General features: G+C 43.8%; 45 protein-coding genes, 6 tRNA genes and 2 pseudogenes (1 of these 53 running past the window's edge). 28 read left to right on the top strand and 25 right to left on the bottom strand.

Translation table 11 applies throughout. The annotated features are described in order from the left end of the window. The 6 genes from AC6R05_RS01565 to napF all read right to left on the bottom strand — a co-directional run. Positions 1–45 carry the 5' end (the start) of a TIGR02808 family protein gene (locus AC6R05_RS01565; RefSeq protein WP_084181907.1) on the bottom strand. The gene continues 93 nt to the left of window position 1, outside the view, so 45 of the gene's 138 nt are visible here — the first part of the coding sequence; its start codon is at positions 43–45; its stop codon lies off the left edge, out of view. Between the two features lie 11 nt (positions 46–56). Next, positions 57–635, bottom strand: coding sequence for a NapC/NirT family cytochrome c (locus AC6R05_RS01560; RefSeq protein ID WP_150869674.1), 579 nt, complete (start codon positions 633–635; stop codon positions 57–59). Between the two features lie 25 nt (positions 636–660). Continuing rightward, positions 661–1,116, bottom strand: coding sequence for a nitrate reductase cytochrome c-type subunit (locus AC6R05_RS01555; RefSeq protein WP_032552661.1), 456 nt, complete (start codon positions 1,114–1,116; stop codon positions 661–663). A 75-nt stretch (positions 1,117–1,191) separates the two neighbouring features. Next, complete coding sequence (napA, locus tag AC6R05_RS01550) at positions 1,192–3,681, bottom strand: periplasmic nitrate reductase subunit alpha (RefSeq protein ID WP_032552660.1); 2,490 nt, start codon at positions 3,679–3,681, stop codon at positions 1,192–1,194. After that, entirely contained in the window at positions 3,678–3,983 is a 306-nt protein-coding gene (locus AC6R05_RS01545; RefSeq protein ID WP_032552659.1) for a chaperone NapD, read from the bottom strand. Before AC6R05_RS01545 ends, napA begins: the two co-directional genes overlap by 4 nt. A gap of 22 nt (positions 3,984–4,005) precedes the next feature. Next, positions 4,006–4,485, bottom strand: a complete 480-nt coding sequence (napF, locus tag AC6R05_RS01540) for a ferredoxin-type protein NapF (RefSeq protein ID WP_152469609.1) — start codon at positions 4,483–4,485, stop codon at positions 4,006–4,008. A 251-nt stretch (positions 4,486–4,736) separates the two neighbouring features. On the opposite strand from napF, the gene narQ reads away from it, so the two are divergent. Together narQ and AC6R05_RS01530 are read left to right on the top strand one after the other, a co-directional pair. Continuing rightward, entirely contained in the window at positions 4,737–6,467 is a 1,731-nt protein-coding gene (gene narQ, locus AC6R05_RS01535; protein ID WP_500646365.1) for a nitrate/nitrite two-component system sensor histidine kinase NarQ, read from the top strand. Continuing rightward, positions 6,454–7,086 (top strand): response regulator, encoded by a 633-nt coding sequence (locus AC6R05_RS01530; RefSeq protein WP_032552656.1) that lies wholly within the window; start codon positions 6,454–6,456, stop codon positions 7,084–7,086. The genes narQ and AC6R05_RS01530 overlap by 14 nt, the downstream gene beginning before the upstream one ends. Before the next feature lie 103 nt (positions 7,087–7,189). Here AC6R05_RS01530 and dcuC read toward each other — a convergent pair whose 3' ends face one another. The 3 genes from dcuC to AC6R05_RS01515 form a co-directional block, all read right to left on the bottom strand. Next, a complete protein-coding gene (dcuC, locus tag AC6R05_RS01525) occupies positions 7,190–8,557 on the bottom strand; it encodes an anaerobic C4-dicarboxylate transporter DcuC (protein ID WP_032552655.1) in 1,368 nt (455 codons plus the stop codon). Between the two features lie 379 nt (positions 8,558–8,936). Then, on the bottom strand, positions 8,937–9,449 hold the full coding sequence (locus tag AC6R05_RS01520; RefSeq protein WP_150896527.1) for a hypothetical protein: 513 nt from the start codon (positions 9,447–9,449) through the stop codon (positions 8,937–8,939). Then, on the bottom strand, positions 9,442–10,107 hold the full coding sequence (locus AC6R05_RS01515; RefSeq protein ID WP_150869669.1) for a winged helix-turn-helix domain-containing protein: 666 nt from the start codon (positions 10,105–10,107) through the stop codon (positions 9,442–9,444). Before AC6R05_RS01515 ends, AC6R05_RS01520 begins: the two co-directional genes overlap by 8 nt. 455 nt (positions 10,108–10,562) lie before the next feature. On the opposite strand from AC6R05_RS01515, the gene AC6R05_RS01510 reads away from it, so the two are divergent. From AC6R05_RS01510 to AC6R05_RS01490, 5 genes are all read left to right on the top strand, one after another. After that, entirely contained in the window at positions 10,563–12,737 is a 2,175-nt protein-coding gene (locus AC6R05_RS01510) for an alpha/beta fold hydrolase (RefSeq protein WP_500646364.1), read from the top strand. Beyond that, on the top strand, positions 12,730–13,923 hold the full coding sequence (locus tag AC6R05_RS01505) for an outer membrane protein transport protein (protein ID WP_500646363.1): 1,194 nt from the start codon (positions 12,730–12,732) through the stop codon (positions 13,921–13,923). The genes AC6R05_RS01510 and AC6R05_RS01505 overlap by 8 nt, the downstream gene beginning before the upstream one ends. A 344-nt stretch (positions 13,924–14,267) precedes the next feature. Next, complete coding sequence (locus AC6R05_RS01500) at positions 14,268–15,500, top strand: efflux RND transporter periplasmic adaptor subunit (protein ID WP_500646362.1); 1,233 nt, start codon at positions 14,268–14,270, stop codon at positions 15,498–15,500. Further along, positions 15,487–18,564, top strand: a complete 3,078-nt coding sequence (locus tag AC6R05_RS01495) for an efflux RND transporter permease subunit (protein ID WP_500646361.1) — start codon at positions 15,487–15,489, stop codon at positions 18,562–18,564. The genes AC6R05_RS01500 and AC6R05_RS01495 overlap by 14 nt, the downstream gene beginning before the upstream one ends. Positions 18,565–18,949: 385 nt before the next feature. Next, complete coding sequence (locus tag AC6R05_RS01490) at positions 18,950–20,659, top strand: methyl-accepting chemotaxis protein (RefSeq protein WP_500646425.1); 1,710 nt, start codon at positions 18,950–18,952, stop codon at positions 20,657–20,659. 109 nt (positions 20,660–20,768) lie between these two features. Here AC6R05_RS01490 and AC6R05_RS01485 read toward each other — a convergent pair whose 3' ends face one another. Next, positions 20,769–21,527 (bottom strand): DUF481 domain-containing protein, encoded by a 759-nt coding sequence (locus AC6R05_RS01485; protein ID WP_500646360.1) that lies wholly within the window; start codon positions 21,525–21,527, stop codon positions 20,769–20,771. Positions 21,528–21,871: 344 nt separating this feature from the next. Here AC6R05_RS01485 and AC6R05_RS01480 point away from each other — a divergent pair. Next, positions 21,872–22,246: pseudogene (locus AC6R05_RS01480) on the top strand (mannose-6-phosphate isomerase); the annotation flags it as partial. A 228-nt stretch (positions 22,247–22,474) separates the two neighbouring features. Here AC6R05_RS01480 and AC6R05_RS01475 read toward each other — a convergent pair. The 3 genes from AC6R05_RS01475 to AC6R05_RS01465 all read right to left on the bottom strand — a co-directional run bounded on the left by AC6R05_RS01475 (position 22,475) and on the right by AC6R05_RS01465 (position 25,811). Then, positions 22,475–22,765 carry a putative quinol monooxygenase gene (locus AC6R05_RS01475; protein WP_500646359.1) on the bottom strand — a complete coding sequence of 97 codons (291 nt, stop codon included), beginning with the start codon at positions 22,763–22,765 and terminating at the stop codon, positions 22,475–22,477. 202 nt (positions 22,766–22,967) lie between these two features. Beyond that, positions 22,968–24,407, bottom strand: a complete 1,440-nt coding sequence (locus tag AC6R05_RS01470; protein ID WP_500646358.1) for an endonuclease/exonuclease/phosphatase family protein — start codon at positions 24,405–24,407, stop codon at positions 22,968–22,970. Between the two features lie 261 nt (positions 24,408–24,668). Next, on the bottom strand, positions 24,669–25,811 hold the full coding sequence (locus AC6R05_RS01465; RefSeq protein WP_150869658.1) for an acyl-CoA desaturase: 1,143 nt from the start codon (positions 25,809–25,811) through the stop codon (positions 24,669–24,671). Positions 25,812–25,993: 182 nt separating this feature from the next. On the opposite strand from AC6R05_RS01465, the gene AC6R05_RS01460 reads away from it, so the two are divergent. Continuing rightward, positions 25,994–26,533: a GNAT family N-acetyltransferase gene (locus AC6R05_RS01460; protein ID WP_032552641.1), complete on the top strand. Its 540-nt coding sequence runs from the start codon at positions 25,994–25,996 to the stop codon at positions 26,531–26,533. Positions 26,534–26,600: 67 nt separating this feature from the next. Here AC6R05_RS01460 and AC6R05_RS01455 read toward each other — a convergent pair whose 3' ends face one another. The 4 genes from AC6R05_RS01455 to AC6R05_RS01440 all read right to left on the bottom strand — a co-directional run bounded on the left by AC6R05_RS01455 (position 26,601) and on the right by AC6R05_RS01440 (position 30,647). Then, positions 26,601–27,659 (bottom strand): GGDEF domain-containing protein, encoded by a 1,059-nt coding sequence (locus AC6R05_RS01455; protein WP_500646424.1) that lies wholly within the window; start codon positions 27,657–27,659, stop codon positions 26,601–26,603. A gap of 266 nt (positions 27,660–27,925) precedes the next feature. Further along, entirely contained in the window at positions 27,926–28,861 is a 936-nt protein-coding gene (ylqF, locus tag AC6R05_RS01450; RefSeq protein ID WP_032552640.1) for a ribosome biogenesis GTPase YlqF, read from the bottom strand. Positions 28,862–29,117: 256 nt separating this feature from the next. Next, entirely contained in the window at positions 29,118–30,122 is a 1,005-nt protein-coding gene (gene ltaE / locus AC6R05_RS01445; protein ID WP_500646357.1) for a low-specificity L-threonine aldolase, read from the bottom strand. A 9-nt stretch (positions 30,123–30,131) separates the two neighbouring features. Beyond that, a complete protein-coding gene (locus tag AC6R05_RS01440) occupies positions 30,132–30,647 on the bottom strand; it encodes an NUDIX hydrolase (protein WP_500646356.1) in 516 nt (171 codons plus the stop codon). Between the two features lie 291 nt (positions 30,648–30,938). Between AC6R05_RS01440 and AC6R05_RS01435 the strand changes: the two genes are divergently transcribed. From AC6R05_RS01435 to AC6R05_RS01360, 16 genes are all read left to right on the top strand, one after another. Then, the gene (locus AC6R05_RS01435; protein WP_500646423.1) at positions 30,939–32,597 is read left to right on the top strand and encodes an ATPase RavA domain-containing protein; all 1,659 of its coding nucleotides are present in this window, start codon (positions 30,939–30,941) and stop codon (positions 32,595–32,597) included. An 11-nt stretch (positions 32,598–32,608) separates the two neighbouring features. Next, positions 32,609–34,054, top strand: coding sequence for an ATPase RavA stimulator ViaA (gene viaA, locus AC6R05_RS01430; protein ID WP_032552636.1), 1,446 nt, complete (start codon positions 32,609–32,611; stop codon positions 34,052–34,054). A gap of 169 nt (positions 34,055–34,223) precedes the next feature. Further along, a tRNA-Cys gene (locus tag AC6R05_RS01425) sits at positions 34,224–34,297 on the top strand. 120 nt (positions 34,298–34,417) lie between these two features. Beyond that, a tRNA-Leu gene (locus tag AC6R05_RS01420) sits at positions 34,418–34,504 on the top strand. Positions 34,505–34,560: 56 nt separating this feature from the next. Then, positions 34,561–34,634, top strand: a tRNA-Cys gene (locus AC6R05_RS01415). 552 nt (positions 34,635–35,186) lie between these two features. Further along, the gene (locus tag AC6R05_RS01410; RefSeq protein ID WP_500646355.1) at positions 35,187–36,149 is read left to right on the top strand and encodes a hypothetical protein; all 963 of its coding nucleotides are present in this window, start codon (positions 35,187–35,189) and stop codon (positions 36,147–36,149) included. Further along, complete coding sequence (locus AC6R05_RS01405; protein WP_500646354.1) at positions 36,149–37,777, top strand: hypothetical protein; 1,629 nt, start codon at positions 36,149–36,151, stop codon at positions 37,775–37,777. Before AC6R05_RS01410 ends, AC6R05_RS01405 begins: the two co-directional genes overlap by 1 nt. Next, the gene (locus AC6R05_RS01400) at positions 37,701–38,381 is read left to right on the top strand and encodes a hypothetical protein (protein WP_500646353.1); all 681 of its coding nucleotides are present in this window, start codon (positions 37,701–37,703) and stop codon (positions 38,379–38,381) included. The genes AC6R05_RS01405 and AC6R05_RS01400 overlap by 77 nt, the downstream gene beginning before the upstream one ends. Before the next feature lie 450 nt (positions 38,382–38,831). Further along, entirely contained in the window at positions 38,832–40,721 is a 1,890-nt protein-coding gene (locus AC6R05_RS01395) for a methyl-accepting chemotaxis protein (RefSeq protein WP_500646352.1), read from the top strand. Positions 40,722–40,936: 215 nt separating this feature from the next. Further along, positions 40,937–42,367 (top strand): aminotransferase-like domain-containing protein, encoded by a 1,431-nt coding sequence (locus AC6R05_RS01390; RefSeq protein ID WP_500646351.1) that lies wholly within the window; start codon positions 40,937–40,939, stop codon positions 42,365–42,367. Positions 42,368–42,509: 142 nt separating this feature from the next. Further along, positions 42,510–44,096, top strand: a complete 1,587-nt coding sequence (locus AC6R05_RS01385; protein ID WP_500646350.1) for a cytochrome ubiquinol oxidase subunit I — start codon at positions 42,510–42,512, stop codon at positions 44,094–44,096. A gap of 11 nt (positions 44,097–44,107) precedes the next feature. Then, a complete protein-coding gene (cydB, locus tag AC6R05_RS01380) occupies positions 44,108–45,244 on the top strand; it encodes a cytochrome d ubiquinol oxidase subunit II (RefSeq protein WP_500646349.1) in 1,137 nt (378 codons plus the stop codon). Between the two features lie 8 nt (positions 45,245–45,252). Then, positions 45,253–45,354, top strand: a complete 102-nt coding sequence (gene cydX / locus AC6R05_RS01375) for a cytochrome bd-I oxidase subunit CydX (RefSeq protein ID WP_032552630.1) — start codon at positions 45,253–45,255, stop codon at positions 45,352–45,354. Between the two features lie 235 nt (positions 45,355–45,589). Beyond that, positions 45,590–45,676: transfer RNA gene (locus AC6R05_RS01370), tRNA-Leu, on the top strand. A 53-nt stretch (positions 45,677–45,729) separates the two neighbouring features. Continuing rightward, a tRNA-Cys gene (locus AC6R05_RS01365) sits at positions 45,730–45,803 on the top strand. A gap of 209 nt (positions 45,804–46,012) precedes the next feature. Continuing rightward, a complete protein-coding gene (locus AC6R05_RS01360) occupies positions 46,013–46,522 on the top strand; it encodes a hypothetical protein (protein WP_500646348.1) in 510 nt (169 codons plus the stop codon). A gap of 40 nt (positions 46,523–46,562) precedes the next feature. Here AC6R05_RS01360 and AC6R05_RS01355 read toward each other — a convergent pair whose 3' ends face one another. Next, positions 46,563–47,351, bottom strand: a complete 789-nt coding sequence (locus AC6R05_RS01355; protein WP_500646347.1) for a lipase family protein — start codon at positions 47,349–47,351, stop codon at positions 46,563–46,565. A 284-nt stretch (positions 47,352–47,635) separates the two neighbouring features. On the opposite strand from AC6R05_RS01355, the gene AC6R05_RS01350 reads away from it, so the two are divergent. The 3 genes from AC6R05_RS01350 to dld all read left to right on the top strand — a co-directional run bounded on the left by AC6R05_RS01350 (position 47,636) and on the right by dld (position 50,800). Continuing rightward, positions 47,636–47,709, top strand: a tRNA-Cys gene (locus AC6R05_RS01350). A gap of 149 nt (positions 47,710–47,858) precedes the next feature. Continuing rightward, positions 47,859–48,761 (top strand): LysR family transcriptional regulator, encoded by a 903-nt coding sequence (locus AC6R05_RS01345; RefSeq protein WP_032552624.1) that lies wholly within the window; start codon positions 47,859–47,861, stop codon positions 48,759–48,761. Positions 48,762–49,093: 332 nt separating this feature from the next. Next, positions 49,094–50,800: a D-lactate dehydrogenase gene (dld, locus tag AC6R05_RS01340; RefSeq protein ID WP_150869649.1), complete on the top strand. Its 1,707-nt coding sequence runs from the start codon at positions 49,094–49,096 to the stop codon at positions 50,798–50,800. A gap of 138 nt (positions 50,801–50,938) precedes the next feature. On the opposite strand, the gene AC6R05_RS01335 is transcribed toward dld, so the two are convergent. From AC6R05_RS01335 to AC6R05_RS01305, 7 genes and pseudogenes are all read right to left on the bottom strand, one after another. Beyond that, complete coding sequence (locus AC6R05_RS01335; protein ID WP_500646346.1) at positions 50,939–51,910, bottom strand: energy transducer TonB family protein; 972 nt, start codon at positions 51,908–51,910, stop codon at positions 50,939–50,941. Between the two features lie 5 nt (positions 51,911–51,915). Next, entirely contained in the window at positions 51,916–52,338 is a 423-nt protein-coding gene (locus AC6R05_RS01330) for a biopolymer transporter ExbD (protein ID WP_150869647.1), read from the bottom strand. A gap of 1 nt (position 52,339) precedes the next feature. After that, the gene (exbB, locus tag AC6R05_RS01325) at positions 52,340–53,185 is read right to left on the bottom strand and encodes a tonB-system energizer ExbB (protein ID WP_500646345.1); all 846 of its coding nucleotides are present in this window, start codon (positions 53,183–53,185) and stop codon (positions 52,340–52,342) included. Between the two features lie 107 nt (positions 53,186–53,292). After that, the gene (locus AC6R05_RS01320) at positions 53,293–54,774 is read right to left on the bottom strand and encodes a surface lipoprotein assembly modifier (protein WP_152469583.1); all 1,482 of its coding nucleotides are present in this window, start codon (positions 54,772–54,774) and stop codon (positions 53,293–53,295) included. Positions 54,775–54,828: 54 nt separating this feature from the next. Next, on the bottom strand, positions 54,829–55,557 hold the full coding sequence (locus tag AC6R05_RS01315; protein ID WP_500646344.1) for a Slam-dependent surface lipoprotein: 729 nt from the start codon (positions 55,555–55,557) through the stop codon (positions 54,829–54,831). Positions 55,558–55,702: 145 nt separating this feature from the next. Next, positions 55,703–57,082 (bottom strand): PKD domain-containing protein, encoded by a 1,380-nt coding sequence (locus tag AC6R05_RS01310; RefSeq protein WP_500646343.1) that lies wholly within the window; start codon positions 57,080–57,082, stop codon positions 55,703–55,705. 111 nt (positions 57,083–57,193) lie between these two features. Continuing rightward, positions 57,194–57,671, bottom strand: a pseudogene (locus AC6R05_RS01305) (PKD domain-containing protein); the annotation flags it as partial.

Here is a 57,671-nt window from a genome sequence, read left to right as displayed (position 1 = left end):
GCTGTAACCAAGGATATGCCAAATTACTGATTCTAAAGTACTCATTGCTTATCCTCTTATTGCCAGCCTTCAACACCGTGCATGTCAGGCAGTTTGTGTGCAATACCTTTGTGGCAGTCTACACACGTTTTTTCGCCTGAAGCCAGTGCTGTTGAGTGCTGCTTAGCACTACGTGAACTCTGCTCTGAGAAGTCCATGAACTCAAATTGGTGACAGTTACGACACTCTAGAGAGTCGTTCTTCTTCAAACGAGCCCACTCACGCTCTGCTAAGTGATGACGACGCTCTTTGAATTTCTCAGGCGTGTCGATTGTCTTAGCAATGAAGTGTGCGTATAGCTCTTTTGATGCTTGAACTTTACGAACGATCTTATCAGTCCATTCATGTGGTACGTGACAGTCTGAACAGATTGCACGAACACCTGAGCGGTTTGAGTAGTGAATCGTCTCTTGGATCTCTTCAACGATAGGAGCGTGACAGCCAGAACAGAATTCTTCTGTGTTGGTTGCTTCCATCCCCGTGTTAAATGCACCCCAGAAAAGTAGACCACCTGCAAAGCCCATGAACAGTAGTACACCTGCTGCAGCTTTACTTGGCGTCGATAGCCTTTTCCAAAACGTTTTTAATAGTTTCATAAATTCGCCTCTTCTCAGGTACGGATTAGCGAAGAGATTCTACGCGCTGGTATTCATTCTCAATCAATGGTTTTGCATTTGCTTGAGGTACGTGGCACTGAAGACAGAAGTAACGACGAGGTGATACGTCTGCAAGTACAGCATCTTCACGGTTCATGTAGTGAGTAACACTAATCTTAGTTGCACCCATCTCTTTCGCGTTTTTCCAGCTGTGGCATGACAGACATTTGTTCGCGTTAAGAGATACTTCGTAGCTACGAGTTGAGTGTGGGATCAACGGTGGCTGGTAAACGAAGTCGCTTTCTAGTACTTGTTCACGAGGGAACTTTTTAAAATCATCTGCAGGACGAGTTGATTCTAGTTCGCTAGCACCACGTAGTGATTCTACACCACCGATACCACCTGGGTTTTCAAGCTCAGCTTGAGCAACACCAGCGATCATTGCACCAACAGATAACAGTGTGATGAGTAATTTTTTCATTATTTATTCTCCGCCGAATGGCTAAATTCTTATAGCGGGCTGCACAAAGGCTGCAGCCCTGACATTCTTAACTAATTAAGCGACTTTTGTGATTTTAACTGGACACTTCTTGAAGTCTGTTTGCTTCGATAGTGGGTCAGTTGCATCTAGAATCAGCTTGTTGATTAGAATGCGCGCATCAAAGAATGGTACGAATACCAAGCCTTGTGGTGGACGGTTACGGCCGCGAGTTTCAACACGAACTCGTACTTCACCGCGCTTGTTAGAAATAAGAACTTCTTCACCACGACGAACGCCACGAGCTTTCGCATCAGCAGGGTGCATGTAACACACTGCATCTGGAACGGCTTTGTAAAGCTCTGGAACACGACGAGTCATAGTACCTGTGTGCCAGTGCTCAAGAACACGGCCAGTACATAGCCACATGTCGAACTCAGAATCTGGTGCTTCTGGTGGCGCTTCGTACGGTGCAGAGATGATCAATGCTTTACCATCTGGCTTACCGTAGAAGTCCCAACCTGAGCCTTCTTTCGCATATGGATCTGAACCTTCTTTGTAACGCCAAAGTGTCTCTTTGCCGTCAACAACAGGCCAACGTAGACCACGTACAGTGTGGTAAACATCGTATGGTGCTAAATCGTGTCCGTGGTCACGACCAAACGCAGCGTACTCTTCGAAAAGACCTTTCTGGATGTAGAAACCAGCTGCTTTTGCGTCATCGTTCAGCTCTTGAGCTTCAGATAGAGGGTACTTGTTCACTTTGCCGTTCTGGAAAAGCATGTCGTACATTGACTTGCCACGCCATTGTGGAGCTAGAGCTAGTTGCTCTTCAGTCCAGATCTCTTCCATCTTGAAGCGTTTAGTGAACTCCATGATTTGCCATAGATCCGACTTCGCGCCTTCAACTGCAGGAACTTGTTGGTACCAAGCTTGTGTACGACGCTCTGCGTTACCGTAAGCACCTTCTTTTTCGATCCACATTGCTGTAGGAAGAATCAGGTCGGCTGCTTGAGCTGTTGCTGTTGGGTATGGGTCAGAACATACAATGAAGTTCTCTGGGTTACGGTAGCCCGGTAGACGTTCGTTGTTGATGTTTGGACCAGCTTGCATGTTGTTATTACACATTACCCAGTAAGCGTTTAGCTTGCCGTCGTTAAGCATACGGTCTTGAAGAACCGCGTGGTAACCTGGTTTTGGTGGGATAACGCCAGTAGGGATGTCCCAAATTTTCTCTGCGTACTCACGGTGCTTAGGATTCATTACCACCATGTCTGCTGGTAGACGGTGTGCAAATGTACCTACTTCACGAGCAGTACCACATGCAGATGGTTGACCTGTTAGTGAGAATGGGCTGTTACCAGGAGTTGCGATCTTACCAACCAATAGGTGGATGTTGTACACAAGGCTGTTCATCCATACACCACGAGTATGTTGGTTCATACCCATAGTCCATAGAGACATTACTTTCGTGTTTGGATCTGCGTATTGTTTCGCTAGTTCGATTAGCTTCTCTGGTTCAACACCTGAAATTTCAGAAGCTTTTTCTACTGTGTATGGCGCAACAGACTTCTTGTACTCTTCGAAAGAGATAGATGTCATTTTGCCTGAGTTTGGATTCGCTGCAGCTTGCTGTAGTGGATCTTCATCACGTAGACCATAACCGATATCAGTATCCGCTTGCTTGAAGTTCGTGTGCTTGTTCACGAAGTCCCAGTTAACTGCATCGTTTTCGATGATGTAGTTAGCGATGAAGTTTGCAATCGCAAGGTCAGATTGTGGGTTAAAGATATAACCTTGGTCTGCTAGCTCAAAAGAACGGTGGTAGTAAGTAGACAGTACGTTTACTTTAACATGTGGGTGGCTTAAGCGACGGTCAGTAATACGAGTCCATAGGATAGGGTGCATCTCTGCCATGTTCGAACCCCACAGAACGAAAGAGTCCGCGTGTTCGAAGTCATCGTAACAACCCATTGGTTCATCGATACCGAAAGTACGCATGAAGCCAACTACAGCAGAAGCCATACAGTGACGAGCGTTTGGATCGATGTTGTTAGAACGGAAACCTGCTTTCATCATTTTTGCAGCAGCGTAACCTTCCATTACTGTCCATTGGCCAGAGCCGAACATACCAACAGATGTTGGACCTTTCTTAGCCAGCGCTTCTTTCCACTTTTCAGCCATTACGTCGAAAGCTTGATCCCAAGATACTGGTGCGAAATCACCATCTTTATGGAATTTGCCATCTTTCATACGAAGTAGCGGCGTATCTAGACGATCCTTACCGTACATGATTTTTGAAAGGAAGTAGCCTTTGATACAGTTAAGGCCTTTGTTTACTGGTGCTTCTGGGTCGCCTTGAGTCGCAACCACTTTACCATTTTGAGTACCTACCAGTACTGAACAACCCGTACCACAAAAACGACAAGGCGCTTTATCCCACGTGATTTTTGTTTCATCTGAGCTGGCGATCAGGTTAGCTGCTGTTGCTGGTAGAGTTACACCTGCAACGGCTGCTGCTGATGCAGCCGCGTTTGCTTTCACAAACGCACGTCTTGTCATTTTCATACTTCACCCTCGATTTGAGAATTATTGCTTCCAGTGTCTAATTCTGATTCGTCTAGATCTGTTTCAACTTGGTGGTAAACCAAAGCGGTTCCTAGAACGTTCTGTATATTATTAATTGCTTCTATCGTGTCGGTTACAAAACCTTGGTTTTCTGTTTCCAGCACGACGATGATCTTGCCTTCAGGGCTATCACCATAAATCTCAGCATTGTCGAATTTTTCGATTTCAGCTTTGATTTCGGAGAGGTGCTCTGGGCTCACATGCACGACTAAACTTGAAATATGTACTTCGTTTAGCGACATAAACTGCTCTCGTTATTTTTATTTATGCATTACTCACAAGGATAGCTGAAGTCGGGCAAACTGCTACGCAAGCACCACATCCGCTACACTCATCTAAATCGATTTTCGGTAGGGCCACACCACCGGCTCTGAGTTGAAACTGTATCGCCATTGGCTCACACATATCACCGCAGCTGCGGCACTCAACATTGTTTTGGGCTAAGCATTTGTCTGAGATAGACGCTTTAGCTTGCCAAGGTGTTTCTTGTTCACTTTTAAAAATAGGTTCAGGACAAACATCGGCACATTGGTAACAAAAGGTGCATTCATCAATTGAGAAATCGACAGTAGGGAATCCTCCGTCGCCCAACACAATGATGCTCGTTTCACATTTATCGATGCACTTTCCACAGCGAGTACAGTCATCAGTAAAATTGTTTAGCTCTTTAATCCAAGGTAACCGGATTAGGCTTAAATCCACTTTTTTACGAGAAAACAGACGCCGTTTTGATAAATCTAGCACATGCTCACCTTAAATGTTGCTAAGATGTTGTAATTGTAGACTGTTTGTTCATTAACATCTTGTAATTTATCCTCACATACAGTGTAGTTTTAGAAACATTTGCATAAATACCCCCTAAGGGCTAATTGGGGTTGTATATTGTCTTAGATCAATAAATTACGCGGCGATCGGTCACATATTGGTTGGAGCTATGAATTTCGATATGTGACAATAATCGCCGTTAAGCTACTTCGAACGATTGGGAATTTCTTTTGCTTATTAAACCTGTTTCATCTCTTACGAGCACCATCGCTAAGTCGCTGCTTTTTATCTTGCTTTTATCGGTAGCGACAACGGGGTTTGCAATCTTTACTTTAGCGTCAAGCCTTAATGACGCGGAGGCGGTCAACGTTGCTGGCTCAATGCGAATGCAGAGCTACCGTCTGGCTCATGATATTCAAGTACAATCAGTCGATTACGACGAGCATATACGAGAGTTCGAAGCATCTCTGTACTCAGAGTCGATGGCTGACCTAGTAGGTTGGGAAGTTCCGACGCATATCACAGAAGACTATTATTTGATCATTGGTCGATGGCATGAATTGAAACAGGTACTCAATAGTTCAGACAGACAACACTACTTAGTACTCGTTGAGAATTTCGTTTCTGAAATCGATGGCTTCGTATTTAAGCTCCAAGAATTTTCTGAAAATAAACTCATCAAACTGGCGTGGGCTGGTGGTATTGGACTGGGTGGAATTCTAGTCATATCTCTTTTTGTTGTTCATTTTGTCCGTAAACAAGTTGTTAAACCACTGCATGCGCTAGTCGCGGCGAGCCATAGAATCAAAAACAGCGACTTTGAAGTCCACTTGGAAGTCACAAACAACAATGAGCTTGGGATCTTAACTAAGACCTTCAACTCGATGACGCGAGATTTAGGCGCACTTTATCGAAACCTAGAAGACGTTGTTGATGCAAAAACCAAAGAACTCCAGAGTGCGAACCAATCTCTGCAGGCGCTTTATAACTCGTCTCAAGAACTGCGTGTAACGCGAGTCTCGCCAGAAAACTTCAGAGCTATTCTTCAACATTTAGTGAGTTTGGAAGACATTGAGTCACTAAGACTAGAGATCTTAGATCCCTCAGGTCGTTCTTTTGTACTTGATGAAGGATATGACGAGAATTCGCACTACGAAAAATTTGAAATGAAGCTGGATGATAGTGAAATCACGCTTGGCTATTTGTATTGCTGCTACCACCATGGGCATTCAACAAAAGCGTTAATTGATAACTTTATTCGACTACTTTCACGTGCGGTATACTATAACATCGCACAGAAACAAGCAGAGCAGCTGATCATCATGGAAGAGCGTGCGACGATTGCACGTGAGCTTCATGACTCGCTAGCTCAGTCACTGTCTTATTTGAAAATTCAAGTTACTCTCTTAAAGCGAGTGATAGGAAAACTCCCAGAGCATAAACACAGAGAACAATCAGAACAAATTGCTCTAGAGCTGGGGAATGGGCTTGCAGAGGCTTATACTCAACTAAGAGAGCTGTTGACGACCTTTAGGTTATCAATCAAAGAGGGTAATTTCGGAGGTGCTTTAAGCACCATGCTTGAGCAACTCAGTGAAAGAACAGATGGCACGATTAATCTAACCAATAATCTGTCGTCGATTGAACTTGATGCACATAGCCAAGTTCATCTGCTTCAATTGATCCGTGAAGCAACCGTAAATGCAATAAAACACGCCAATGCCGATTTAATCGATGTATGTTGTAACGATGAAAATGGCGAAGTATTAGTCGTGATAAAGGATAACGGAGATGGTTTTGACCATAGTGCCACTAAGGTAAATCACTATGGCATGAGTATAATGCAGGAGCGCGCGGCAAGGCTGAACGGCGAACTAACGATTGAAACAGCGAAAGGTAAGGGCTGTACAGTCATTCTAAAGTATAAAAGTTTGAAGGAAGTTAATCTTGACGATTTGTAAAGTAATGTTGGTCGATGACCACCCGTTGATGCGCCGTGGTATCAGTCAGCTACTCAGTTTTGAAGATGAGTTTGAAGTAGTCGGAGAAGCAAGCAACGGCACAGATGCAGTCGCAATGGCTCATGAAGAAGATCCGGATCTGATCCTATTGGATCTGAACATGAAGGGCATGTCTGGGTTAGATACCTTGAAGGCACTACGTACTGACGGCTCTAGCGCAAATATTGTGATTCTTACCGTCTCTGATAGCCCAGCAGACATTGAAGCAATCGTAAAAGCTGGCGCTGATGGCTACCTTCTAAAAGATACTGAGCCTGATGAGCTGATTGAGCTTTTGAAAAAGGCGCACAGTGGAGATAAAGCGTACAGCAGCGTGGTCGCCCGTTACTTGAGCGATGCTGAAAGTCGCGAAGACATTTTTGACCAACTGACTGAACGCGAAATGCAGATCCTCCAAGAGGTTGCGAAAGGTTACCGTAACAAACAAATCGCTGATCATCTTTTCATCTCTGAATCGACTGTTAAGGTACATATGAAGAGCTTGCTTAAGAAGCTACAGGTTGCGTCAAGAACAGCTGCAACGGTTCTGTACCTAGAGCGCTACGGTGAGATGAAGTAATTTCGTTTCTCGTTAAGCGCTTCTTATCTCCAAGAGAATAAACAAAAACGCCAAACTCAGTGAGTTTGGCGTTTTTATTGGTGTTAACTAAGTTAGCGATTCATTATGCAGCCATTGGTACCAATACCAATGTACCGAAGATTACCGTAATCAGACCACAAATCACTGGAACAGAAGTACGTTTTACCACTTCAAATGGGCTGATTTTACCCATACCTGAAGTCGCTACAACTACACCAGATACTGGAGAAATTGTACGGCCTAGGTTAGATGCTTGAAGCATTGGAATGATAAGGAACGCAGGGTTCAGACCCATCTTCGCAGCCAGTGAAGGTGCAAGTTCAACGAATGCGTAGAAAGGTGCATTACCAGAACCTGTCGCGATTGCAGCTGCTACTGTCAGACCTGTTAGGATAAGCATTAGAGCGATACCGCCAGCACCAGCAGCTTCTGCGAGTCCAATTAGGTTGTCGATTGCACCAATAGACATCAGGCCTTGTGCAAATACACCAGCCGCAACCAAGAGCATTACTACGCCTTTAAACGCTTCTGCCATACCTTGGTAACAAGAGTCCAAGTCTTCCAGTGTTTTCTCGCCATCGAATTTCTTAACTACGTAATCGACCAGCGCGCCTACAAAAATAGACCCTACAACAATGGTGTAGATATCAAGCTGTAAGCCAGGAATAGTACGACCGTTGAATAGGAAAACACCGATAATTGGTAAGAACGGTAGAGCAGCATAGAAAGCTGGAGCGTTCGCTTCGATCTCTGACACATCAATCTTTTCCATTGGCGTGTTTTCTTTCTGGTCTAGGTACTTATTCCAGAAGAAAGCCGCTGCAGCCATCACGATGATTGCACAGATAGAAACAGGCAGAACCGTTTGAACCGCAAACACGTCTAGCGCTAAGCCTGATTTCTCTGCAGCAATAACAACGTCACCTGATGTAGGAGAAAGAATGATTGCAGCAGGAGACGCACACACTGCTACAGCAGCAGGACGAGAGATACCCATAGCAGTCATCATTGGGAATAGGGTAGCCATCAATAGTACGCCAAGGCCTGTTGCTGAGCTAACTGCTAGAGACATCAGACACGCTACGATGTAAGCCGCAACTAAAAGCGCATAAGGAGATTTGATAACCGATAGTGGCTTAGAGAACTGCTTAACAACGACATTGTTCGCGCCAATGTGAGTCATGTAAGACGCGAAACCACAAAGAAGCATGATTTGCATACCTAGACCGCCACCACGGTACTGAAGCATGTATTTAACAAATTCAAGTGCATCGGTAACCATGTTGCCTGTAGATGCTACTTTTGCTGGTAGAACAGTGTGACCGATCAACCCCGTGATAAGAAGTAACGCGATACCCGCTGTAAGTAGTACGCCTGCTGCCTTATAACCTTTAACAATAAAGTAGCCAACGGCAATGGTTACCACTAATCCAATTAAGAGTTCTAACATAGAAATCTCCACTAAGTTTTAAAAAATATAAGAAACTGTTTCAGAATATGTCATTGAATGTACAGAAAACTGTTCTGTGGCACGAGGTCAAGTTGAAGTTCGCATGATCTAAAACAAAAAAATTTTTTGATGTTAATTTCAGCAATTAATAGTGATTAAATAGTGTTGTTTAGATGTTAATAAAAGAAATCTATGAAGAGCTAGAACATCGGTCGGATCACCTTGTATTGGAGATGTTGCTTTTAGGTTGGATTTGTAACGTGCGGGAGTGAGAGTATGCTGTTTGTAGGGGTTGTAGATTATTCTGATGGTTAAATGAACAAAAAAGGGGCAATAGCCCCTAGATAAGTGTTGGTTGTTTGAACTTGAACTAGCTACGCTACTCTTCTGGCTCTACGAGTTTTGGCACTTCATTTTCATAGTGTGGAAGATCCTTACATGCGACCGATTTACACAAGTGCAGCATAGAATTCGGTGTCACCAATAAAACTTCATCTTTTCCAATTGGAATATAAGGCATGAAGTCTGACGATAAAACAGAGCCTTCACTAATCATCACCTTTTCGTAAAAATCGAGTTCACGGTTAGGAATAATTTGCTGATGTTGCTCTTCGTCTAGCGAAATATGCTTACCAGTAATGCTGTAACTTCCTGATGATGTAAATCCAACTTCTCTATCGGTGACATAAAGAAGGTCATAGCTGTTATTCTGTTTAAATTCAATATTGATTGAAGAGGCGTTATAAATAATGTCATTAGGCGGCATAATAACATTAACGGGGTTAGCCAAATAATGACCTTCCAGTTTAGAACTTGTAAATATTGTCGCAAGCCAGCCTAGAGCAATACCTAAAATTGCTACGAATACAATTAGCGCGTTATTTTTACTCACACTCTACTCCTGTAAATTCGTTTGGAAAGCTAAGCGATTTACCCGTATGGTCAATAATGATGTTTCTATCTTCATACTCATACATGGTGACGTTATAAAGTTCTTTATATTTTATATGGTCACTCGTAATTCTACAGGTCAGATAATGCGATGTAGTCACGAGTTTAGAAACAGAGACTTTTTCGAAGTAGGTGAAACCTAAATAGGATAGGACAGTACTCATGATTAAAACCAACGTGATTGGAATTAACTTTATTGGCGTCGCTTTTGGTTGTTCTTCCTGCTCTTCAACTTGAACGACTTCTGGAGTTTCATCCAGTTTGACTTCAACTTTTCCCTCAACAACTCTGCCAGAAAATCGATAGCCTTTACCGCGTTCAGTAACAATCAACAGCCCCGCTTTATCTTCTAATGCTTTTCGGCAAAGAGAGATGGTTTGCATCAAACTGCCATCTTCTACGTAGATACCTTTTGATTCCCAAACTTGCTCAATGAGGGCCTGGCGAGTGATTACTTGGTTAGGGTTCTTGAAGAAAAACTTGAGTAGCTCAACCTCATTTGAGCCTAAGGTAAAGGTTCGCCCAGTCTTGGGGTGGTGAATTTCGTACTCTTTTAGATCAACTTGTATTTCATCGTTGATGGTGAATTCAGCGGACATACTCTATCTCATTTAATAAACGCCTTTACTGAAATATAACAAAAGACAGCACATTTATAAACAAACCTCATTTGACACTTCTAAACCTCCAAGTTACCGATATCACGTAATATTTTGTGTGATTGATGTTCTCTGATAAACATTTTTGAACTTGTTTGAGGTTGTTTAAGGTGCCTAAAAAGGAGGCGTGTTGGATCATTTGGATGTGAAGCTGATTTAGTGGGTGTGATTGAGTGTTCAAGGCTCTTACGTAGTTTCTTCGGCGTCGCAAGTTAAATGGTGAAGAAGTTCTGGTTGTTATCAGTTGGCAGTGCAAATACGCAACCTTCTTTAGTTATCGACTCGATTCACCATTCATTGCTGACCACAAATAGGAGAGCTGAGCTCAGCTCCAAGTTCAACCATGAACCGACATATCGGCACCGAGCACGAAGATGCTCAAATGAGGAGATGCTTTGTCTAAATTCAAAAAATCACATCTATGCGGACTAATCGCATTGGCGCTAGTTGGGTGTCAATCTGACGAGAGCACCACACAAGAAGCAGTGTCTGTTTTTGTTCCATATAATGTTCAAGAGTTGCCGAAACCAAACGATGGTTACGGCTATGATAACGATGGCACTATTACAGGTAGCGGAGAAAGACAAGCTCTTTTGGCTTTGAATGGCGAAGAGTATTACCAAGACTATAACAACTCATATTCTGCTATAGATGGTTGGGGCTTGTGTGCCGAACCGATTTTAATTCCTTTACAGAGTATTAATTCTGACAAGCGGTTTCCATTAGATGCGAATAGCTTACAAGGCAACGTGGTATTAATGGATGATTCTGGTCAGGAAATTAATACACAAATATCAGCAGACGGAAGCAATATTAAAATCGAGTGTGAGGCAAGCTTAAAGCCTAACCAACTATATTATGTTGTCGTGACTGATGCTGTTAAAACCGAATTTGGTGAACCGCTTCAAGCTGACGACAGTTTTACAGATATTCTTTATGGTTTAGCTCCACTAAATTCAAACCAGAATCAAGATCTGCAGGAACAGATATTAACAGCCATCTCTTTATATAAAGGGAAAGGCAACCCTGTATATGCTGCTCAGTTTAAAACTCAAAGTGCATATTCAACACTAGATGCGATGCGAAGTAATCATGCTCGTCAAAACACTGAATTTATTTCCGAATTACAAAACATTGAAGACAATCGAACGAAATACGATCTCTATAAGAGTAAATTAAACATTCCGTTTTATTTACCCTTTACAGAATCTCGCGAAGTTGAGTGTACGCTTAGCGAATTTGATCCAATTGAGTCATGTCCACCACTGTATGAGTGGATGAAAACCAGTTCGGGTGGGTTTCCTACAAAATCTGATCCTTTACCAGATGTTGTAGAGACTCAGACAATCACGACTGATATTTATACACCAGCAAATTGGGATGGTGCTAGTCAATTACCAACGGTTGTTTTCATTCATGGTGTTACCGCGGATAAGTCAGCCGCTTCTTTGATGGCTCGAGATTATACAGAGAAAGGTTATGCGGTAGTTGCTATCGACATGCCATATCACGGTGAGCGCATGCGCTACGCTAATGACGTTGATTCTGACAACCAAGATGACATTGAGATCAGCGCACGTGCAAACAAGTCTTTCTTCATCAATATCGACTCACCATTGGCGTTGCGCTCCAACTTGCAGCAATCAGTCTCTGATTTTTTAGGTTTGCGATATGCATTGAACGAAGCGTCTTGGGTCGATAAAGATCGAATTCACCTAGTAGGGCACTCTCTTGGTGGGATCATGTCGGTGATGGTAAGCGAGTTCAGTCAAAATCATCCTAAGTTTGCTTTCAATACTGTGAACTTTGTTGTTCCGGGCCAAGGCTTAACCAATCTAGTCCTTTCTTCTCAGACTTTAGGACCGGAAATGTCTGAAGCTGTGAAAAAATCACCGGATGTACAGCGCAGTATTGCTGAAACCGTTATTCCTGATGTGTGTACTCCAGATGCAAGCAATCAAGTTTGTATTGAAGCGTTACGTGAGTTTGTCGCTGCATCTGAAGAGAACGCGATTACGGTGAGCCAGCTAGAAGACGACATCTTTGATTTGATCGTGACTGATCTCAAGCAAGGTGTACAGATGACTATCGACGGTTCAGAGCCAGCAAGCTTTACCTCGAGACAAGTTGCAAACCAACAACCAACTCTGCTCTTGGCAGCTGTGGGTAGCTGCGGTGAAACTTGCGATGTGGGTGAAGATTATGTGCCTGACAGCGTTGTTCCGAACTCTGCTCCTGACAATATTCGCACCGGTACAGATCCTCTTATTAAGGCGCTTGGATTGACTCAGATTGTTGGTTCGACGCCAGTACCTTTTCAATCTCTTGAACAGACGCGAGGTGTAATTCGCGCAACCACAGGCGGGCACGGTACTTACATGTTCCCGTATGAGGGGACAATGGATGAATCAGGTTTACCTGGGCTACCTGACAATGGAGAGCTTTCATATGTTTGGGATGCAACCAACACGCAACAAGTCGCAGTAGCATCCATGGTTGTGACAGACGGTCACGCTATCGAAATTGACAACGATGAGCACATCGAAACAGAGGTAGCAGACAATGAATAATCGACTTCTCATTACCTCTACCGTTGCGTTGCTTCCATGTTTTACACAGGCTGCGGGTTTCCAATTGAACGCCCAATCTGCTACAGGCCTAGGCCGTGCTTTTGCTGGTGATGCTGTGATAGCGGATAGCGCGGCAGTGGTATCAAAAAACAGCGCAGCGATGGCATACATTGATGAGCCAATGCTATCGGTTGGCGCAGTCTATATCGACAGCGAGATTGACGTTTCTAATGTGAGCTACACGCCAATCGTTGGTGATACTGAAACACTAGACGACCAATCTCTTGGTCAAGGCACCTTAGTTCCTAACTTTCATTACGTACATCCGCTCAGTAATAGCAAGTTCACCCTTGGCGCTACGGTACATTCCAATTTCGGTACAGACGTTGAATTTGATGATTCATTTTCTGCAAGTGAGTTTGGCGGAAAAACCACGTTGACCAGTGTCAACTTAGGCCTAGCAATTGCTTATGAGTTGTCAGAAAAAATCAATATAGGTGGTGGGCTCGATGTGATTTACGGTGAAGGTGAAATTTACCGTAAGGGGCTGGTCGATATTGATGCGAACGGTGTTGGTCTTGGCGCAAACCTTGGTGTGACTTATCAGCTCAATGACAATCATCGCTTTGGTTTAGCTTATCGCTATAGCCCAGACATCGAGGTAGAAGGCACGATTACGAAAGGTGGTGTACCTGCGGACAAAATGAATGTCCCTCTACCAGACACAATTGAGTTCTCTGGATGGCACAAGCTCAACGAATCATGGGCGGCACACTACAGTATTCAGTGGGTGAATTGGTCTGAGTTTGATGCATTGACATCAGCCTCTTATGAAAGCTCCATTAAGGAGTACCAATGGAAAGACGCTGGGCACGTTTCAATCGGTGCAACTTACACCGCGTCAAGCAAATTGACTCTGCGTACGGGTTATATGTATGACGCATCACCGACAGACAGCCTGACGTCTTTGTCGATTCCTGACGTAAATCGTCACTGGTTAACCGTTGGAGGTAGCTATGCAATGACACAAAACAGCAGCATCGATCTTGGTGTCGGCATTGTGATGGGCGAGACAGATTATGTCGATGAGAGCCTAACGACGATACCTGGATCTCAGAGCAACATTACTGCGGACGTTAGCGCAGACGCACTGCTAGTTGGTATGCAATACCAGTATCGCTTTTAGCTTACCGTTTAAAGAACAACGGTTTCACACTTGAAATACAGCAGGGCTCAATCATGCGTTGAGCCCATTCTCCCAACAACTGGCTGTTATTAGCATTGAATTCAATAGCAGGAAGCTTGTTCAGTTAAAGATAGCTGATACCAATCGTAGTAAGTAACTGGTCATCCTAGCTGGTTAAAACGCTCGATAACATCGTTAGAAATTTTGATTGTAGAATAACTACTTATCGAAAATTCCTTCCTTGTTCTCAAGCGTTTTTCCTGCGCTATTTCTGCTCATTTACTTACTGTGATTGGTATAACAATTAGCGCACTCATTATTGAGCACGCTCTATGGTTACTGGAATGAAATTGACCCTAATTAGTAAAACAATTGCCTTCACACTTCTTACACTCGGTGCGCCTTCTGCATTCGCTGAGAATACTGATCACGTACCGGTTACCGTGGAACAGGCGACAACCCAAACTTTCACTTCTTCAATTAACGAAGTAGGTAAGATTCGTGCCACTGACTCTGCAGCACTTACGTTTAGTGCGTCAGAAAAACTTCTCAAGATTCACTTTAAAGACGGTGATTTTGTAAACAAAGGCGATGTCATCGCGCAACTTGATGACACTACGGCGAAAGCCGATCTAGATAAAGCGAAAAGCTCATTGGCATTGGCGAAATCAAAGCTCAAGCGTGTTCAAGAGCTACTTAAAAAGCAGCCAGACTCAATGTCCCAACAAGATGTTGAAGAGCTAAAGGAGCAGGCGAATTTGGCTGCTGCAGATTTCCGTCAAAAAGAAGCGCTAATGAACAACTACGTATTGGTTGCTCCTTTTGATGGTCAGCTAACCAACTTTAGCCACTCTGTAGGAAGTCGAATTGATAGCTCAAACGTTCTGGTTAGTCTGATCAAACTTGATCCAGTTGAGGTTCAATACTCAATTGGCCAGTCCGACTTAGGCTCTGCAAAGCTCGGGCAAGATGTATCTATCGAAGTCGATTCTTTTGCTGGCGAAACGTTTAAAGGGGTTGTGGATTATATTGCACCAGCCGTTGATGAAAGCTCTGGTCGCGTAGAGATTCACGCTCATATTAAGAATCCAGAACACCGCCTTGTTCCAGGTATGTTCGCCAAACTGAGCCAAGTGACGAGCGATGAGGAACCGGAGTTAGTGGTATCTCAAAACGCCGTTCTTGCTAAAGACAACACTCGTTTTGTTTGGGTCGTGAATGGTGAGACGATCGAACAAAGAGTCGTTGAATTGGGCGTTAACACCAACGACGGCCACGTTGTGATTGAAGACGGGCTAAAACAAGGCGAAAAGATCGTTGTAACTGGTCAACAGAACCTGAAAAAGAGCTCTTTGGTCAAAGTCATGAATCAAGAGTCACAAGAAACTCAAGAGTCGGTTGGTTTGCCGCACGAACCTACAACTGCTGAACAATCAGAGAAAAAACAAGAAGCTGATGTTCCAGCGACTGATGAAAAACAACCAGTAGGAGAAGAAACTCCTAAACTACAGAACGAAAACTCACCACAAAACAGCACGGAAGCGACAACAGTAGGAGTGAACAATGAAGCTTCCTGAGATTTGTATTAAGCACCCAGTGTTTGCATCGGTGCTTAGCATCGCCATTGTGTTGATTGGTTTACTCTCTTTTCAGAAGTTATCTATTCAATACTTCCCTGAACATAAAACGCCATCGGCCACAGTGACTGCCGCGATCAACGGTGCCAGTGCAGAGTTCATGTCACGTAACGTAGCTGACAAGCTTATTACTGCTGCAACCGGGCTTGATAGCGTAAAAACCATGACGACAGACTGCCAAGAGGGCACCTGTAGCTTGAAGATCATGTTCGAAGATGACGTTGATGAGGTCGAATACACTGGCTTGATGAACAATCTACGCAGTAGTGTTGAAGCGATTGGCGATTTTCCGCCGAGCATGACAGATCAACCAACAGTGACGGACGACTCTTCTGACACTGGTACTCCGAGTAATGTGATTACCTTTGTTAACACGGGCAATATGTCTAAGCAGGAGATGTTTGATTACATCAGCCAGCAAGTTGTGCCTCAATTCAAGCACACCCAAGGTGTAGGTGGCGTATGGGGCCCATATGGCGGTAGCTCAAAGGCAGTGCGTGTTTGGTTACAACCGGATCGTATGATGGCGCTGAATATCAGTGCGTCTGATGTAGTGGGGACATTGAGCTCGTACAACGCAACCTTTACGGCGGGTACGATTAAAGGTCAGGTTCGCGATTTCTCTATTAACCCTGTGAATCAAGTTACCAGCGTTGAAGATGTCCGTGACCTTGTGATTCGAGTCGACAACGGGAAGATCATCCGTGTTGGAGATATCGCAGACGTAAAAATGGGTGAAGAGAGTTTAGCGCCAAGTATTCTTCGTGTGGATGACAAGTTAGCGATGTCTATCCAAGTGCTGCCACTTAAGAGTGAGAACCCAGTTACGGTGGCAGACAGAGTGAAATTACAAATTGAAGACATTCAGTCTCAGTTGCCAGAAGGCATCGAGATGAAGATGGTCTACAACCAAGCAGATTTCATCAAAGCAGCAATCGATCAGGGCTTCATGACGTTAGTCGAGGCGGTTGTTCTAGTATCAGCGGTGGTGATCATCTTCTTGGGTTCCTTCCGAGTCGCTTCGATTCCTATTATCACGATTCCGGTGTGTGTAATCGGTGTATTTGCCGTGATGTGGGGATTGGGTTTTAGCATCAACGTTCTCACCATATTGGCGATCATTCTTGCGATTGGCTTGGTTGTGGATGATGCGATTGTGGTTGCAGAAAACTGTTATCGTCATATCGAAGAGGGTGAAACACCACTGAATGCTGCCTTGAAAGGGAGTCGTGAGATTGTATTCCCTGTGATTGCGATGACGCTGACGTTAGCCGTGGTCTATCTACCTATCGGTTTGATGGCAGGTTTGACGGCTGACTTGTTCAAACAGTTCGCTTTCACCTTAGCTGCTGCAGTGATCATCTCAGGTTTTGTTGCGTTGACACTATCGCCAATGATGAGTGCCTACCTAATGAAGCCGGTGTCTACACCTGACAAATGGTACTCAGTTGTCGATTCTAAACTGAATAAATTGTCAGACCGTTACAGCGCAGAGTTGAACAAATGGTTTGAACGTAAAGTGTTGATGACCGGGATTGCGTTGGTGATGGTTGCCTTGTCTGCGGTTGCTGTATGGAAAATGCCTCAGGTATTACTGCCGACTGAAGATACTGGCTTTGTTGAAGTAACATCAACACCCCCAACCGGTGTGGGTCGTCAGTACCATCTAGACAACAACGAGCAACTTAATTCGGTGTTTAAAGACAATGATTCGGTTGAAGCGAACCTGTCTTACATTGAGGGCACACCAACTAACCACGTACTGTTAAAACCATGGGGTGAACGAGACAAGTCGGCAGACGAACTGCTCAACGAGTTTATTGCCGATGCCAAGAGCAATGTTTCTGCTTATGGGATGTCTTTTAAAGTCCGTACTGCGGATAGCTTAAATATCGCGACCAATATGGTACTCGAATTAACGACGGTGAATCGAGATACCGATGCATTATCTGAAACGGCACATAAAGTGGTTGAAGCATTAGAAAGCTATGAAGGCGTGACCAATGTAAGTAACTCAATGTTACGTGATCAGCTGCGTTATGATCTTTCCATTGATCGCAATGCGATTGTTTTGTCTGGTGTTGATTACGGCAATGTGACCAATGCACTCTCGACTTTCTTGGGTTCGGTGAAAGCGGCTGACCTGCAGGCTGACGATGGTTATACCTATCCGATTCAAGTGCAGGTTAACCTAAACGCTTTAGGTGACTTCAAGGTGTTGGATAAGCTTTATGTCGATTCAGAGTCTGGCCAGCGACTGCCACTGTCTCAGTTTGTATCTATTAAACAAGTGACATCTGAATCGAGCTTTAAAACCTTTATGGGTCAAGACAGCGCGGAAATTACCGCTGACTTAATGCCAGGGTTTACTCCGAGTGATGTAAAAGCGTATGTCGACCAAGCAGTACCAGAGCTACTTGATGATGCTCAGAGTTATGAATTCAACGGCATCGTAAAAGATCTTGTGGATTCAAGTGCTGGGGCGCAGGTGCTATTCGTGTTAGCGCTCGTGTTCATCTTCCTAATCTTAGCGGCGCAGTTCGAGAGCTTTGTTGATCCGATGATCATCTTGTTAACGGTTCCACTGTGTATTGTTGGTGCGGTATTGACCTTATCAGTATTTGGTCAGAGCTTAAACATCTACTCTAAGATTGGCTTGTTGACCTTGGTCGGTCTGGTGACCAAACACGGTATCTTGCTGGTGGAATTTGCCAACGAGCAGCGTAAGAAAGGTGCGACGGCGAAACAAGCGGCAATGGTAAGCGCGCGTTCTCGACTGAGACCGATTCTGATGACGTCGCTGACGATGATCCTTGGTTCATTACCATTGGCATTGGCGGAAGGACCGGGTTCGTTAGGTCGTATCAATATCGGATTGGTATTGGTTGGTGGTTTAACCGTGGGTACTTTCTTCTCTTTGTTCCTCGTTCCAGTGGCTTACGTTGGAATGGCAAACCTAAAGAATGCTGACATTCTTGCTAAGTTAAGAACGAAAGCAGCTTAACTTAGAAGCCTTTTAAATGATGCGCTGGTGAGATTGAGTAGAACACAATTTCATCAGCGCTTTTTTATGCCAAATTTCACGCTTTAAGCATGATTTTGTTTCACTTTTGAGATTTTTGTTAATAACTCCCTCCACCTTTCATAATTATGACACCCTGTCATAAAACTGTAGCAATTGACCTGTAGTCACTGATTCTCGATCGCTCTCTCATTTATTTAATTTTTGAAAATTCACAGTCTGTTAACATATAAGACTGTGTTCCAAGTCTCGTTTATGGCTGGTTCTTATTGATAGAGTGCTCACTAAAGGTCGTTATTTACATCAGATGTTTTATATGAATATTAAAAATAAACTATTTTCATTGGGTCTATTCTCAATTTTAGGGATGGTATCTCTACTATTTACCACCTCCCATTTTACAAAAACCGGTGAGCAGCTTCATGAAGCAACATTGATCACCAAAGATTTAGAAGTTCGTTTGCTTAACTTGCGTCGAAACGAGAAAGATTTCCTCCTTCGAAGTGATATTAAGTACCTAGACAAGTTTGAAAACAACTACCGTCAGTTTCAGGAGCTAGAATCTGAGCTGGCAAGTGTGCTCGAAGATTTAAGCCTCGCGAATACAGCTCAGCTAAGACAGGACATCTCCGACTACCACAAGAGCTTTACTGTGCTTGTCGGCGCATACCAAGTTTTAGGTCTATCAGATGATGAAGGTTTATTGGGTCAGTTCCACGAAGACTTGGCGGTAAGCTTTGAAAGAGCTTCAGATGAAGAGAGACTTGCCATGTACCAATTCAATGAGTTGGTTGAACAGGGCAGCCTTGATTTGAGCTTACTCTCTAATGCTCAGGCAAGCTTCTTAAACTCAGCTCAGCAGGTTGTTGATCAGAAAGTTAAAATTGGCCTAAAGCACAACGAAGGTTTACTAGGTGAGGCGCGCTCTGCTTCTCATAAGGTAGAAACGCAGTTCAAAGAGTTCTCAGCGTTGCTGAAAGACACCACCGCTGCACAACTAGCGAAACTAAACCTCATTAACAATGCTCTAAGTGGCACATTGCTCATCATCATTATCTTGTTGAGTTGGGTGATCGTTCGTTCTATTGTTGGCCGCATTGAGTCTCTGTTGTCTGTTATTCGCCGTATTGTGGATTCGAACGACGTTTCTATTCGCTCAGAGTTGAAAGGGCACGATGAGCTAGGCTCACTGGGTGAATACTTCAATCAGTTGTTAGATCAGCTAGAGAAGCTTATCTCTGCATCTCAGAAGAAGTCTCAGCAGCTCACTTCAAGCACATCGAATATGCATAATGAACTGGAATCAGTGATTAAGCAGTTTGATGTTCAAGCTAACCACACGGGCGAAATGACGGTATCGGTTCAAGAGATGGTATCTACGATTGGTGAAATCTCTGAAAGTACTGCGATTGCCGCAGAAGGTGTGCAGAAAGCACGTCTTAATGCAGATAAAGGTCGTGAGGTTGTCGTTGAGACAATCAACAACATTACGCAATTGTCTGAACGCCTATCGAGCAGCCAAGACTCTATCAGTTCATTGAACCACCATGTGGATCAGATTGGTGATGCGGTAAACATCATCCAAGGCATCGCAGAGCAGACGAATTTGTTAGCACTGAACGCAGCGATTGAGGCGGCAAGAGCAGGTGAACAAGGTCGAGGCTTTGCGGTTGTAGCAGACGAGGTTCGAGCTCTAGCAAGCCGTACGCACCAATCAACCACAGAGATAACTAACGTGGTGTCAGCGATCCAAAGCCAAATGGAAGCTTCTATGGCGGAGATTGGAGAGTGTAACTCTCAAGGTCAACGTACATTGAGTGACTCTGAATCATTGGATTCAAGCCTACAGCTGATTCTAAGTGATATGGAAGATATTCAAGGTAACTCAGAACGCATTGCTTCTGCTATTGAAGAGCAGGGTGCGGTTATGGCGCAGGTAAGTGATTCCATTACCGAGCTAAGTGCTATCTCGAATCAGAATACGGCTTCAGCTCAACATTGTTTGGTTGAGGTGGATAAAGTAGCAGCACAGGCGAGTGAGATGGACAGCGCGGTAGCGCAGTTCAAAACATCATAAGCTCGACTAGAGACAACAAATGACAAGGCGCACAACTCTGTGCGCCTTTTTGTTTGCATGACGAGTTAGTACAAATCTGATTAATTTGTCTGCCTATCCGCCTGAGGCACTAAAAATCATAGTTAAGGTTCATAGAGCTGTATATTTCGGTGTTACTTTGGTCAGAGGCAACCGTTGTGTTGTAGATATACTCAGTGTCGAATGTGAGGGCGAGATTCCCCATTAGGATGTTCTTTAAATACCCTTTGAAGTTGTAGTTGGTGTTTTCTTCACCGTAAGCAATACTTGCGTTTGCACCAATAGAAAAGCTCTCGGTAAACTGAACTGTCCCTTCGAGCGAGCCGCTAGCAATAAGCTCATAGTTCATTTGCGAGGGAAACTCCTCATCAAAGGATTGCCTTTCAGTTATACGGTAACCAGGGCCCATAGAGCCTTGCAGAGTGACGTAGTTCGTTTCATAGAAGTGTCTACCGAGACCTGTCATCGCAATCCACTGGTCGCGATAGGTACCGAACTGATCATGCTCGAATCGAATCCCGGCAACTGTATAGGTTCTTGAGTTGATGTCGTAGGTGATTCCATAATTCGTTGTATATCGGTTGGTACCATCTTCACCGTTTTCCGCGTCGGTGTAGTAAGTATCAAATTGAAATCTATGCCCCCATGTATCGCCTTTGTACCCCAAAGAGATCCCTGAGTTAATGGATAGAGACGTGCTGGTATTCTGCGAATAGATGAACCCCAATTTAGTGAGCCTTGTGTAAGGGGAATCATCGATCTCTTGTTCAACTTCAACGGAGCTAAACACTTGTGGGCTGGTGACAAGGGCAGTACTTACAAGTAGTGCCGTGTAATGACGTTTATTCATGGTTGATTTACAGCTAGATCAGTAGACAAAAGCAAATAACAAGTTGGCAGCGAGCCTGACTTAGATTGAGCTTTTGATTCTACGTATCGAGGTCAATAAGCAACCTGATTTGAGACTAAATGATTTTCAACAAGGATCGTTTAGGCGATTTTAGAAGAGGAAGCAGCAGGAATTAGGCGGATGTTGCTATCTAAGCGTTAATAAAAACGAAAAGAGCTCACGAATCGATCGAGAGCTCATTCTTTTCAAAGTACAGCTACAGCTTACTATGCTTGACGCTGTCTCTCTGGGAATAAGCTAACCGGCAGCCAAGTTTCTTCAACAGTGATTAGGCTGTTATCCATATGGCGAACTCCGACAATGTTCTGCGGGCAGGTTTAACGCCAAAGTACATTGATGTGCCAGAGCTGATTGACAACACTATTTTTGAGCCTATCAAGCCGCAAGACATCCGTCTCAAGCCAGTGCTAAAAGAGGGCAAAATGGGTTATCCAATTCCAGTGGATGATTTTGGTTTTGATATCTTATCTGCTACAGATGAAAGTAAATCTCAGTATCTTCGTAGCGCGGAAATCTTGTTCTTTGTGGAAGGGGAAGCAACGGTGACTTCAGAAGGGCAAAGCATCACATTGAAGCAGGGAGAGTCGGTTTTTGTGAGTAACAATTCAAGTGTTTACCAATATCAAGGGAATGCTATCTTGGCTCGTGCTTTCAACTAATGCCCCCGTGTTAGCTAAAAAGCAAAGAGATATCAGAGCGTTATTTAGTCATAGTTAACGCTCAATATTGGTTTGATGGTTGCTATAGAGCTGTTATAAGCAGTCACAAAGTTTGACCATGCCCGCCGTAGTTGGCGGGTTTTTTCGTTACGGATAAAAAATCACAAATCCTTAAAACGCCAAAACCCCGTTTTATGAACGGGGTAATCTAAAGCCGTGAGAAGTTACTTAGGCGACGTGAGTCATTTTGTTGATAATAAACGATTCAACCGAACCTTCAGTTGCCGCAAGGTAGTCCGCGATATGTTGGCTGCCTAAATGCTTCTCTAACAGAGTTTCTGATTCCCAATTTTCGTGGAAAACGAAGTGAGCAGGGTTGTCGTTGTCTTGGTGCAGATCGTAATTGATACAACCTTCTTCTACACGAGTAGGCTCGATTAACTTGATCAGTTCAGATTTAACAAGTTCAATGCGGTCTTGTTTCGCGAAGATAGTGGCAATAATAGTTAGCTTGCTCATTCTTTGTTCCTTGGTATTTCACTCGGTAAGTGCAAGTAATATAGGCAGTTTATAGACGGGATTAAAGAGTGCCCAAATCCAATAACTATGGATGCGTGAGTCCATAATTAAAAGAGGGTTGCTTGAGTAATAATTACAAAAAGAAAATAAAAAATGCCCAACTCAAGAGTCGGGCATTATTGAAAAAGCTTAAGCGGGAATATTAGTTATGGATTTCAGCTTTGATCCAAACCATGCGGTGATCCGAAGAGATATCTTTACCGTTACCGTAGTCGCCTACACGCTCATCATTCATTAACAGACGACCATCTTCAAATGTAGCAGGCCAGTACACGCCAGAATCTGAAATAATTAGGTTCTCTGATGGAACAACATGATCAAGACGCAGACCGCTTGTGCTTGTTACTTGACCTGGGTTTGGAGTATCCCAGTTTGCTTCTTTACATTCGCCAAGTGCTAAACACTCTGGGCCACCAAGGCTAGCTGGTGCTAATGGGCCAAACGTCGCTAAACGGTTCACTTTGTCGTGATCCATTAGTGCATTGATTGCTGTTAGGTCGCCATCGCCTTTAAGAGGATCGGCATTAAGGTCGCCCATTACTACGAACTTGGCATCATCAGCTAAACCGCCAGTTACACCTTTGTCGTCGTACATGTAGTTTTTACCTTCAATGTAATCAACCCAGAAGTTAACTTCATCAGCGTTTTGAACCTTGTTCTTACCTGTATCGAAAATCGGTGGTGTCGGGTGAGACATAAGCAGATGAATTGTGTCAGTAGTGCCATCTTCTTGTGGTATCAGGATTGGCGCGTCAACGTGGTTTTTAGAAGAAAGGCGAACTTCTGCCCACTCTTCAGCAGTGTACCAATCGTCACCACATTCCATGCCATCTGGGATCGGGTTCCAAGAATCATTACAGTTGGTGATCGTTGGCATGGTAGCCGAAGGCATATCGCTCCATTTAAACTTTTGGAAAGTACGAATGTTGTCGTGATCAATCTCGTACATAGACATTAGAGCAAACGCATATTGACCATGGTAGTTACCGAAACCCCATGCATCGCCAGGTAGAGCGCCAGCAACACCATCGTTATCCAGATCAAAGCCAAATTCATTAAGTAGGCCAGTATTAGTCGCGAAGTTTGCAAAATACTGGAACACGATTGGTTCTAATTGAATACCGTCTTGGTCAAAGCTGTTAGAGTTTTGCGAAACCGCAAGGTAGTTCAAACGGAAACCAATGATAGCGTCATTGTTTTCAGCAGTACCGTCGTTGTTGAATTCTGCCATCATAATAACCGCTGGGCGCTCAGTCTGGATGATTGCAGCTACGTTGCGAATCTGGATTACTTTAAGAGCTGTTGCGTTGTCTTCATCAGACAGCGTTTTATCTTGCCAGCCTTTAATCAGTGCATCTTGCTCTGGTTTAGTCAGCTTCATTTCTGCAACAAGATCTTCGTAGGTATAACGATCGAAAGATAGGTTGAATACTGCGATGCGTCCTTTGCTGTCTACAGGCGTCGGTTGTGGAACTTCAGGCTGAGGAACTTCTGGGTAGTAATTGTTTGTTGTTTCGTCACCGCAGCCGAATAAAAGGGTAGTAGAGATTGCTAGCGCCAGTGATGTTTTTAACATTTTCATAAAATGATTCGCTTTTGTAGTCCGTGGAACAGGAGGGCGCGCATTCTATGTTACAAAATGAAATTCCGTAAGTGACTTTGATCACAACTAGAAATGTAAGCAAACGTTTTCTTGCATTGTAAGTGTGATATTAGATGTTGCTTCAGATTTGATTAGAGTTTTTATTCAACCCAAACCATAAACAGGGTAATAAAAACGAAAAAGCGCCAAGGCTGTTTTAGCCTAGGCGCTTGATAAAAAACAGAATATGTTATTAAAAGGTTAAGCGTACTGTTCTACTGTTTGGGCCCAATTACGCTTCTGCTGTTCAAAATTGAGCTTGATTTGTTGGTAACGTACTTTAAGCAATGAGTGCTCATACTTCTTAACTACGTCGTCTCGTTTGCTCTCAAGCAACTGCTTTTTCACCGCGTAGTATTCATTCATGTTTGCAACAAGAGAGTCGAACTCTGCTTGCAGTTTCTCAGCTATTTGAATGTTGTCTGCTCGATGCATGATTTTCTGTTGGGTACGCTTTAAGAGCATCGTAGCTTCGGCTTTCTCAATTCGAGCCTGTGGCGTTTTCTTTAATTTCGACGTCAAGCCGCATAGCGACGCGCCTTTGATCAGCCATTTAGTTGGATCGTATTGCCACCAGTAAATGCCATTGCGGTAATCATTCTCAAAAATATGATGGAAGTTGTGGTAACCCTCGCCAAAAGTCAAAACCGCAAGAATACCATTATCACGTGCTGTGTTCTTATCTGTGAAAGGTTGGCTACCCCAGATGTGAGCAAGTGAGTTGATAAAGAAAGTGGTGTGATGGTTAAGTACTAGACGAACTGCACCAACCATTAGCAACATGCCAATCACGTCACCATAGATCACGCCAAGCGCGATAGGGACACCAAAATTCATGATCAGTGCTAGCAAGATGTAATGTTTATGCTGCCACATCACAATTTTGTCTTTTTTAAGATCGCGGCAATTTTCGTAATCTTTATAAATTGAGGTGTTGTAGTTGCGAATCATCCAACCGATATGCGAGTACCAAAAACCACGTTTAGCTGAGTATGGGTCTTTGTCATTGTTGTCGACATGCTTGTGATGTACTCGGTGATCAGAAGACCAGTGAAGGGCACTGTTTTGAAGTGCAAATGCGCCGCCCAAAGCAAAAAGGAATCGTAAGCTAGAATGCGCTTCAAACGCCTTGTGCGACCATAAACGATGGTAACCCGTTGTTATTGATAGATTACAAAAGCTAAAACAGATCGCCAACCAAACCCAATGCTCCGCGCCATAGCCGTTGTAGTAGCCATAAAGAGGGGCGGCAACTAGAGCCAAAAGCATACTAAAAGAGAAGATAAAAACGTTTAGCCAGATCAGAGGCGGCTTCTTATTTTGCGTTGTATTGCCAGTTGTCATCAGCATATTCCATTGAGCGTACAGATGTGCGCTAGAATATCAGCGTACACGTGTAAGTCAAGAATCAAAGTGTAAGTACCTATTAGCCGTCGGGTTTTAATAGTATGTTTTGCTTTAATTTTGTAGGTAAGTAGTATTAAATGTAGAAGTTATAAATAAATGGAAGTGCTAAGGGCTAATAAATGGAAATTAGAGTAGCTGAATATAAAGATTACGAGCGTATCGCACAGTTACATGCAGACAGTTGGAAAATCTACTATCGAGGTATTCTTGCTGACCAATATCTAGATCAGGACGTTCTAGAAGACAGATCGGTAATTTGGCAAACACGTCTTATCAACCCTCCTTTTAACCAACACGTTTTACTTCTTGAAGAAGGTGGGCTGCTTGTTGGGTTTGTATGTGCATTCGGAAATCACAACTTCGACCGTGGTACTTTTATTGATGCGTTACATGTTGATAACGCCTACCGTGGTCGTGGGATTGGCAAACGCTTGTTATCAGAGCTCTCAGAGAGACTTGAGCAATACTATGCGGATAGTGGCCTCTACTTAGAGGTGATGTCTAAAAACAAGCAAGCTATCGGTTTTTATGAGTCCATCGGTGGTAAAGAAGAGCTTGAGCAAATTTGGGATGCGCCTTGCGGCAGTAAAGTAAAAGAGAAAGTTTACTCTTGGCCTTCGCCTTCGACTTTAGCTCAGCAGCTGCAAACGCCAGCTTGATAAAGTAAGCACGATTAAAAATAGAAAGCCCCGAGGATTAGCTCGGGGCTTTTTGTTTGTGCCGTGTTTAGACTGCTGCAGTTTCTACATTGGGGTAGGAGGCGGTGCACCATGAAATGCAGTTACGTCCATTCTTCTTAGATTGGTAAAGCGCTCTATCAGCATCTTCAATCAATTGTTCAACCGAACCAACTGCGCGATCAATATGTTTTACGCCAACAGAAACTGTCACGTCCAAAGAAAGCTTTGAAGGTGATGTGAGCAAACTATCGGAAAGTTGTTGCGCCTGGGTGCTATTTAACCCTTGAGCAATAATCAGAAACTCTTCTCCACCATATCTGAAAAGGTTGCTCTTAACTGGCAGCTTTGTCTTAATCGCTTTAGCAAGCTCCTTGATAACCATATCGCCTGCTTGGTGACCGTATGTATCATTAACCGACTTAAAGTGGTCGATATCGATCATAATGGTTGTCATAGATTGATTACGATTAATGTTCGGCTCGATAACTTGGTGTAGATAAAGCCTGTTGTAGCAGCCGGTTAGAGCATCTTGGTAAGAGAGTGCTTCAAACAGGTTCGATTGTTTTCTCAGCTGGATCGCTTGCTTGCGCAGTTGTTCAGATTGAGAGAAGCGTTTGTGAACTTCTAAGTCTCTTCTTAAACTTGCTGCGGCAACCAATACGTAGGTTGCTAAATAGATAGAGATGATTTCAAGCTCATGCGCAGGTTCCGCGGCATAAAGAAGTGGCGATAAACCGATAAGATAGCTAGCCAGTATGCAGGTTAGGGTAAATAAACTGTATCGAGCAGATAGACGAGAAAAGGTACCCAGATAAATCATTACCAGAATGACGCCGCCTTGGTAGTCATAATTTCCAAAGCCAATGGCTATCCTTCCAACGACAACGAGAAACAGTGCACTCGTTATCAGTAATAAGCTCTCTAACTGTTGCAGTATGTTTGGTCGATTATTTATGCAGTAATACGCGGCTCCCGCCATCAATGCTGAAAGAATGACGCGCAGAACAATAGGCATGATGCACTGGTCACCAAAATGAATGAAGTCGGTGATGATAAAGGCTAGAAATATAGTGATCGGTAGGTAGATGAAATTGACATACGGCAGGTATATTTCATTATCAAAATAGGTTTTGAAACGCTGGTTTTGAAAACCGGGATATGAACGCATCTTAAAATTCGCTACGGGATCACAAAATAATGCGTCAGTATGTCTATGAAACTCACTAATGTAAATTTTAGATTTTATTTATGTGACAAGATATTAGTTCTATCAATGACGGGGTAATGCTGAGAAGTGACGCCCTAACGATATCATTAGGGCGCGAAAAGCCGGAAAATTCGCGTAACGAGTTTACGCGAATGTGGGCATAATTAGCGCTTGTTCTTCAGGTAACGCTTACGACGCTCTTCTTTTTTCTTTGCTTTCTCTTCAGCTTTACGTAGTGCTTCCTGCTCTACTTCGATCAGCTCTTGTGTGATCATCTCTGGTAGCTCTAGAGTCACTTGACCTAGTGTGCCGTTGCGCAGTTCATGAAGTAGAATTTCTGAACATTTATGCAAATCGATATGACCGCCCGCACGCAGTGCACCGCGCTTGCGACCGATCTCTTCCATCAATTCAATGTCTGATTCTGGCAGCTCTTCGATTTGGTAACGCTCTTTCAGTAGGTGAGGGTATTGCTTCGCCAAGTATTCTACCGTGTAGAAAGCTACTTCATCGTATTCCATTGCAGTATCTTTTACTGCACCAGTTGCTGCTAGGCGGAAACCACTGTGTGGGTTTTCCACTTTTGGCCACAAGATTCCCGGAGTATCCGAAAGCACCACACCGTTTTGTAGGTTGATGCGTTGCTGGCGACGAGTAACTGCAGGTTGGTTACCTGTTACAGCGATCGTACGACCTGCTAGACAGTTAATGATGGTTGATTTACCAACGTTTGGAATACCCATGATCATGGTACGAATGTTTTTACCGATCTCTTCACGGTGAGGTGCTAACTTACGTACCAGCTCCATGATGTGATTCACTTCTTCTTTAACGCTGGTGGTAATCGCGATCGCTTTCACACCTTGCTCTTTTTCAAAATGCTCAATCCACATTTGAGTTAGTTCTGGATCAGCAAGGTCGCGTTTGTTTAGAACTTTAACTACCGGTTTACCTGCTTTGATCTCTGCAATCATTGGGTTTTCTGAACTAAATGGAATACGCGCATCTAGTACTTCAATGATAACGTCAACTTTAGGGATAACTTCTTCGATTTCTTTGCGGGCTTTGTGCATGTGGCCCGGAAACCATTGGATAGACATAGAGATAAACCTTGTAAAAATATTTTGAGCACATTGTAAGGGTTCGATAGGGCGTGTAAAGCTATATAGGCTTTGCACTGCCATATATCAGTAGAAAAACAGCCAAGTGCTTTAGTTTATTGAGCTTAGCACAGTCTGAAGTCGACTTATCTTGTTTTACGTCGAGGGTAGGCGGAGCTTTTTGAAGGCAAAAATAAACCCTATATTGTGATTAGCAACATAGGGTTTTGTTCAGTTATTTGGTCGCAAGCCGTAACTAAAGAACGGCTTTAAGCTCTGTTAGGAAGCGAGCGATATCTGCGCTAGAGATATCACGGTGTGTCACAAAGCGAATAGGGTTACTCGGTGTGATAGTGATCTCTTTTGCTGCCAGCTTGTTCGCGATTGCTGCGATGTCGACGCTATCATCTAGCTTGGCGAATACGATGTTAGTTTGAACAAAGTCAGGGTTCACTGAGAAGCCTGGCAATTCGCTAAGGCCAATCGCGAGATCTTTCGCGTTTTTGTGGTCGGTTTTCAGTTGCGCTACGTTTTCTGTAAGCGCCATTTTACCTGCTGCCGCCAAGATACCAGCTTGACGCATACCGCCCCCCACCATTTTTCTTAGGCGACGTGCTCTAGCGATATACTCTTTGCTGCCTAGAAGCAGTGAACCAACCGGAGCCCCCAGACCTTTAGATAAACAGATGGTCATTGAGTCAAAGTGCTGAGCGATCTCTTTAACGGGAACATCTAATGCCGCCGCTGCGTTGTAAACACGAGCACCATCTAAATGCAGTTTTAAACCGTGCTTGTTGGTGAACTCACGAGCTTCGGCCAAGTAAGAAAGTGGCAGAACCTTACCATTGATGGTGTTTTCTAAGCTCAGTAGCGTTGTGCGAGCGAAGTGGCTGTCGTCAGGCTTAATTGCACTTTCGAGTTTGCCAAAGTCTAAAGTACCGTCTGGGTTGTTCTCGATCGGTTGTGGTTGAATTGAACCGAGAACTGCGGCACCGCCCGCTTCATATTTATAGTTGTGAGCTTGCTGTCCACACAAGTATTCATCACCGCGACCACAATGGGCCATTAATCCTAGAAGGTTGGCTTGCGTGCCCGATGAAGTGAACATGGCGGCTTCAAAACCTGCTTCTTCGGCTGCCCACTGCTCTAAGTCATTTACAGTCGGATCATCACCGTAGACATCGTCGCCAACCTCTGCGTTAGCCATAACTTGGCGCATAGCCTGACTTGGTTTGGTGACGGTATCAGAACGAAAGTCCATATTTATCTCCTATAGGTAGCCGCAAAGCTGGGCTTTACTTAAACACGCGATAGTTTTGGTATCGGTAATTTGGTCGTTACGAATTTTTTGTTGAAGCTCTTCAATAGTCAGCTCAAGCACTTCAATGACTTCGTCATCATCACAGCTAAAGCGTGTGGTTAGGTTGAGCTCTGATGCAACGAATAGGTGCTGGATCTCATCACAGAAGCCAGCGAGTGGAGTCACTTGCCCCAAACTTTGAAATTGACCAGCACTGTAACCAGTCTCTTCTTCAAGTTCTCGTTTCGCACAATCTAAAGGTGTTTCACCTTGTTCCATCGTGCCTGCTGGGATCTCTAACAGCCATTTTTTTAACGAAGGTCTAAATTGATTGATGAGAATGACCTTTCCGTTAGACGTGATGGGAAGTATGACTGCTGCGCCAGGGTGTTGAATCGTAGTGTGAGTTATTGAGGACCCGGTGGGTAATTTAACATCCTCTTCTATAAGTGAGATGCTTTTCCATTTGTGGATTATTGTTTTCATGGAGTGGTAGTCACTTTCCTTGCCAATTGCCGGACATATAAGACGTCGACCACCATAACGCCAAATATGTCGAAAATAAAAGAAAAATTCTGAATGCGTTCCCAGAAACCCATCACACATTGTGACTCTATTCTCAAAATTGGAATCTTTGATTACACCAAAATTACCAACCTAACCATCTGATATAAATGCTACTCAACAATAAAATACACTTGTAACAAAGTGCTAACAAATGTATAAAAACATATCTACACTCTTAATTATCTTGAAAGTTTCCGGAGTTTTGCTGTGATGAACCCTTCTGTATCCTCCCATGCTGACAAAGCATTACTCTCCGAACGCATTAACAAGCTTGCTCAAGCCTTATCTGACGGTGTTTACGAACGTGAAGACACCATTAAACTTTGTTTACTTGCTGCGCTCGCAGGCGAAAGTGTTTTCTTGCTTGGTCCTCCGGGTATCGCGAAGAGTTTGATCGCGAAACGTTTAATACAAGCTTTCGATAACAGTAGCTACTTCGAATATTTGATGACGCGCTTCTCAACCCCAGAAGAAGTTTTTGGTCCATTGAGTATTCAAGAATTGAAAGACAATGGTCGTTACGTGCGTTTAACTGAGGGTTACTTGCCAACCGCTCAGGTTGTTTTCCTTGATGAGATTTGGAAAGCAGGTCCGGCAATCCTTAACACGCTATTGACCGTTGTTAACGAAAAAACCTTTAAAAACGGCAGCGATATCGAACGTGTTCCGATGCGACTGCTAGTTTCTGCATCCAACGAATTACCTGATGAAGACAGCGGCCTAGAGGCACTTTATGACCGTATGCTGGTGCGCGTGTTCGTCAACCGTATCCAAAATAAGCAAAACTTTAAGTCGATGCTAACTACGGGTACACCTCAAGAAGCGACCATCCCACCGGGTCTGGCTATCACTGATATTGAATATCACCAATGGCAGAAAGAGTTGGATCGTCTAGAGCTTAACGATAACGCATTCGATAAGCTTTATGAGCTTAAAACCATGCTTGAAGAGACAGTGAAGAAGCAGGGCGGCGCAATGTCAGACTCAGATCTTTACGTGTCTGACCGTCGTTGGAAGAAAGCCGTTAAACTGCTTAAAGCAAGTGCCTTCTTCAGTGGCCGTGATACCGTGAATCCGCTTGATATCATGTTACTTCAAGATTGTTTGTGGCATAGCCCAGAGTCTCGAGACGTGGTTCGTAGTGTCGTTAATGACTTTGCGTTGAACCGAGCGTTTGACCAACAAGAATCCAAACACCAAATCGAGCTAGCACGTGAAGAGCTTGAAGAGATTCAAGAGGATGTAGAGTCAACTCTATCTGTATCTCTTTCAATGGAAACGAGCAGCGGTCTACTGCGTAAAGACATTTACCAGCACGATATCAAGAACGCGAAAATGTACAGCGTTGGCAGTGCCTACAACCTAGTGAAACTGGTACTACTGCAAAGCAATATGTCAGTGTCTGAATCTGAAAAAGGCGATAGTCGTTGGGTTTACGTTGCTAAAGATGATTTCGACCGCGTGATCAAAGAAGGTCATGGTGACATCTATGGTTATGTAAATGAAAACAAAAACCTATGTCGCCTAAAGCTGGATTTAGATGCATCCAACCAACTCGTTATCAAAGACATTGCTAACCGTTCAGTGTTAGTGAGTGTTGTGACTTCTGACGGTCTGGACAAAGAGCTATACGACAAATGGTTAACAGGTGCAGAAGCCGCGCTTAAACAGCTTCAAGACGCAGAGTTTAACCTTAAAAAAGTGCGCTCAGATTTCCATGGTGCGCTACCACATAACTTTATTGACCCTGAATTACCGAAGGCGATGGAAGCAAGCTTGCAATCCATCACTCAAGATCTTGAGACCACACAGGTTAAGAGCAGTAAGATCGTTCAGCGTATCAAGTTCATGAGCCAATACTTCGAGTAAGGGGACCCTATATGTTAGGAGCAGACGGATTAAATCTGGCTTTAATGGTTGCAGACTCTGGCATCATTGATACTGCAATGAACGACTTATTGGCCCGCTCGCAAGTGATGATGGCGGCGGAAAACAAAGGTGTTAAAACCTCTGTTAAAAACCATTTAGTTAAGTGGCGCGGCAAGGTGAAAAAACGCGTCACCAAAGTCTGTGAAACCGATCGATTCCAACAAGAAATAGCCCTTTACCAAGAAGTGATTCACTGGAATGAAGAGCAGTTTTTTGAAGAGATCGACTCGGTGATCAAAAAGCTGGAGTGGCACTCTGCGTTTTATCTACAAGCTCGCCGTTTGCTTGAACACAATAAGGGCGTATATAACGCCATGTTCCCGCATTACTTCTGTGACCAGTGGTACCAAGCCCTGTCTGAAGCGATCAAACAAGCTCAGGTGACTGAGCTTGAAGCAAGCAAAGAGAAAGTGCTTGCTGACCTATACCAGCGCATGGAAACCATGAAAAACATGGACAAAGTGACGGAGTCTGGTGATGAAGGCAGTGTAGGGCGCTTGTGGGATATGGCGTCAGCCAAGCTGAGCAAAACTGACCTTACAGTAATGAAGCGTCATGCAGAGTTCCTTAACAAGCACAAAGGGCTTCAAGAGATTGCCGAGAAGCTTGGTCGTATGGCTGGTTTAGAAGATGACCCGTCACTGCACAAAGCACCGGTTGAAGAGCTTCAGATGGTCGAAGAAAAAGCCGATGAAGCGGTAGACGATATTGTCGGTATTCACGAAAGTGACGACCTTAATAAGATGCTGCCAAACGAAACCATGTTCTTGGCTTACCCAGAACTCGAAGTTATCTTCTACAAGCATTTAGCTGATAAGCGTTTATTGAGTTACCGCTCTCAAGGTAAATCTCGAACTTTAAGAAAAGTGAAAGCGCAAAAACCAGATGCTAAGAATGTCGACATCGAGAAAGGGCCGTTTATCGTCTGTGTTGACGCCTCTGGCTCGATGAGCGGCTTCCCTGAGCAATCGGCTAAAGCTATGGCTTATGCGTTGATGCAAATTGCATTGGCGGAAGAGCGTGACTGTTACGTAATTCTGTTCTCTTCAGAGCAAATCACTTATGAGTTAACTCGTCAGGACGGATTGCGTGAAGCGAGTGACTTCTTAAGTTACTCATTCCACGGCGGTACCGATTTAGAGCCAGTATTGATGAAGTCGATTGATCTCATGATGGGCGATAAGTACAAGAACGCAGATTTGGTTGTGCTTTCTGACTTTATTGCGCCTAAGCAGTCCGATGAGATGATTGCGCAGGTTGAGAAATTGAAACAGCACAAGAACCGCTTCCACGCTGTGAGTCTTTCTAAATATGGCAACCCTCAATTAATGAGTATGTTTGACCACTGTTGGTCGTACCATCCAAGCCTCGTTGGGCGTTTAATGAAAAAATGGTGATGTAAATTGCTGTACGATTTCTGTCTGAATAGGTGGAAGGTGCAGCAATTTGATTTAAATGTCAGCAAACGGAATTTAAATACACATTTTTATTTGACTATCCTTTCTCAATCCGTAAAGTAAGCACCCGAACACAGCGGGACAACATCCTAACGTGTTGAAATAAAAAGGCGCCTTGGCAGAGTGGCTATGCAGCGGATTGCAAATCCGTGGACCTCGGTTCGACTCCGGGAGGCGCCTCCATTCAAACTTCGAGTTTGAATACAGAAAACCTGTGTTGCTATAAATTTTGTAATGTTGATTCACTTCGACATTAAAGATGGTGTTTACGAATCGTAACGGCATCGCAATAAAGAATTGCGTGCCCTGGTGGTGGAATTGGTAGACACAAGGGATTTAAAATCCCTCGGCGTTCGCGCTGTGCCGGTTCAAGTCCGGCCCGGGGCACCATCTATTTCTCTTCTAAAGAGACACGTAGTTACCTTAGACTACGACAATCAAATTAAGGCGCCTTGGCAGAGTGGCTATGCAGCGGATTGCAAATCCGTGGACCTCGGTTCGACTCCGGGAGGCGCCTCCAATACCCCAAAAGCCCCAGCATAAATGCTGGGGCTTTTTTGGTCTGTTTTCTTGAATTTGGTATACACGACAATAGTTCAGGAAAAATTCAACTCTGTGAAAGCAATTTACACCTTACATGAAGGCAGAATTACTTGTATGGGCTTATTGTGTTTCGAATCCATTTCTTTAGGTTGCTTTAGTTGGATAAGTAGTAGTTGAATTATCACGACTCAAATAATGCCCTTCAGACTAGTTTATTCTGATAGGTAATCAGTCTCAATATATAGGCTCTATGGAAAAAAGTTGTCTAATCAACATAATATAAATTACGGTGTACGGACAAATTGTTAATGTGTGATTGAATTTAGAAATTTTGTTTTAGGAAAGTGTATTTGGTTAATGAGTCATGATTTAATTTTTCCTTCACTGCTATTGATGATTTTGTTAATTCAACAAAATTGGTTTAGATAAATAGAAAACAAACTAAGGGTTAAAGTTCTTGCTCTATTGTTGATTTTGAGTCAATCAGTTAATATAATTTGAAGCCTTTTAATATGCTATGATTATATAAATGAATTCAAAGCTAAGATGTAGTCTTATTCTTTTATGCAGCCTAATTTCTGCATGTTCATCTAGCATCGACTCTGATCATCAAAGTTTGGAAGTTAGCAAGAACGAATCAAATACTTCAACAGACATTAAAACTCCTAGTATTGCTGCGACCCCGAAGCAACCCGATAACGGCCATACAACAGAAACTACAATAGAACACTTGTCCGCACCAGACTCAAAGCAAAAAGCTGATGAGGCTAAGGTTTCAAAAAAAATTGTTAAAAATATTGTAAAGCAAGAAGATAGTAGTAATTTTGAGCCTAAAGAGCCTAAAGAGCCTAAAGAGCCTAAAGAGCCTAAAGAGCCTAAAGAGCCTAAAGAGCCTAAAGAGCCTAAAGAGCCTAAAGAGCCTCTCGTATTTCCACAATTTTTTGCCCCAGAGAAATATCAGCACCCACTACAATACTCACAAAAACTAAGTTTCATGATTGGGGAAGACGAACACGGTTATTACCTGTATGGAGAAGGCCCTATTGTGCAAGGTGCATACAATAAATTTCTTAGATATGTCGAACACTTTGAGAAGAAGGGGCTCACACTCAACCGTTTGATGCTTCATAGTCCGGGGGGAGTCTTAGATGAAGGCGTTCTTATCGGATTGTATCTGCATGAGAATAACTGGGATACTGATGCTGATAAATATATGCGTTGCTATTCTACGTGCGGATTTATATATGCAGCTGGAACTCAAAAGCGAATACAAAACGGGGCTGAGATTGGTTTCCATCGACCATATATACCAAGTAAACCGGATACACCAGAGTTCATAGAAGCCGTGTATAAGGAATATCTCGACTATTGGAAAGTAGTTGATGGTGATATGGATTTGTACAACATGTTTATGGCTGAATATGGTCGTGATGACATGCTGATCCTTAAAACTCAAAACATACGTAGATACTTTTCCGTAGAGATGTATTAATGAAAATAGAAACTTCAAAACTCCCTGAACACTTGGGATTAACCTTGATGCTTTATGTCATGGGTGCCATGATCATAATTTTCAATGTAAAAGGATACGATGTTCTTTTTGCTGCTGACCCTTTAATCCCATTTATACCGATTTCTCCATTTGGCATTCTATTGGGCTGTGCAGAAATAGCTGTGCTAATTTGGACATCAGCAGTTATCAAAGAGTGGAGTGTATCTAGTCGAGTTCTTAAAGTTTCTATGTTTGTTCTTGTCCCATCTTTTTGGTTTCTATGCTACGCGGGTGTAAATAGTTACCTGGACTCGTTAGCTACAGAAGAAATTCGCAAAGTTGAAGAAGCGAAGACACTAACTTCTAACAGTGAAGAATATTTGACTACGTTACTAACGAATGTTGAAAAGTTTGAACGCCAGTTGACAGAGATTAGAACTGAACAGGCTTCAATAAATAATCAGATATCTCTTAAAAACAAACAGATTCAAGAGCTTAATGATCAAGCTAGTGATCGAAGATTAAAGGCCTTAGATTGTTCTGCTGTCGCTGATTGCGCATCCTCTGTAAAGGCTTTTGAAGACCAGGCTGCTCGCATTGCAAGTGATGTATCGAACTTAAATACTACTCGAGATAGTAATCAACAACGCTTAACTCGTATTCAAGATAATTTGGATAAGACTCAAGCTGCAATCGATGAACGTAAGTTAGAAAATACACAGAGTAAGAATCAATTTGCAGGCACTGAGTCGGGATTTATTTTAAAGAAAGCTGCTTATGAAAAAGCTGTTGTCTCGGTATTTGCTTTGTTTAATGTTGAGGTACAAAGACCTTTTGACCTATTTATGATGCTTGTCTCTGGGCTGATATACCCTGTGTATTTCTTGCTCAACCTGTTTTTGTCTCTTAACTCGGAAGAGAACAGAATTGCGAGAGAAAAACGTTTAGAGAGTAAGAAAGTCAGGCACACATTGCTTCAGAATATTGCGCGTTCTTTGAGAGCTAGAACTCTTAGAAAGAAAAAGACGAGCTTAGATAGTCTTGCAGATAGTATGAAGCTGCGACGGAAAAGGAAATCTCGTCGTGAAGTCACTTACCGAAAAATGATTCGTTACACGAGAGTTTGGGCCCATCGTCGAAATAAAACTCGAGAAGTTGAAGTAGAAAAAATTAAAGAGATTCCTACAGAAGTGGAAGTAGAGAAGATAATTGAGGTTGAAGTCCCAGTCGAAGTCGAAGTTGAGAAGATCGTTGAGATTGAGAAGGTTGTTGAGAAAGAGGTTGAAGTAGAAAAGATTGTTGAGGTCGAAAAAGTTGTCGAAAAAGAAGTTGCGGTAGAGGTCGACAAAATTGTCGAAGTACCAACGGAAGTTCCAGTATATGTAGATAAGATTAAACCTGTTCCTGAACCAATGTTCATTAAAGACCCTCAGGTAATCATCCATGAACGAATTATCCCAGTACCAGCAGATATTACAGGTAAAGAGCTAGAGGAATTAATTAATGCGCAGCCTCGACTTAACACAACTATACCAGATTCGGATGCAGCAAATGATTTCGCAACTGAATCAGAAAAATCAGAGCAACCAGAACACGACTCAGACCGAAACACAAAACAACCTGCATAATGAACCCCAAATAGAGCCAACGTCTACTCCAGTGGGTAGTGCAGAAGAAAACGTAAAAAATACAGTTGCTAGTCATCCTGAGAACTCAGAGCTAGCAGCTGTAAAACAGGCAACATTCATCGAAGAGGAACGTTCAAAGCTCAATAAGCAAAAGAATCGCAATTCGCACATTGAATTACAGATCGCGAATGAGCAACGAAAAGCGGCAGAGGCTAATCGTCGAGCCGCTGAAGCCAATGCAAAGGCTCTCTCTAAAGAGGCAAGTGCAAGGAAAGAGAGTTCAGATGGTGTTTGGAATAGTAGATTAGACAGAGTGCTAAGATGGTTAAAGCTAGCTTTTTTGCTTGTGCTACTAATTGCTACCACAATTGCCGGAGCTTTGGGGCTTTACTATTTGTATCGAATGGTAACGGAAGAGCCTATTATTAAAACGGTTACAGAAACAGTAACTGAGACTATTGAAAAAGAAATTATTCCTGAAGAGTGTACTCAAGTACGTAGGAACGGTAAGGTTTACGTTAGTTGTGATGGTGTCACGGTACAAGGTGCTCCAACCATCGCTGAAAGCGGCCTGGATGAAATTCCCGAACTTATCTCGGAATAGCGTGGTTTGGATGTGCGGTTAAAGTTTTGTACAGGATTTATGTGTTTGTATTTACTATGATTAGTGTTGGCTGGATACCAATAGATACGAGTTAATGCAGATAGTTCGTACTCTCTCATAGTTAGAGCCAAGCTCTGCAAGTCCGTGGACCTCGGTTCGACTCCGGGAGGCGCCTCCATTATTCAATCAAACCAGTCCTAGTGACTGGTTTTTTTGTATCTGAATTTTGGCTCTTGTTTTAAACACTTCTATATCTCGTTAAAGTATCTATATTTCATCAACACACCTTCAAAGCGGGTTCCATACTACTTTGGTATTACACAAGTCACATATTGACAAATCATACCCAACTTGTTTCATTATTGAGTCGAAACTCTCATAAAATCAGTTGCATAGGTGAGACTATAAAACACTAACTCATGTTCTAAGTTTTATAAGAGGCTCTAAATTATGCAATTTAGTCTAAAGAGGAAGATGGTTTCCTCTGTGGTTTTGGCGATTGCGGTGACATCTGCCATTTTACTTTTCATTGGCTACAAAACGTTTCAAACCAATAGCTGGCAAGCGATAGAGAGTGAAAGCCGAAATACGCTCCATGCTCACGCCAAAGGCATTAGTGATTGGTTTCATGACAAGAAACAAGCAGTAAACGGATTACAACAACAAATCTCATTGAACCCAGACCTCGATGTGGTGCCTCACTTGCGCCAAACCTTGGTGTCAGGTGGGTTTGGCCTCAGTTATTTTGGAAACAAAGAGGGTGAGATGTTCCGTCATGATCCTTCTTTGAATAAACCCGGTTATGACCCACGTGTTCGCGGTTGGTACAAAGAGACGCTGGCGGCGAACAGAGCAATTACCACCAAACCTTACGTGAGCGTCACCATGCAAACCTTGGTGGTTACGCTGACGGATCCTGTGTTTGAAAATGGTCAAATCGTTGGGGTAGCAGCGTCTAACCTCGCTCTAGATAAGTTAATTCAAGACGTATTGGCGATTCCAGTACCGGGTGATGGTCGCGCTATTTTGATCGACACTCAAGGCACAGTGGTTGCGCATAGTAACAAAGACTTCATCCTCAAGAAGATCACCGATATTGCGCCCGAGCTAAACGTCGCGAGCTTAAACTCAGCAGCAGCGAATTTAACGACACTTTACGCAGACGTAGATGGCGTAGATAAAGTGATTATGGCGGAACCAATCAAAAATACCGATTGGATGCTTGTGATTGAGATGAACAAAGAGGTCTTGGAACAACCGCTATTTACCATGTTAATCAACCAAGTCACGACAGGTTTGATTGTACTTATCGTAATGGCTATCGCGACCTCATGGTTTGTTGCTCGCCAACTTGTTGAATTAGGTCGAGTAGGTGAAGCCTTAGCTGACATCGCAGAGGGCGAAGGTGATTTAACACGCAGGCTAACAGTATCTAGCCATGATGAAGTGGGGCAATTGGCTGATAAGTTCAATACCTTCATTGATCGTCTCCACGAGATGATGAAAAACGTGAATAACGTGTCCTCAGCAATGACCCATGGTGCAGAACACGCCAACCAAAGTGCGATGAAGCGAAGCGAGAGCGTTGGCAAGCAGCAAGATGAAATCACCATGGTTGCAACAGCGGTAACTGAAATGGCGACAGCAACGTCAGAGATTGCATCTAACGCAGATAATACCGCAAAGAGCGCGACTCACTCAGTAGAGTTGAGCGAGCAAGGCTTCCAGCAAATGGAGAAAAGCCAAGCCTCAATCAATGAGTTGGCTAATGAGTTAACTGGTGCTGTATCCATCATCAGTGAGCTTGAAGAGCACGGTCAGCAAATCGCGACGATTCTGGCAACGATTCGTGAGATAGCCGAGCAGACCAACTTACTGGCACTTAATGCTGCGATTGAAGCCGCGCGTGCGGGTGAACAAGGCCGAGGCTTTGCCGTTGTTGCTGATGAGGTGCGCGTATTGTCGCAAAGAACACACGCATCGACTGAAGAGATTGAAGACAAGATCAAACGACTTCAACAAGCAACTAATGGTGCGGTTAAAGTGATGAACCAGAGCCATGATATGGCGCGCACCAGTGTGAATGACGTTAACTTAGCGGGTGAGAGCTTAGAGCAGATCCGTGAAGCGATTCAGGTGATCAGCGATATGGCGACCCAAATTGCCTCCGCTGCGGAAGAGCAATCGCTAGTAACCGCTGAAATTAATACCAATACCGAATCGGTGCGTGAGGTAAGTGATGTGATGGCCGTAGACGCTTCCGATGCTGTTGTTCAAGCTGACCAACTTAACCAGTTAGCTAACGACCTTAAGCAAGAGCTGAGTCGATTCAAGCTATAAAGACAACGCATCTTAGTAACACAACCAATCAAGCGCAGGCTATCGAGTCTGTGCTTTTTCGTTTTTAGCCCGCACTGTAACTCGCAGTTAAGACTTCACTCCGCCAACTATAAGCAAAAAGTATAAGCATAAAACGCTAAGCATCTGTATTTCTTGCTATCTGCTTCTCTTGCAGTAACCTTATTGCCAATCGTTAAGTCTTTTGAAAGAAGCGCATGAAAAAGTCTCAGGTATTAGCAGAGAAACTGAAAAATCAAATTGAGCACAATATCTGGTTGAGTGGTGAGAAACTGCCATCGATCAGAAATGCATGTAAGCGCTATAAACTGAGTATCGAGACGGTTCTCCAAGCATACCAACAGCTTGAAGCTGCCGGCTATATCTATGCTAAGCCAAAGTCAGGCTATTTTGTATTACCTCGTCGAAACGTACTGACGGGGAGTGAGAGCAATTCAAAAGCCATCACGCCTTATTCTGTAAGGATTAGCGATCTGCTTTACGACGTGCTTCAAAAGGCCAAAGATCCAAGTATTATCCCACTCAGTTCTGCTTTCCCAGATCCGTCTTTGTTTCCTCACCAAGCCTTGTCGCGAAGCCTCGCTAGTGCCAGTCGTCAAATGCCAGACAATAGCATGCTGACCAACTTGCCTCCCGGCAATCAAACTTTAAGAAGACAAATTGCGCAGCGTTATCAGGTGAATGGACTCAATGTTCTACCGGATGATATCGTCATCACTTCTGGGGCAATGGAAGCGTTGAGTTTGTGTTTGCAGTCTTGCACTGAACCAGGTGATTTGGTCGCCATAGAATACCCCGCCTTTTATGGCGTACTTCAAACCATAGAGCGATTAAACCTAACGGCGGTAGAGATCCCAACAGACCCAGAGACTGGGATCGACCTTGATGTGCTCTCTTCAGTATTCTCATCCATGGATATCAAAGCGTGTTGGTTTATGACCGCGGCTCAGAACCCAGTAGGGTATTCAATGAGCTGCGAAAACAAGCAGCGCCTTGCTCAGCTGGTGAATCATCATAATGTGCCTATGATCGAAGACGATGTGTATCGAGAGCTATTCGTGGGCAGCGATTCGAGCCTGCCAGCGAAAGCTTATGATAAGAATGAAAATATCTTGTTATGCGGATCGTTTTCCAAGTCACTCTCGCCCGGCTTTCGTATTGGTTGGGTTGTTGCTGGCCAACAAGCGCTCAAGATCCAACGTCTACAACATCTAGCGACATTATCGAGCAGTATCCCGATTCAATTGGCACTGTCCCATTATCTGACGTATTACAGCTACGATAACCACCTCAAGAAGCTGCGAAAGGTACTCCATGAGCGCAAGCAGGATCACATCAGCTTGCTTACTGACTGTTTGCCCTCAGATACGGTTATTCATCAAACGCAGGGCGGGTACTTTATTTGGATTGAGCTACCGAAGAATGTTTGCGTGGAAGCGCTTTATGATAAAGCGCTCGAGCACAATATTTCTGTTGCTCCCGGAATCATCTTTAGCGGTGATAAACGTTTTAATCACCATATCCGACTCAATAGCTCTTATGCTTGCGACGACAAGATAACGCAGGCGATCAAAACCTTAGGAGAGTTAGTTAGCGAGTTAAGTAACGACAAGCGAGAGTCAGTCTGAACTCTGCACCTTATCTGTTACGAATCTTCCAATCTGTTCTATTTTTTAGTCTCTGATCTGTTCTAGTTTGGTTCGAGAGAACTGTGCTGAAATACGCTCCAACTTATGTATGAAAGTCATCATTATGATGTTTGGAGCTTTAATGTTTGATGTTGTTGAATTATCGCGCTTGCAGTTTGCGTTGACGGCAATGTTCCATTTCCTTTTCGTCCCTCTAACCATTGGTATGTCGTGCTTGTTAGCCATTATGGAGTCTATCTATGTGCTAACAGGAAACAAAATCTACCAAGACATGACTCGCTTCTGGGGCAAACTTTTCGGAATCAACTTTGCGTTAGGAGTGACAACTGGCCTGACGATGGAGTTCCAGTTTGGTACCAATTGGTCTTACTATTCTCATTATGTCGGCGACATCTTTGGTGCGCCTCTTGCCATCGAAGCGCTGGTGGCATTTTTCTTAGAGTCGACGTTTGTTGGGCTATTTTTCTTTGGTTGGGAACGTTTGTCTGCACGCCAACACCTAGTGGTCACATGGTTAGTGGCTTTGGGATCGAGTTTTTCGGCGTTATGGATCTTGGTCGCCAATGGTTGGATGCAAAACCCGATTGGGTCGGAGTTTAACTATCAAACCATGCGAATGGAGATGATCAGTTTCGCTGAAGTTGTACTCAACCCTGTTGCACAAGTGAAGTTTCTACATACCGTGTCATCAGCTTATACCTGCGGTGCAATGTTCATTCTCGGCGTGAGTGCGTATTACTTGCTGAAAGGGCGAGACGTTGAATTCGCCAAGCGCTCATTCGCTGTTGCGTCTTGTTTTGGCATGGCATCAATTATCTCGGTTCTGGTACTCGGAGATGAGTCAGGCTACGAACTGGGCGATGTTCAGAAGGTGAAACTGGCCGCCATTGAAGCTGAATGGCACACAGAACCAGCGCCTGCCGCATTTACTCTTTTTGGCTTACCTAACCAAGAGAAAGGTGAAACCGATTATGCGGTGAAAATCCCTTATCTGATGGGAATCATCGCCACGCGTTCACTGGATGAACAAGTAACAGGGCTCCATGATCTTCGAGAGCAACATATTGATCGTATCCGCAACGGCATGATTGCTTATGATTTGCTGGAACGCTTGCGTGCTGGTGATAACTCAAATGCTACAACAGAAGCGTTTGATGAAGTTAAGCATGATCTCGGCTATGGTTTACTGCTTAAGCGTTACACCGATACTGTCACTGACGCGACCGAACATCAAATCCAAATGGCGGCAGACGACTCCATTCCAACCGTTTGGCCACTGTTTTGGTCATTCCGCATCATGGTTGGCTGCGGTGTGGTTATGTTGATTGTGTTCGGTGCTGCTTTCCTTCAAACCTACCGTAAAAAATTCACAGCGAAACCTTGGGTTCTTAAAGCGGCCTTGTGGTCGATTCCTCTGCCTTGGATTGCCATTGAAGCCGGTTGGTTCGTTGCAGAGTATGGCCGACAGCCTTGGGCGGTAGGGGAAGTGCTGCCAGTTAGCATGGCGGCCTCGCATCAAACCGCTGAGGATGTTCTTCTCACCTTAGCATTGATCATGGCGCTCTATACAGTCTTCATCATTGTAGAAAGTTACTTGATGGTGAAAGTCGCGCGCAAAGGCCCAAGCAGTTTAAAGACCGGTCGCTATCACTACGAGCAAGGCGATCACTCAGTTAAAGCCAAATTGGCACTGCAAGCACAACAATAAATGGAGTCGTTATGTTTGAATATGAAACGTTAAAAATGATCTGGTGGGTGCTGATCGGTGTGTTGTTGATTGGCTTTATGATCACCGATGGGTTTGATATGGGTGTTGGTGCTTTATTACCTATTATTGGTAAAACCGACACAGAGCGACGCGTGATGATTAACTCCATTGCACCGCATTGGGACGGTAACCAAGTGTGGCTTATAACGGCAGGTGGTGCATTGTTTGCGGCATGGCCTTTAGTTTACTCGACAGTATTTTCGAGCCTGTACATCGCTATGTACTTAGTTTTGATTGGTTTGTGGCTACGTCCGCTCGCACTTGAGTATCGCGCCAAAGTAGAAAGCCAACAATGGAGAGATGTGTGTGACTACGCGATTGCATTTGCTGGTGTATTCCCAGCACTGTTGTTCGGTGTTGCTTTCGGTAACCTATTACAAGGGATACCTTTCTCATTAAACAGCTTACTAATGGTGACTTATCACGGAAGCTTTTTAGACTTGATTAACCCGTTTAGTTTACTGAGTGGCATTGTGGCCGTGACAATGTCACTACTGCAGGGGAGCACTTGGCTGTTGCTGAAGACTAAGCACACTATCTATGGTAAAGCGCGTACTGTTGGCCAAATGAGTGCATGGGCAGTATTCATCTTGATGGTGATAGGTGGGTTAGTGCTTGATGAGCTTATGGGCTATCAAGTGGTTGGTTTGCTTGATCATAATGGTGAATCAAACCCTCTAAACAAAACGGTAATTGCGGGGGCTGGGTTATGGTTAAGTAACTTCGAGACGTACATATGGATGTGGTTTGCACCTATTGGCAGTGTCGCGTTTCCTGTTATGACGTTCTTCTGTATCAGGCTATCGAAAGACCTGATGGCATTTGTCAGCTCTAGCTTAACCAGTGCCTCGATTATTTTAACGGCTGGTTTCACAATGTTTCCGTTTATTGTGCCATCGAGCTTCAATACCAATCACAGCCTGACGTTATGGGATGCGACTTCAAGTGAGCTGACACTCAATATCATGACGGGCGTTGCCTTTGTTATGGTTCCAATCATTCTTGGTTACACCGCATTTAGTTATCTCACCATGCGCGGCAGGCTCGATAACCAATATGTTGAACGAAACAGTCATTCACTCTATTAGGAGGCACTATGTGGTACTTTGTTTGGATTTTGGGTCTGATGTTGGCGTCTGCTTTCACAGTTTTAAATCTAGTTGGACTAGAAAAGCAGATCGAAAACAAGAGTGAGTAATGCGATTGAGTGGAATGTAGATTGAATCTTTAAACGAGAGCGTGAATGGGAATGGGTATTTTGTAGAGTAAGGTTTGAACTATTTGTTCTCTTATTATGCTATAAGTTCGATAAATAACCGTTTGAATTAAAAAGATAAAATATATATTGATCTTATAGCTCAATCCGTTAAAGTACGTCTCGTTCTCGCGGCACAGGCCGATGAGAGATGGTGTTGCCATCGCATGATTGCGTTGCCCTGGTGGTGGAATTGGTAGACACAAGGGATTTAAAATCCCTCGGCGTTCGCGCTGTGCCGGTTCAAGTCCGGCCCGGGGCACCATCTACTTACTCGCAAGAGGGAACAGAGTCGAACTCTTAAAACTCGCACAATTTGGCGCCTTGGCAGAGTGGCTATGCAGCGGATTGCAAATCCGTGGACCTCGGTTCGACTCCGGGAGGCGCCTCCAAATTACAAAAGACCAGCCTAGTGCTGGTTTTTTTGTGTCTGAATTTCCGTAAACGTATCTTGCTATTTCTAGCTATTGAATCCGTCCTTAAGCAACTACAGCCAATAACACGTTTCAAAACGGTTCGGTTGTAAGCGTGTGTAACTAAATCTAGCATTACAATAAAACACTGTTCATAATTGTTTGGTTGCCAAGAAAAGGAATAGTGAATGTTTAGAAAACTCGTCACCGTGTCATTGATTACCATGCTAACTGGCTGTGTGCTTTATCCAACAACACGAGACTACTACAAGCCCATTGTGCAAGTAGGACAAGCAGAGACAGCAAGTTCTGGGTGTGGTTATCATAAAGCGAAATATGACGCTCTTGAGCAGACCGTCGGGGATATCACAGTACGAGTTCATCCTAGCTTGTCCTCAGAAAAGGCATTGATGGTGAGCTTTGGATTAGAGTCTTCACAGGACAGCGACCATTTGAAGCTAAATGCCGTTATCAGTAATGACGTTCAATTAAATGAGGAATCTGAATCACTGACTTTAACGTCGAAGTACTTACATGATGGAGTGTATCGCACTTGGTACTCGTCAAATGCTTTCCAGCTTACTGACCAGCCGAATCAACTGATGATCTCTGTGTCAGACAGTCATGGCAAGACGTATCAATTCATGTTTGAGTTTACTACTCAGTCAGATATCTACTACGCGTCGATCAACTGTTAGGCAGTGATAAAGTTAAGACTCGAGTAGAGCATTCATGCATTTATCTCTGATCAAAAAAATCTTTGTTGCGAATGTATTTACTCATTAAGTGATACGAGAAGGGACGTATCACCCAACTGAGCAGTGAGCGTCCAAAGCGAATTAGGGTTGGGGTGTTCTCATAGATTCGACCGTTGTAAAGCCAGAGCATTCTGCCTGCGTGCCAATAGATAAGGGGAATCGGCGGCATGAAAGTCACGATGTCTAAATCACAGCAGATGCGATAAGTCTTTTTGTTAAGAGAATAGCGCTGCTTGAATTGCCAGTTGCCAATTGCGGGTTGGCCAAACGTCACGACACGTTTAATGCTCTTAGGGTATTTGTGATTCAGGTAATCAGCGAAAACGCAGCCAATCGCTCCACCGGAAGAGTGGCCGGTGATGGTAACTCGCTTGCCTTTTTCGATGAGTGGCGCGAGTGTTGTTTCTAAACGTTCGAAGACTGAAGCGCCGAGCGTGTCGTCGTTTCTACTGGGTTGACTCTCTTGAAATAGAAGATGATAAAACCCCGCGTGGATACGGTAGTTGAGCCCAATGGATTTACAGCTTCTTGTCCATAACGCGAAGTTCAACATCCAATCACTTAGGCTATGAGAACCTTTAAGCACCACAATAACCTCGGTTTCCGCTTCACTCCACAGCACTCGGATCATGGTTTTACCAAATTGATTTTTGATGATTCGTTGTCCGTTTGGGTCAAAGCCATAGCGTGTCTGTTTGAACACTCTTGGGTAGGCGAGATTGCATAAAACGGCATACCTTTCATACTGGTATCTTTTAAGTGGTTTCAAACTTTATTCCAATCGTCCCTTTACCTCTTACCTTAGTGGGCAATTGTGAAATATCCATGAAAACTAAAACTAAGAGTTGAGCTTGAAAAGCTGTGTGCGCTTATTTTGTTCAAGAATAGTTCAAAGCGTCAGCGAACGAGACAGTAAAGTTAAGGTAACGGTTGACTCAATTTTTATAGGCGCTATAGTACGTCCCGTTCTCGCACAGAGAGTGTAAGAACACGGCAAGATTGTTATAGGAGATGGTTTTATACAAGCTCCCTAAGATAACAATAATGCTCAAAGGCGCCTTGGCAGAGTGGCTATGCAGCGGATTGCAAATCCGTGGACCTCGGTTCGACTCCGGGAGGCGCCTCCATTTCATTATCACATCAGATTGGTCAGCTATGCTGGCTTTTTTTATATCTAAATTTTGTGCTTCGAGCTGAACAAGTGTGAGATTAGGGTCAGCTTTTTTAATCAAAAGCACCTAAAATTACCTTGTTATCAACAAGCTTGCGAGAGTCCATGAGAAGTACCGACGATTACATCATCTTTTATCACTTAATTGAGCAAGGCTCTTTTAGTGGCGCTGCAAAACAGATGCAGTTGACTAAGTCGGTGGTGAGCAAGCGCATTGCTAAGTTAGAACAAGATCTCGGTGTGCAACTTCTCTATCGAACGACACGCAGTATTAAGCTGAGCGAAGCGGGCCAGTCGTTTTATGAACAAGCAAAACGCGTTTATCAAGCTGTTGCAACAGCAGAAGAATCGATCGTTGGCTTAGGTCAAAGCTTGTCTGGCAGTATCAAGATTACCGTACCGACCATCTCTGGGGAGCTCATTTTACCGGGGGTGATTGCTGAATTTAACGAACGTTACCCAGACATCAACATAGACATGGATCTCGACAATCGTTTTGTCGATATCGTTAATGATCGCTTCGACCTTGCTATTCGAACCGGTGTGCTGCCAGACTCAAGTCTGATTGCTCGTAAGCTGGTGGATGCGCACTGGGTCGTGTGTGCTTCTCCTAAGTATCTTGCCGTAAATGGCAAACCAGATTCCCCTCAAGAGTTGGTCAAACACAACTGTTTAGCGTACTCCTACCAAGAGACTGGGGCAAAAGAGTGGGCCTTTAAAGCGGGCGATGAACTTTACCAAGTCAAAGTCGATGGTAACCTGTGTACTAACAATTCATCGGCACTAAGAAATGTGGCTTTGTTAGGTCAAGGGATCATTTACGTACCTAGAGTCTTGATTCATGACGATTTAGAGCAGGGGCGTTTGATCCAACTTTTTCAAGGACAAACAGCCAAGTGCTTAGGTATTTATGCGGTTTACCCTTACACGCGTCAGCAACCTGAAAAGGTGAAGCGTTTTATTGAACACTTGTACCAAGGGTTTCAAAAGCGTAGCCATCAGTTCTAGGCTAAGTCTAAGCAAAGTTTCTAGCTCTTTTTCTGCTCGGTATATCATGCTTGGCACCTCACTTCACATCTCGAATATTAGTCGGTGTAAGCCACGCATTTGCAATAACTGGATGTGTGACGCAGCTGTTAATGTTTGGTTTTGATATTGTTTCCATAAAGAAACAATCTGTTTCTTGCTCAAATTTTGAAGTTTGTTTTAGTTAACTTAATGAAAATATTAGCTTTATTACAAATAAGCTTAATTTTGGATAGTGTTGGCGAGATCAGCAGCGTAGACGCTGTATAACAGGCTGCTTATAGTGGCTGGGCATAATAATTAGAGATATGGATATGAAACAAAAGCAGCTGATTGATCAATTCAAGGTAATCGTGGGTGATGACAATGTGTTAACCGACGATATCAAAACCAAGTATTACCGTTCGGGCTTTCGCTCTGGTGGTGGCTCTGCACTGGCCGTTGTCTTTCCAAATACCTTGGTAGAACAGTGGAAAGTTATTAAGCAATGTGTCGAAGCTAACTGCATCATCATTATGCAGGCTGCTAAAACCGGTTTAACAGAAGGCTCAGCACCAAGCGGTAACGATTATGATCGCGATGTTGTCGTTATCAATATCACTAAAATGAAACAGATACACCTTCTTGATGGTGGCAAGCAAGCAGTTTGTCTGCCGGGTGCGAGCTTACACTCTCTAGAAAAAACACTAAAAACGGTTAACCGCGCACCACACTCTGTTATCGGTTCTTCTTCTTTAGGTGCGACAGTGGTTGGCGGTATCGCGAACAACTCCGGTGGTGCGTTAGTGAAGCGTGGCCCTGCCTACACTGAGCTTGCGATATTCGCTCAAGTCGATAAAGACGGCAAACTTCATCTAGTTAACCATTTAGGCATTGATGGTCTTGGCGAGACGCCAGAAGAAATCTTGCAAAACATTCAAGACGGAAACTTCGACCCAAGTAAAGTGGTTCATGATGATCGCATGGCTTCTGACAAAGAGTATGACGAGCGCGTAAGAGACGTGACCTCAGACATTCCTTCACGATTCAATGCGGATGATCGCCGACTGTTTGAAGCCAGCGGCTGTGCCGGTAAGCTTGGGGTTTTTGCAGTTCGTGTTGATAGCTACCCAGTACCTGACAAAGAGCAGGTCTTTTATCTTGGCACAAATGATCCGGCGAAACTCACTCAGCTACGCAAAGACTTTTTGACTCAGTTTGAGAATCTGCCTGAAATGGGCGAGTACATGCACCGTGATATTTTTAATATGGCGGAGAAGTACGGCAAAGATGTATTCCTATCCATCGATCATCTTGGTACGGACAACTTACCAAAGATGTTTGCTTTAAAAGCCAAGGTTGAAAATACCTTAGAACGAATCCCGTTTGTTAGTAAACATCTGCCAGATACGATTTTGTACTATGCGAGTAAGTTGTTCCCGCAACATTTACCACAAAGGTTGCTAGATTATCGTGACAAATACGAGCACCACTTGATCTTAAAGATGAGTGATGGCGGTATTGATGAGGCTAAGAAATACCTTAAAGAGGTGTGGGCAGCAGAACCAGACCAAGATTACTTTGAGTGTACCGCAGAAGAAGGTAAGAAAGCGTACCTGAATCGTTTTGCAGCAGCAGGAGCGGCGATTCGTTACGAAACCATCCATCGAAATGAAGTAGAGGACATTGTCGCACTCGATATTGCGTTACGACGTAACGACGAGGAGTGGTTAGAAACACTGCCACAAGAGGTGACAGATAACCTTGTGATGCCTCTCTATTACGGTCACTTTATGTGTTTTGTCTTCCACCAAGATTACATCTTCAAAAAGGGAACAGACACAAAACGCATGAAGCGATTGATGTTAGAACACTTGAATAGCCGTGGCGCGAAATACCCAGCGGAGCACAACGTAGGACACTTGTACGAAGCGGAAAACTCACTACAGAAGTTCTACCATCAGCTCGATCCAACCAATACCTTTAACCCAGGTATCGGTAAAATGGACAAGTATCGCCGTAATTGTAACTGCTGTGCCTAACGAGCTTTAACCGAAACATAATAAACAAAGCCACTTCAACGAGTGGCTTTGTTGTTTTATAGCGCCTGAGTTCGAGCATTTAGGCGTTTGAGAGTTTGAGTAAGGGTTTGAAGTACTAATACTTCAAATAAAAATGACTCAAAAGCTAAAGTTGATTGGAAGAGTAAGGCTCAAGCGTGTACCAGTTATGCTCGTCGGGGGTTTAATTAATGGCTGAGCGCGGTAAACAAGGTCGACAGCTTCGTTATCTAACGAAAGGGTACCCGAACTTTTAACCAACACGACGTCAATCACATTACCTTGGCGATCCATTGTAAATTTGATAACAGGCATGCCTTTCTTCTTCATGCGTTTCGCTTTTCTGGGGTAACGCTTTTCTCGCTCAAGATGTGCATGAAGTGCTTGCTGCCAATTAATTTTAGCCGCTTTTCCCGCTTCAGAAAGTTGTCCAACCCGAAGCGCACTCGCTTGCTGCTGGCTATTTTCAGCCATTAAATTAGGTTGAGATTTTGCTGTTTGCACGATTTGTTGCTGGTCTTTGAGATCATCACTGATTGGACGCGGTTTCTCAATCGGAACGGGTTTCACAATCGCCTTTTGGGGATCGGGGGTGACTTTAGGTTTGGTCTTTTTGACAACGGGAGGCTCTGGACGACTTTTAGGTGGTACAGGCGCTTTCGCAATCTGTTTTGGCTCCTCGGGTTTAGTTTTCGTCTCATTTTCCGGCTTGGCCTCTTGGTTGATTGCTGATGAAAGCGCGTTTGCTTTCTCAACCTCAACGAACTTTGGCTGCTCTTTCACAGCTTTCGGTTTGACTATTGGTTGTATCTCCTCAACTGTTGCAGCTTGGATCATCTGCTCTTGAACTATCTCAGGTTGATTTTCGCCTATCTCCGTATCTTCTACTTGCATTTTTGCCATCGCAAGAGGGGCAACAATCGTAACCTTGATGGGTGCAGCTTGCGGAGGCGGAGCAAAATCATACTCAGGTGTCCAAAGGTAATAAACAAGAGCAGATAAGTGAAGGGCAACACTCAATGCAAAACCGACGACAAACCATGGTCGACGAGGCTTACGTGATCGGACCCTTAAGGTGGCAAAAATACTCATGCTTATTACCCCTGCGGCGTTTCTAAACCAACGAGCGCAATCTGGCTGTATCCGGCGCGTACAAGTGTGTTCATGACTTTCATGAGTTCGTCATAGGTAATGCTTTTGTCAGCTCTTAGATAAATTCTCTGATTTTGGTCCTCGATAAGTAGCGGAAGATCAAATGGTAGCTGTTCTAACGTTGAAGTCTTATCCTCACCTAATGTTAGCTCTAGCCCCTTACCAACGGTAAGGAACAAAGGTTCATCAGGTAAAGGTGTGGCTTCAGCAGAAGATGAAGGTAGATCGACGGGCACATTAACGGTAGCCAATGGTGCTGCTACCATCACAATGATGAGTAGAACGAGCATTACATCAACCAAAGGTGTCACGTTGATATCGTGGTTTTCCACCAGTTCATCGCTGTCTGAAGATGTTTGAAATCCCATATCACACCACCTGCTTTAATTGTGATGGCGTATCTTCGTTAGTATCGCGGTCACAATCTCGGCTAACAAGTACCATGGTCGCAACAGACACGTCTGTTAGGAGTGCTTTATAGTGTCCAATACGTCGAGAAAAATAGTTATACATCATCACCGCAGGTATAGCGGCAACCAAACCGATCGCTGTTGCGAGTAGTGCTTCAGCTATACCAGGGGCCACAACGACAAGCGTCGTACTTTTGGCTTTCGCGATGCCGATAAACGCATTCATAATTCCCCAGACTGTACCAAATAGGCCGACGAATGGGCTAACTGAACCTATGGTTGCCAAAATGCCCGTCAGTGACGTCATGTCTCGGGTTAACTCCGCTTGAACTCGCTCAAGTCTTAATTGAACGCGTTCTTTAATGCCGTTATGAGTCGCAGGGCCTTGACCGGACATATAGATTTCGTGCTGTGCAGCTGTCACCACGGAGACTTCTTGCCCTGTTTGTAGTGTAAGAGCGGATTCCGCATGCTGAAGAGTGTCTGCGGTCACTAAGGTTGCTAATAGTCGCTTAGTTCTTTTCGTAGCAAGAACGAGCTGTATCTGCTTAGTAATGAAGACTGCCCAGCTCAAAATGGAAGCGACTAATAAAGCGATCATAACCGACTTAACTACCCAATCTGCAGCATGGTACATTCCCATCGGCGAAAGATCGTGGGTGATCAATGGATTTGAAGGTGGGGCAATCTGTTGGTTTGAGACCACAGTATCGGAGATAGGTTGAATCGACGTATCACTCAAAGAATAATGGGAAAACGTCAGCATTAAAAACACTGACGCGATACGAAAAAAAAGCGTTGTCATTAGGTATCACTCACTAGGGATTGAATTAGGCTGGTGGAATAAATTTCCACGTTGTCGCTACCTATACCGAATGAAATTAAAAAAACCGTAAAGAAATTTTAATTATTTTAAAAACGCCTAGTGAACTTGATAGTGATCTCATTTTGCTGGTAGGTGTAGAGCCAATCAACATTGCTTTTTATTCTTTTATGATTCCAAACCAATGAAGGGGTAACACCGAATAACTTGATATCTTTTAGCGAAGCAGAGATCGCGTAATTTTGCTCTTTATCTCTACGCGTTTCGCTCAGAATGCTATTGAAGCCTTGGTAGTCACGATGTCTAAACGATCCAAAAAGTGTCAGATCAACCCAAGGAATCACATCTGAATTCAAGCCAATTTTACCGCCATAAAGCTCGTAAGCATGGACTTGTTCTTTGTTCTGTTTACCTGTCCAATCTATGCCACCGAATAACAATAGGTCATGATTAAATTGGTACCAATAAGTAAGATATGAAGCCAGCTGCCAGTCTGTTTGATAGCTGAGTACACTTGGGATGTAGTCTTGATAGTCGGCTTTGAACTCGAATTTAAGGGCACTGTTTTGGCTGGTTGTTCTAAGCCAGTCTAACTTGACTCCTGAGCTGAAATAAACAGAGCTGTTCGCGTAACGACTTAGTTCAAAAGAGGGGCCGATTGATACTTTGTTGAGGCGATCATGAAAACTGTATCCGAAGCCGATTCGAGAAGTATGTTCATTGTAATCACTGTTGTTCCCGTAGTTGGTGCCATAAGTTAGGCCTTGTAAATGAATACCGTGGTGTCGAGACAAAGAGAAACGTTTATTGATACTCGCCTCAAAATCGATCCCATATGCTTTTTCTTTTTTAGGCGTAACACGGTCAAAGAGACACTGACCTGTGTTGGATGTCACTAGGCAGGTATAAGATTCAGAAGAGCTGTTTAAGTTATCATTAAAAGAACCGCCAATCGCCACAGATCCGTTCCAGCTGTCGCGAGCAATAAGCGCTTGGGTAAAGCTGTCGATGGTTCGAATCACACCAGCAGCTCTCGGATTTTGTGAGGGTATTTTTGATTTGATTTGATTGAACAGATTGAGCGCATCTCGGTTTTGGTTACTTTCAAACAAGACTCGTGCTAGCTCTAACTGCGCGGGCATAAAATTGGGTTGTAAGGCTAATGCGTCTTCGAATGCGAGTTGGGCGTGTTCCAGATCACCTTTAGCTCGAGAGATTGCGCCGTCAGCGTATTTCAGTAACAGTGGGTCAGGCTGTTCAAACTGTCGATAGATTTCCAGTAACTGGCTAGCTTGCACCCATTGACGATAACGAACAGCAAGATGAAGAGCTTTCGCGACTTGATTCACATCGTTTGTGTCGATCTGGTTTCCAGTTTGGGCTGTTTTTTGGGAGTTAGCTTCGCGCTGGTTCTCTTCTTCAAGTATTGCTTGTTCTTTGTTTTGAGCCGACAGGGCGTCTCGTTGTTCAATACGAAACTGCGTATCCGTGTCTTGAGACCAAGAAAGAGGTGAAGAAAAAACGCAAGACAATAGTAGGCAACGTATAAGTGGAGTGGTGTTGGAGTTCATGTGGTGCTCATTAAAAAGAAGCAGCCGAAGCTGCTTCTTAGCCATTGAAGGTGATTACTCTTTTGCACCGCCGAATGCAGTATCAAGATCAGAGTTGCCAGCAAAAGTCGCAATACCAGCAAGTGTTGCTGCATCTGCGCCAAAGAAGTGACCTTGAGAAATACCTTGAGTTGTCACACCGGCTTGGTTAGCTGTTGCCGTACCATTGAACGAAGCGCTTGCTGCATCAATCGTGCTATCCACATTGATAGATAGAGACGCATTAGCAATGTCGCCTGTTAGTGTTTGTTGAGCGAAATCAGCAGTAAAGGTACCTGAAAGTTTGTTGCTACCGCTAAAGTGGTTAATACCAGTAATGTTGTACGTCGCGCTACCTGAAGTAGGCACAGTGGTACCAGTATTGTCGCCTACATAGTAAACAGTACGGTTGTTATACGATTCATCTTGGTCCCCTTCATACCACTCACCAAACCATACGTCCTGGTTAGCCGCTTGCGCAAAGTTGTAGTGCGTTGATCCAAAGTGTTTACTACCAGAAGTGTATACGTCATTACGTATTGTACGGCTGAAAATATTGCTTGCTAGACCATCGAAATCGACGCGCTTGCCTGTTGAGCTTCCAATGCCGGCCTTACCTTTTGCGTGAAACAGTGGGACGTAAACTTCAGATTCACCAACCTGGCGTAGAGAGTCGTCGCTAATCGCACCGTCAAAACCTGCTTGAACAAGTGGGCTAAGGCCAATCATTGCAGCCGCGATCCATGAAAGTTGAACTGGTTTCATTTTGATTCCTTTTAAATTGAGTATGATAAGTAAAAAAGCAAACCCAACATCCGGTGCGCGCGACAGATGTCGTGCTTGCTTTCAACTATTACACCGTTTAAGAAAGAGAAAACCGTAATAGCGAATCGTATTTTTTAATAAAATTTTATCGACTAATGAAATTGTAGTTACCGCCAGCACGTTCTATATACGAGAAATCGTTGGGTCCGTTTAAACTCCACGCAAATTCGAAAATCACGCGAGTGGTTTGGCCATGTGTTGGAGGAGAAAGCACAGTCAGGGTTTCACGGGTACCTGCTGGAATCACATAAACATCAGAGTAAGCGAGCTCACCAAAAGAGGTTCTTATGATGGGCTGTACGATGTCTTTAACATCAGTCAAGGAAGTCACGGTAAGAGTGATGTCTTTTTCAACGGCTTCAAACGTATAGGACCCTAGCGTGTAGTACTCAGGCACTTCTCCAGTATCACTGGTTAGATCTATGTTCTTATCTTCATCAAAGGGTAGAAGTAACGGGTCGGTTTCATCTCTCAGAAAGACTTTTGCGTGTGGGCCATTTAACGAAGCCACATTCACGTACGTGGGTTTGTAACCTAAATCGGTGAACTCACCGTCACTTACTTCGATATTGAAAGTATATTGTCCGCTCACATCGGCCACAAAGCTTGTGATTACCGCATTAGGATCAGCGATAGTAGCGTTGCTCTCTTGTGGTTTTGACACAAAAAACCAATTAAAGGTGAGAGGATCGCCGTCTGGGTCAGTACTTACACTAGCATCTAGAGGGATCGTCATACCTTCAATGGCTAACATGTGCTGGTTTTTATAAGCAATTGGAGGTCGGTTCTGATGGTTTTCATTAAAGGTGACGGTTGTGGTCGCCTTGGTCGATAAGAAACCATCGGTGACGGTTAATTCCACCACATAGTCACCCGCCACATCAGCGGTTAAGTCGGGGTATTTGCCCTCATATTTACTGAGACTAGGCTGACTCCCGTCTGGCTGGTTGATAATTTGCCATTGACGGTAAAGCTCATCGCCGTCAGCATCCGTTGATGTGTCAAACAGCTTAACGGATTGAGACAGGGAAGCGCTGTATGTTGGGGTAAGTGAGACCACCGGTGGCGAGTTGTCTTGGTCGGCTTTAGCTACTATTTTCACTTGATTTGGACGGCTGTTCACTTTGCCATCGTTGACCACCAACGAGAGATAATACGTACCAATTTGATCCGCAACGAAAGTCGGTTTGATGGCCTCCAAGCTGGAAAGTTGTGCTTCGCTTCCTGCGGGTTTTTCTGAGAATGACCATGAATAAGAGATGAGGTCGTTGTCATAATCAACACTGCGCGTGCCGTCTAAGTGGACGACTTGATTAACTTTAACTTGTTGATTGATGCCAGCGATAGCGATCGGAGTTTGATTATTCGGGTCGCTTGTCGGCGATGAATCGGAAGCGCTTCCATTACACGCCGTAATGAAAGCGAAAGAGAGAATTATTGGAAACTTGTAAGTATAGCCATGCATTGCAATACACCGTCGAGATTAGAATGTTAAGTCATCGTTTTTTGCCTTTCCTTGCTATACCGTTTAAGAATGAAAAAACCGTAATAGAGAATCGAATCTTTTAATAAAATTTTATCGGCTCGTGAAATCGTAGTAACCGCCAACACGCTCTATCAGCGTAAAGTCATTTGGCCCATTTAAACTCCAAGCAAAACCGAACAGAACTCGAGTGGTTTGGCCATGTGTTGGAGGAGAAAGCAAAGTCAGGGTTTCACGGGTACCTGCTGGAATCACATAAACATCAGATTCGGCGATTTCACCAAAAGGGGTTCTTATGACCGGTTGTACGATGTCTTTAAGCTCGGATGCAGACGTCACGGTAAGAGTGATGTCTTTTTCGACGGCTTCAAACGTATAGGACCCTAGAGTGTAGTACTCAGGCACTTCTCCAGTATCATTGGTTAGATCTATGCTCTTATCTTCTTTGAATGGCAGAAGTAACGGGGCGGTTTCATCTCTCAGAAAGACTTTTGCGTGTGGGCCATTTAACGAAGCAACGCGAACGTATGTAGAGGTGCTGACCTTGCTTTCCCTTCTTGATTGATTAACC

The sequence above is a fragment of the Vibrio sp. R11-SG3-ISO9 genome (assembly GCF_059834255.1).
The sequence above is the reverse complement of the archived record's forward strand: the minus strand, read 5'-3'. Positions and strand labels throughout refer to the sequence as shown.

Coding starts and splice junctions, on each gene's coding strand:
- AC6R05_RS01505 (WP_500646363.1), top strand. CDS start 12,730: ATGAATAATCGACTTCTCATTACCTCTACCGTTGCGTTGCTTCCATGT.
- AC6R05_RS01495 (WP_500646361.1), top strand. CDS start 15,487: ATGAAGCTTCCTGAGATTTGTATTAAGCACCCAGTGTTTGCATCGGTG.
- AC6R05_RS01410 (WP_500646355.1), top strand. CDS start 35,187: ATGAATTCAAAGCTAAGATGTAGTCTTATTCTTTTATGCAGCCTAATT.
- AC6R05_RS01470 (WP_500646358.1), bottom strand. CDS start 24,407: ATGAAAATGTTAAAAACATCACTGGCGCTAGCAATCTCTACTACCCTT.
- AC6R05_RS01385 (WP_500646350.1), top strand. CDS start 42,510: ATGTTTGATGTTGTTGAATTATCGCGCTTGCAGTTTGCGTTGACGGCA.
- dld (WP_150869649.1), top strand. CDS start 49,094: ATGAAACAAAAGCAGCTGATTGATCAATTCAAGGTAATCGTGGGTGAT.
- AC6R05_RS01390 (WP_500646351.1), top strand. CDS start 40,937: ATGAAAAAGTCTCAGGTATTAGCAGAGAAACTGAAAAATCAAATTGAG.
- AC6R05_RS01330 (WP_150869647.1), bottom strand. CDS start 52,338: ATGGGATTTCAAACATCTTCAGACAGCGATGAACTGGTGGAAAACCAC.
- AC6R05_RS01400 (WP_500646353.1), top strand. CDS start 37,701: ATGATTTCGCAACTGAATCAGAAAAATCAGAGCAACCAGAACACGACT.
- AC6R05_RS01490 (WP_500646425.1), top strand. CDS start 18,950: ATGGTATCTCTACTATTTACCACCTCCCATTTTACAAAAACCGGTGAG.
- AC6R05_RS01440 (WP_500646356.1), bottom strand. CDS start 30,647: ATGAAAACAATAATCCACAAATGGAAAAGCATCTCACTTATAGAAGAG.
- AC6R05_RS01310 (WP_500646343.1), bottom strand. CDS start 57,082: ATGCATGGCTATACTTACAAGTTTCCAATAATTCTCTCTTTCGCTTTC.
- ltaE (WP_500646357.1), bottom strand. CDS start 30,122: ATGGACTTTCGTTCTGATACCGTCACCAAACCAAGTCAGGCTATGCGC.
- AC6R05_RS01545 (WP_032552659.1), bottom strand. CDS start 3,983: ATGTCGCTAAACGAAGTACATATTTCAAGTTTAGTCGTGCATGTGAGC.
- AC6R05_RS01555 (WP_032552661.1), bottom strand. CDS start 1,116: ATGAAAAAATTACTCATCACACTGTTATCTGTTGGTGCAATGATCGCT.
- cydB (WP_500646349.1), top strand. CDS start 44,108: ATGTTTGAATATGAAACGTTAAAAATGATCTGGTGGGTGCTGATCGGT.
- AC6R05_RS01435 (WP_500646423.1), top strand. CDS start 30,939: ATGAACCCTTCTGTATCCTCCCATGCTGACAAAGCATTACTCTCCGAA.
- AC6R05_RS01500 (WP_500646362.1), top strand. CDS start 14,268: ATGAAATTGACCCTAATTAGTAAAACAATTGCCTTCACACTTCTTACA.
- AC6R05_RS01465 (WP_150869658.1), bottom strand. CDS start 25,811: ATGACAACTGGCAATACAACGCAAAATAAGAAGCCGCCTCTGATCTGG.
- viaA (WP_032552636.1), top strand. CDS start 32,609: ATGTTAGGAGCAGACGGATTAAATCTGGCTTTAATGGTTGCAGACTCT.
- ylqF (WP_032552640.1), bottom strand. CDS start 28,861: ATGTCTATCCAATGGTTTCCGGGCCACATGCACAAAGCCCGCAAAGAA.
- dcuC (WP_032552655.1), bottom strand. CDS start 8,557: ATGTTAGAACTCTTAATTGGATTAGTGGTAACCATTGCCGTTGGCTAC.
- AC6R05_RS01485 (WP_500646360.1), bottom strand. CDS start 21,527: ATGAATAAACGTCATTACACGGCACTACTTGTAAGTACTGCCCTTGTC.
- AC6R05_RS01405 (WP_500646354.1), top strand. CDS start 36,149: ATGAAAATAGAAACTTCAAAACTCCCTGAACACTTGGGATTAACCTTG.
- cydX (WP_032552630.1), top strand. CDS start 45,253: ATGTGGTACTTTGTTTGGATTTTGGGTCTGATGTTGGCGTCTGCTTTC.
- AC6R05_RS01335 (WP_500646346.1), bottom strand. CDS start 51,910: ATGAGTATTTTTGCCACCTTAAGGGTCCGATCACGTAAGCCTCGTCGA.
- napA (WP_032552660.1), bottom strand. CDS start 3,681: ATGAAAATGACAAGACGTGCGTTTGTGAAAGCAAACGCGGCTGCATCA.
- AC6R05_RS01460 (WP_032552641.1), top strand. CDS start 25,994: ATGGAAATTAGAGTAGCTGAATATAAAGATTACGAGCGTATCGCACAG.
- AC6R05_RS01345 (WP_032552624.1), top strand. CDS start 47,859: ATGAGAAGTACCGACGATTACATCATCTTTTATCACTTAATTGAGCAA.
- AC6R05_RS01320 (WP_152469583.1), bottom strand. CDS start 54,774: ATGAACTCCAACACCACTCCACTTATACGTTGCCTACTATTGTCTTGC.
- AC6R05_RS01395 (WP_500646352.1), top strand. CDS start 38,832: ATGCAATTTAGTCTAAAGAGGAAGATGGTTTCCTCTGTGGTTTTGGCG.
- AC6R05_RS01360 (WP_500646348.1), top strand. CDS start 46,013: ATGTTTAGAAAACTCGTCACCGTGTCATTGATTACCATGCTAACTGGC.
- AC6R05_RS01315 (WP_500646344.1), bottom strand. CDS start 55,557: ATGAAACCAGTTCAACTTTCATGGATCGCGGCTGCAATGATTGGCCTT.
- AC6R05_RS01560 (WP_150869674.1), bottom strand. CDS start 635: ATGAAACTATTAAAAACGTTTTGGAAAAGGCTATCGACGCCAAGTAAA.
- AC6R05_RS01475 (WP_500646359.1), bottom strand. CDS start 22,765: ATGAGCAAGCTAACTATTATTGCCACTATCTTCGCGAAACAAGACCGC.
- AC6R05_RS01515 (WP_150869669.1), bottom strand. CDS start 10,107: ATGTCCGCTGAATTCACCATCAACGATGAAATACAAGTTGATCTAAAA.
- exbB (WP_500646345.1), bottom strand. CDS start 53,185: ATGACAACGCTTTTTTTTCGTATCGCGTCAGTGTTTTTAATGCTGACG.